The organism is Streptomyces sp. NBC_01808 (genome assembly GCF_035917395.1).
Lineage (GTDB): Bacteria > Actinomycetota > Actinomycetes > Streptomycetales > Streptomycetaceae > Streptomyces.
In genome coordinates this window covers 1,515,001-1,569,786 of the sequence record NZ_CP109072.1, presented here as the reverse complement: position 1 = coordinate 1,569,786, position 54,786 = coordinate 1,515,001, and the positions used below count along the sequence as shown (strand labels likewise).

The following is a 54,786-nucleotide window of genomic DNA, read 5'->3' as shown; positions in this document are numbered from 1 at the left end:
ACGCGACGGGCGGGGCCGCGCCCCGGCCGTCAGGCGGTCTCGCGGACCGCCCGGGCCAGCGTGCGCAGCCCCTCGTCGAGGTCGTCCGGCGTCGTGGTCAGCGCCGGCAGCAGCTTGACGACCTCGCTCTGCGGCCCGGAGGTCTCCAGGATCAGCCCCAGCTCGAAGGCGCGCCCGCAGACACGCGCGGCGCGCGCCGGGTCGGGGAACTCGAGTCCCCACACCATGCCGCGGCCCCGGTACGTGGCGTCCGCGTCGGAGTGCTCCGCGCAGATCGCGACCAGCGCCTGCTCGATCTGCTGGCCGCGGGCGAGGGTCTGCTTCTCCATCTGGCCGTCGGCCCAGTACGTGTCGAGCGCCGCGGTGGCGGTGACGAACGCCGGGTTGTGGCCGCGGAAGGTGCCGTTGTGCTCGCCCGGCTCCCAGATGTCCAGCTCCGGCTTGAAGAGCGTGAGCGACATCGGCAGCCCGTAGCCGCTGATCGACTTGGACAGCGTGACGATGTCCGGGGTGATGCCCGCGTCCTCGAAGGAGAAGAAGCCGCCGGTGCGGCCGCAGCCCATCTGGATGTCGTCGACGATGAGCAGCATGTCGCGGCGTTTGCACAGCTCGGCGAGGCCGCGGAGCCACTCGGCGCGGGCCACGTTGATGCCGCCCTCGCCCTGGATGGTCTCGACGATGACGGCGGCGGGCTTGTTGAGCCCGGAGCCCTGGTCCTCCAGCAGCCGCTCGAACCACAGGAAGTCCGGGACCTGGCCGTCGAGGTAGTTGTCGAACGGCATGGGGGTGCCGTGCACCAGCGGGATGCCGGCGCCGGCGCGCTTGAAGGCGTTGCCGGTGACGGCGAGCGAGCCGAGCGACATGCCGTGGAAGGCGTTGGTGAACGAGACGATGGCCTCGCGGCCCTTGACCTTGCGGGCCAGTTTCAGCGCGGCCTCGACGGCGTTGGTGCCCGTCGGACCCGGGAACATGACCTTGTACGGCAGGTCGCGGGGGCGCAGCACGACGTTCTGGAAGGTCTCCAGGAACGCGCGTTTGGCGGTGGTGGCCATGTCGAGGCCGTGGACGATGCCGTCCCGCTCCAGGTAGTCGAGCAGGGCGCGCTTGAGCACGGCGTTGTTGTGGCCGTAGTTGAGGGATCCGGCGCCGGCGAAGAAGTCGAGGTAGGTGTGGCCGTCCTCGTCGTACAGATAGCTGCCCTGGGCCCGGTCGAAGACCGCGGGCCAGCCACGGCAGTAGCTGCGCACCTCCGACTCCAGGGTCTCGAAGACGCTCAGGGCGGGCGGTGTGATGGTCACAGCGTTCTCCTGGGAGATGATCCGATGTGCGGGGGGTGCGAATGGGTCGGTGTGGCTCAGCCCGCGAGCGGGCCGATGCGGTACAGCAGCTCGGGCTCGTGCCCGTCCGGGAAGTGCTCCTCGTGGAACAGCACGTCGCGGTCGACGCCGGCGCCGTGGCGGCGCGCGTACGAGCGGAAGAGCTGGTCGGAGGCGGAGTTGTCCGGCGTGATGGTCGTTTCGACGCGGCGTATGCCGCGGTCCGCCAGCGCGCGCTCGGTCAGCCCGTCGAGGAGTGCGCCGGCCAGGCCGCGGCCGCGGAACGCGGCGTCCACGGCGATCTGCCACACGACGAGGGTCTCCGGCCGCGCGGGCCGGATATAGCCGGTGACGAAGCCGACCGGGGCGCCGTCCGAGTCCCGTGCCACGACACTGGTGTCGGCGAAGTCGCGACACCAGAGCAGGTAGCTGTACGACGAGTTGAGGTCCAGCGAGCCGGAGTCGCGTGCGATGCGCCAGATTGCGGCGCCGTCCTCGATTCGCGGGGTGTCCAGCCGGACACCCGCCTCGTCTGCAGCCGCGGTGCGGGGTTTATCGGGGGGGCCTGCTAGGTCTGCTTGTGCGGCAGTCATGCAGATTGAATTTACCTAGGGGAAATTGAAATCGCACGGCCGATAGGGGTTACAAAAGGGACGTAAATGTGTTATCCGCGGGCATGCGCGAGCGCGCGAACCGAAGGGGATATGCCCCGATATATCATCGAATTCCCGGGGGGAGTCGGCGCCCAGTCCTGAAATGTAACGTATTGATAACGACTCCGGCCGCTGTCCGGATTGAGAAGGTTGACTGGCCGAAAAATTACCTGGTTTATCCGACCGCGAAGCGGGCAGAAGAAGACGGGAAAATAACTTCGCGGAGGCGACGATAAACTGCCGTTAAACATACGTCAATGCCTCACCCCCCGTGTACGTTCCTTCGCGTGAAGGCGGCTGTGGTACGCCCGGGAGATCGCCGCAACCGGCCGCCCGCTAGGGTGCCCCGCATGAGCGAGAGCCCGGTGCTGCGCGTGAGGGGCCGGGTCTTGACCGGCCGCGAGGAAGTCCGCGACGAGCTGTGGGTGGTGGGCGGGCGCGTCACCTTCACGCCACCCGCCGCCGCGCTCGAGGTCGTCGACATCGAGGGCTGGGCGCTGCCCGGGCTCGTCGACGCCCACTGCCACGTCGGGCTCGACGCGCACGGCGCTGTGGACGACGCCACCAGCGAGAAGCAGGCGCGTACCGAGCGCGAGGCCGGCGCCCTGCTGCTGCGCGACGCGGGCTCCGCCGCCGACACCCGCTGGATCGACGACCGCGACGACCTGCCGCGGCTCGTCCGCGCCGGCCGCCACATCGCCCGTACCCGCCGCTACATCCGCAACTACGCCCACGAGATCGAACCGGACGACCTCGTCGCGTACGTCGCCCGCGAGGCGCGCAGGGGCGACGGCTGGGTCAAGCTCGTCGGCGACTGGATCGACCGCGAGGCCGGCGACCTCACCCCCTGCTGGCCGCGCGAGGCCCTGGCCCCCGCGATCGCCGAGGCGCACCGCCACGGCGCCCGCGTGACCGCCCACTGCTTCGCCGAGGACTCGCTGCGCGACCTGGTCGAGGCGGGCATCGACTGCATCGAGCACGCCACGGGCCTCACCGAGGAGACCGTGCCGCTCTTCGCCGAGCGCGGCGTCGCCATCGTGCCCACGCTCGTCAACATCGCGACGTTCCCGGAGCTGGCGGCAGGCGGCCAGGGCAAGTTCCCGCGCTGGGCGGACCACATGCGCCGGCTGCACGACCGCCGGTACGCCACCGTGCGCGCGGCCTACGACGCCGGCATCCCCGTCTACGCGGGCACCGACGCCGGCGGGTCGCTGGCGCACGGCCTGGTCGGGCAGGAGGTGGGCGAGCTGGTCGCCGCCGGGATCCCGGTGGCGGACGCCGTCTCGGCGGCGGCGTGGGGCGCGCGGGAGTGGCTCGGGCGGCCGGGTCTGGAGGAGGGCGCGCCCGCGGACCTCGTGGTGTACGAGGCCGATCCGCTGGCCGACGTAGGGGTGCTGACGGCGCCCCGGCGGATCGTCCTGCGGGGCCGGGTCGTCGGCTGAGAGCAGAGGAGCGGGGGACGGGGGGCGACTTCCGCGACCTGATTCCCTCGATGGGGTGAAAGAGCACAGAGTGTCCGTCGCATCACCCTGAGTGCGCAAGCATGGCGGGGCAGTTGACGATCCGACGCACGTTCACCCGTGGGGGGTTTGTTCCTTGTCCCGTTTGTCCTGCCTGTTTCGCATGCCCGCGACCGCCGTCACGGCGGCCGCGCTGGCCGCCGGCCCGGCCCTGCTCCTTGCCGCACCCGTGCACGCCGACGACGCCGCCCCGGCCAGTACCGGCTCGGCCGGCGCCTCCGTGCTCCGCGCCGACCTCGATGTCTCCCTGCTCGACAAGACCGTGCAGGTGCCGGTGCTTTCCACGCTCAACGAGGTCCGCGTGCCCGCCGCGGGCCGGGACTCCGGCGCCGCGGACAAGACCGCGCTCGACGTCCGGGTCGACGGCCTCGCGGTCTCCGAGGGCGACGCACACCCGGACGGCCCCCAGGCGGTGAACATCGCGCGCGCCGAAGTCGCCACCGCGGACGCCACCGTGGACGCGGACGGCGCCGAGGCGTCGTCGAACCTCGCCCGCGCCGAGGTGCACGTCCCCGGGCTGCCCGCGCTCTCGCTCATCAAGGTCGAGGAGGTGACGTCGAAGGCCGTCTGCGCGGTGGGGGAGAAGCCGAGGGCGGAGTCCAACACCCTCGGCTCCGTCACGGTCCTGGGCAAGCGCGTCACGGTCACCGTGGGCGGCGAGCCGACGGTGGTCGCGGTGCCGGGCGTGGGGGAGGTGTCGCTCGGCTTCTCGCAGACGGAGACCACGCGCTCGGCGGCGAGCGCCGCGGCGCTGCGGCTGCGGGTGTCGGTGAACCCGCTGAAGCTGAACGTTGCCGAGGTGGAGGGCGAGGTGACGCTGGTCGAGGCGGAGTGCGAGACGCCTGCCGGCGGCGGTACGGGCCCGGCGGAGGAGCCCGGCGACCGCCCCCAGGGCGACGCGGAGCCGGTCCAGGACGAGCGGCCCGCCGACGCCGCCGACCCCGCCCCCGAGCGGCAACTCGCCGAAACGGGCGGCAGCTCGGCGACCCCGTACCTGGTCGGCGGCGCCGCCCTGCTCGTCGGCCTCGGCCTGAGCGGCCTGGTGCTGGCCCGAATCCGGACGCGGGGCTGACACGCGCGAGAGCGGCGCGCGTGCGGCACCGCGTCTGAAGGCCGTACCGGTATCTGCGACGTCCTCCGCGTACCGGTACGGCCGTTACTTCGTCGGCGCCCCGGGCGGCAGGAACGGCAGGTCGCCCGGGGCGCCCGACTCGATCAGGCGCAGCAGGGCCTTGGTGTCCGCGTGCTCCTCGATCAGGTCGCCCAGCTTCTCCAACTGCTCCTCCCGCAGCGCCGCGAAGGACGTGTCCGGCGCCGGCACGAACGCCCGGCCCGCGTCCGCCGCCACCTGCCGCAGGAACGCCCGCCGGAAGCCGTCGTTCTCCAGGGCCCCGTGCCAGTGCGTCCCCCACACCTGGCCCACCCGGCACCCGGCGAGGAACGGCTCCCCGCCCCGTACGTCCGCCACCCCGTGATGGATCTCGTACCCCTCCACCGGCTCGCCCAGCGCCGAGCCCGCCGGCCGGCCCAGCGTCTTGCGCGCCGCGAACTCCACCCGTACCGGCAGCAGTCCCAGCCCGGCTACCGACTGCGCAGGCCGCGCCTCCACGCCTGCCGCGTCGCCGATCCGCTCCGCCAGCATCTGGAACCCGCCGCAGATGCCCAGCACCGGCCGCCCCTGCGCCGCCCGGCGCGCCACCGCCGCGTCCAGACCCCGCTCCCGCAGCCACCCGAGCGCCCGTATCGTGCCCCGCGTCCCCGGCAGCACCACCAGGTCCGCCTCCGCCAGCTCCTCCGGCCGGTCGGTGAACTGCACGGCGACGCCCGGCTCCGCGGCCAGCGCGTCCACGTCGGTGAAGTTCGACATCAGCGGCACCGGCACCACCGCGACCCGCAGCACCTCCCGCCCGTGCGGCGGCTCCGCGGGCAGCTCGCGCATCAGGCCGCGCAGCGACAGCCGCAGCCCGTCCTCCTCGTCTATGCCCAGCCCGTGCCGGTACGGCAGCACCCCCAGGGTCTGCCGCCCGGTCAGCCCGCGCAGCATCGACAACCCCGGCTCCAGCAGGGAGACATCACCGCGGAACTTGTTGACCAGATAGCCCGCGACCAGGCCCTGGTCAGCCGCGCTCAGCAGCGCGGTGGTGCCGAAGAACGACGCGAAGACCCCGCCCCTGTCGATGTCCCCGACGACCACGACGGGCAGCCGCGCCGCCCGCGCCAGGCCCATGTTGACGATGTCGCTGTGCCGCAGGTTGATCTCCGCCGGGCTGCCCGCGCCCTCGCAGATCACCACGTCGTACGCGCGCCGCAGCTCCTCCAGGCAGTCCGTGACCGTGTCGAACAGCGCCCGCTGCCGCTCCCCGTGGTAGCCCGCCGCGCTCAGCTCCGCCACCGGCCGGCCCAGCACCACGACCTGGCTGCTCGCCTCGCCGCCGGGCTTCAGCAGCACCGGGTTCATCAGCGCGCTGGGCTCGGTGCGGGCGGCCGCCGCCTGCATGGCCTGCGCCCGCCCGATCTCGGCGCCCTCGCGGGTCACGTACGAGTTGAGCGACATGTTCTGCGCCTTGAACGGCGCGACGGAGACGCCGCGCCGGGCCAGCCACCGGCAGATGCCGGCGGTGACCACGCTCTTGCCCGCGTCCGACGTCGTGCCGGCGACCAGCAGGCCGCCGGCGCGCGCCGTCACTTGACGATCAGATAGATCCCGTACGCCACGGCTGCTGCACACAGCGTGAAGCATACGTACGCACCCGTCCTGGCCAGGGCGGAGGGTGCCGTCTCGGTCGCCGCGGCGCCCTCGGGGCCGTCCGGCTCCGTCTTCGGCGAGAGGCCGACGATGCCCACCGTGAAGAGGCCCACGAGCGCCACCGTCATGACGAGGCTGACGCCGAAGACCTCGCCGAGTGCTGCCCAGTCGATGTCCATGCTGCTTCCTTGGTCTCAGTGGGGATCGGCCGTCAGACCGTGGCCTGGGAGGCGGGGCCCGACGCGGTCCGCGGCGCGGGTATGCTCACCGGCTCCACGGCACCGTCCGCGCCGTCGCCGGCGGTGGCTGGCTGTCCGGTCACCGGGTCCACGTCGTTGACGTTGGAGTGGTCGACCCGGTCGCGGCGCGAGGCCGCCCAGATCGTCGCGCAGGCGGCGACGCCCAGGATGGCGACCGTCACCACGCCCCAGTCGCCCCGGTCCGCGAGGAACGCCGCGGCCCCCGCGATCAGCCCCGCGGCCGGCAGGGTCAGTCCCCACGCGGCGACCATCCGCCCGGCGGTGCTCCAGCGCACCACGCCGCCCTTCTTGCCCACGCCGGAGCCCATGATCGAGCCGGAGCAGACCTGGGTGGTGGACAGGGCGAAGCCGAGGTGCGAGGAGGCGAGGATCACCGTGGCCGAGCTGGTCTGGGCGGAGAAGCCCTGCGGCGGCTGGATGTCGGTGAGGCCCTTGCCCATGGTGCGGATGATGCGCCAGCCGCCGAGGTACGTGCCGAGCGCGATGGCCAGCGCGGCGGAGACGATGACCCAGGTGGGCGGGTCGGAGTTGGGGGCCAGCGAGCCGCCGGTGATCAGCGCCAGGGTGATGACGCCCATCGTCTTCTGGGCGTCGTTGGTGCCGTGGGCGAGGGAGACCAGCGCGCCGGAGGTGATCTGCCCGGCGCGGTAGCCCTTCGCGGTCTGGTCCGCGGAGCGGCGCCTGGCCAGCCGGTACGTCAGCCGGGTCGCGGCGGCGGCGGCGATGCCCGCGACCAGCGGCGCGGCGATGGCGGGGATGAGGACCTTCATGACGATGGCGTCCATGTGCACGCCGTTCCAGCCGACGGAGACGAGGGTCGCGCCGATCAGGCCGCCGAAGAGGGCGTGCGAGGAGCTGGAGGGCAGCCCGGCGAGCCAGGTCAGCAGGTTCCAGACGATCGCACCCACCAGCCCCGCGAAGATCACTTCGGGCTGGATGCCGGACCCTTCGTCGATGATGCCGCCGGAGATGGTCTTGGCGACTTCCACGGAGAGGAAGGCGCCGACGAGGTTGAGGACTGCGCTCATCGCCACCGCCGTCTTGGGCTTGAGCGCCCCAGTGGAGATGGTGGTGGCCATGGCGTTGGCGGTGTCGTGGAACCCGTTCGTGAAGTCGAACACCAGGGCGGTGACTACGACGACTCCGATGATGAGAGTGAGGTGTTCCATGTACCCAAGCAATCCGCTCGAAGGTCGGGGGCCGTGAGGAACGTAAGTACTCCGAGTGAACACAAGGTGAACTGGGCCGGACGTGACGGTGACGGGGGCGAATGGGTGTCGCAATGTCTCCGGCCAAACGCTTCATGCGCAGGTCATAGGGAGGATACAGATGCGTCACGCGTGGCGTGAGCTGCTGGCGACGGCCCGCCGGATGTACTCCGAAGGGCTGGTCGTCGGGACCTCGGGCAACGTCTCCGCACGGGTGGGCGACCATGTGCTCATCACCCCGACCGGCGTTCCCTACGAGGAGTTGGGCGACGACGACCTCGTCGCCGTCGACCTGCGGGGGCGGCAGACGCACGGCTCGCTCAAGCCGACCAGCGAGCTGCCCATGCACCTCGCCGTCTACGGGAACACCGGCGCGAGCGCAGTCGTGCACACCCACGCCGTGCACGCGACCGCCGTCTCCACGCTCGTGCCGGAACTGCCCACCGTCCACTACGCCACCGCGGCCCTCGGCGGCCCGGTGCGCGTCGCGCCGTACGCGCTCTACGGAACGCCCGAGCTGGCCGCGGGCATGCTGACGGCGCTCGACGGGCGGTCCGCCTGCCTGCTCCAGAACCACGGCACCGTCGCCTACGGCGCCGGCCTTGCGCAGGCGTACGACAGGACCGCGCAGCTCGAATGGATGTGCCGGGTGTGGCTGGCCGCGCGCTCGGTACCGGGGCTGAGCCCGTCGCTGCTGTCGGCGGACCAGCTCGGGGAGGTGGCGGAGAAGCTGAAGGGCTACGGCCAGGGGTGAGCCGGCGCCCGTGACCCGGGCGGGTGCGCGCACTGGCAGGGTCCTGGCCGTACGCGGACAATGGCGGGGATGCGTATCAAACCGGCCGCCGCGGCCCTGACCAGCCTCCTCGCCGCCGGAGTCGGCGCCGGGGCCGCCGCCGTGGCCGCCGGGCGGTACGGCTCCCGCGCCGCCCTGCGGCCCGCCCCCACCGGCCCCGTCGGCTTCGAAGGACCCCGGCTGCGGGTGATCGCCGCGGCCGGCGGGCAGGTCACCCTCGCGCCCGGCTCGCCGCCCGCCCTGCGCCCCGAGACGTACGGGCTGACGGGCCGGGACGTGCACGCCGTCGTCGGCCCGCTGGTGCGCGCCGAGTCGTGGCCGGGCGGCCGGCTCGTGCGCCGACTGGAGCGCGTGACGTACGGCAGCCTGGAGGCGGGCACGCGGGTGCGGCTGACGCCGAAGGTGTACGTGGGCACGCCGCGCTCGGCGCTGGGCCTCGCGTACCAGGAGGTCACCGTCACGGGCCCGCTGGGCCCGCTGCCCGCGTGGTACGTGCCGGGCACCCGCGGCACCTGGGTCATCGCCGCCCACGGCCTCGGCGACACCCGCGAACAGGCCCTGACCGCCCTGCCGTTGCTGCACGAGCTGGGCCTGCCGGTCCTCGCCCCCGCCTTCCGCGGCGACCCCGGCGCCCCGCCCGTCCCCGGCGGCCGCGGCGCGCTCGGCCGCGCCGAGTGGCCCGACCTCGACGCGGCGCTCCACTGGGCGGTGCGCCACGGCGCGCGGCGCGCGGTGCTCTACGGCTGGTCGACCGGCGCCACCATGGCGCTGCGCACGGCCGCGGAGTCCGCGGCGGCCTACGGCATCGCGGGGCTGGTGCTGGACTCGCCGGTGCTCGACTGGCGCCCCGCGGTACGGGCCCTCTCCGGCCGTTCCGGCGCCCCCGGGCGGCTCCCGCTGCCCGGTCGGCTGCGCGGTCTCGCGGTGCTGGCGGCCGGGGAGTACGCGGAGCTGGACACCGCGCTCGCCGTGCCGGAGGCGCCGACGCTGGTGCTCCAGGGCCAGGCCGACGACATCGCGCCGCTCGCCGCGGCGCGGGCGTTCGCGGCCCGCGGCGGCGACAAGATGCTGCTCCGCGAGGTCCCCGACGGCCGGCACGCGGCGCTGTGGAACGCCACCCCGGCCGCGTACGAGGAGACCGTGCGCCGCTTCCTGACCCCCCTGCTCTAGGTCGTCGTTCGGCTCTTCGCCGGGCCCGCGCCGCGCCCTGATCCGACAAGATCCAACGACGGGCCCCAGCCCTCCTGCGAGCCCGCCGCGGCCCGCCCCGACGGCCCCTCGCCAACCCCGGATTGGGCTTTCGCCGCCCCACCCGCGAGACTTGGTGCGTGATGGCGCACAGTTCGCACCACCCGCCGCTCCGCCTCGTCCCCAGGCAGCCCCGTCGCGAGATGGCCGCCGCAGCCCGCCGGGCCGTCGTCGACCGGGCCCTGCGCCCAGCGCCGCGGCCACCGGAGGGCATCGCCGCGCCCCGGGTGCTCGCCGGCCACGCCCGCACCCTGCTCGCCGAGGCGGTGCGGGTCGCCAGGTGGGCGGAGGGGCGGCCACAGCCGTGGACGGAGGCACCGCAGGCCGAGTGGGACCGGGCCAGGCTCGCGGGCCTGGTCGAGGTGCAGGGCGCGTACGCCCGCCCCGCCTGGCGGCTGCGGGCCTGGGACCGCGACGAGCGCGCGGTGCTCCGCGGCTGGGTCGCGCTCTTCGACGCCTGGTCGCTGGCGCACCCCGCGCCCGAGCCGCTGGCCGTCGACTCCGTCGCCCTCGGCGACGCCATCGAGGCCATGCCGCAGATGCTCGCCCTGCTCCACCTCACCGGCGGCCCCGTCCGCGTACCCGCCCTGCTCGACCTCCTCGGTCAGCGCGTCGCCGAACTGCGCACCGAGCGCTGCGAGGTCGCGTACGGCAGCGAGGGCGCCCCCGTACCGGGCCGGGCCGCCGAGCCGGCGGCGGAGGTGCCGGACGCAGAGCTGCCGGCGCTGCTGTCCGGGCTGCTGGACTGGGCGCTGGAGGCGTTCGCCTCCGTGGGGGCGCTGACCCGCGAGGGCCCCGAGGTGTCGCTGACGCCGCTGGGCCATTGGGCCGTGTGGATGAAGATCGAACAGATCTGCATCGCCGCCCAGGGCCCCGAGGGGCACATCGAGAAGCCCGCCGAGGCGATGCTGCGCAGTTGCGCGGGGCTGACGCCGGGCCCGGCCCGCGCCGAGTACCGCGCGTGGCTGGCGGCGCGGCCGTCGGGCAGCGCGGTCGCGGAGCTGCTGGAGGTGGCGCGGGGCGACGACGCGCTGCTGCGCGGGCTGGCGTTCGAGGCGCTGCGCGCGGTCGGCGCGGCGGCGGAGAGCGCGGTGCGCGAGGCGTGCGACGAGCCGATGCTGCGGCCTTACGCGCTGCTGTGGCTGGCCGAGCAGGAGGGCGGCGACGCGGACGAGGCGCTGGGCGCGCTGACCCGCGAGGAGGCGACCTGGCTGTGGGTCGACACCGCCGCCGCGGTCGCCGACCACGGCGAGGGCAGCCTGCTGGTACGGCACCTGGAGTCCGCGGTGCAGGGCAGCGTGCCCGCGCTGCTGGCGGAGGTGGGGGGCGCGGGCCATCCCCGTACGGTCCAGGTGCTGGTGGCGCTGGCCGCCGCGCACCCCGACCCGGCGGTGGCCAAGGCCGTGCGCCGGGCGGCCTTCCGGGTGCACACCGGCGGGGCGTGAGCGGGGCGGGCGCGGGTCAGCGGGGGGTGGGCGCGTACGTGCCGAAGCTCCAGATGTTGCCCTCGTGGTCGCGCGCCATGTAGTCCCGCGCCCCGTAGTCCTGGTCGGTCGGCGGCATCAGGATCTCCACGCCGTGCTCCACGGCCTGCCGGTGGTGCGCGTCGGGGTCGTCCACCACGACGTACACCCCGCTGGGGCCGCCGGCGCCCACCGCCCTGTCGAACTCGCTGCCGGTGCCCTTCGAGCCCAGCATCACCATCCCGTTCCCCTGAGCCAGCTCCGCGTGCACCACCCTGCCGTCCTCGCCCTCGTAGACCGCGACCTCCCGGAAGCCCAGCCCTTCGGTCAGCAGCCGGACGGCGGCCTTGGCGTCGTCGTACAGCAGGGTGGGGTAGACGGTCGGGGCGTCGTCGCTGCCGGGCATGCGGATCACGTCCTCTCGAAGCCTGTACGGGCAGTCTGGCACCGGCCACCGACAGCGGCAGCCGGGCCGCGCTCCCGGGGCCGCCCGCCGGATCCGGCGGGTTAACCGGGTTGCGGGCCCCGATACACTTGCCGCATGGCACCTCTCCACGTGCATTAGGCGGCGTAGCGCGCGTTCCGCCCCGTCCTTGCCGTCTTCCGCCCTGCCCTGGAGAAACTTCCGTGATCACCGCCACCGGCCTGGAGCTGCGCGCCGGCGCCCGCATCCTCATCGAATCCGCCACCTTCCGCATCGCCAAGGGCGACCGCATCGGCCTCGTCGGGCGCAACGGCGCCGGCAAGACCACCCTCACCAAGGTCCTGGCCGGCGAGGGCCAGCCCGCCGCCGGCACCGTCACCCGCGGCAGCACCGTCGGCTACCTGCCGCAGGACCCGCGCACCGGCGACCTCGACGTGCTCGCCCGCGACCGCATCCTGGCGGCCCGCGGGCTGGACACCGTCATCCGCAAGATGCGCGAGGACGAGGAGCGGATGTCCGGCGGCAAGGGCGCCACCCGCGAGAAGGCCATGCGGCGGTACGAGCGCATGGAGACCGAGTTCCTCACCAAGGGCGGGTACGCCGCCGAGGCCGAGGCCGCCACCATCTCCGCCAGCCTCGGGCTGCCCGACCGGGTGCTCGGCCAGCCCCTCCATACGCTCTCCGGCGGCCAGCGCCGCCGCGTGGAGCTGGCCAGGATCCTCTTCTCCGACTCCGAGATCCTGCTGCTCGACGAGCCGACGAACCACCTCGACGCCGACTCGGTCGTCTGGCTGCGGGACTATCTGAAGACGTACCACGGCGGCTTCGTCGTCATCTCCCACGACGAACAGCTCGTCGAGACCGTCGTCAACAAGGTCTTCTACCTCGATGCCAACCGCGCCCGCATCGACGCGTACAACATGGGCTGGAAGCTCTATCTCGCGCAGCGCGAGGCGGACGAGAAGCGCCGCCGCCGCGAGCGCGCCAACGCGGAGAAGAAGGCCGCCGCCCTCAACGCCCAGGCCGACAAGATGCGCGCCAAGGCGACCAAGGCCACCGCCGCGCAGAACATGGCCCGCCGCGCCGAGCGGCTGCTCTCCGGGCTCGACGAGCAGCGGCAGGCCGACAAGGTCGCGCGGCTGCGGTTCCCCGACCCGGCCCCGTGCGGCAAGACGCCGCTGACCGCCGAGGGCCTGTCCAAGTCGTACGGGTCGCTGGAGGTCTTCACCGACGTCGACCTCGCCGTGGACAAGGGCTCCCGCGTCGTCATCCTCGGTCTCAACGGCGCCGGGAAGACCACGCTGCTGCGGCTGCTGGCCGGCGTCGAGAAGCCCGACACCGGCGGGGTCACCCCCGGCCACGGCCTCAAGCTCGGCTACTACGCGCAGGAGCACGAGACCCTCGACCCGGACCGTTCGGTGCTGGAGAACATGGCCTCGGCCGCGCCCGACATGGACGCCGTCGAGATGCGCAAGGTGCTCGGCTCGTTCCTCTTCTCCGGCGACGACGTCGACAAGCCCGCGCGCGTGCTCTCGGGCGGCGAGAAGACGCGGCTCGCGCTGGCGACGCTCGTCGTCTCCTCCGCGAACGTGCTGCTGCTCGACGAGCCGACCAACAACCTCGACCCGGCCAGCCGCGAGGAGATCCTCGGCGCGCTGCGCACCTTCACCGGCGCCGTCGTCCTCGTCACCCACGACGAGGGGGCGGTGGACGCGCTGGAGCCGGAGCGCATCATCCTGCTGCCGGACGGCGTCGAGGACCTGTGGAACGCGGACTACGCAGACCTGGTAGCGCTTGCTTGATCACCCCCGTCTGGATCATTCGGCTCATGGGTGATCCATCATCTGAGTGAGTGGTGCTCGTACCGCGGCGTGGCGCCTGGTCACCGGGCGTGCGGTGCCGGCTACGCGCGCCGTCGCCGCCGCCCCGCCCCGGCACTGCCCCCTGACCTGCCTAATCACTCCGTGCCGCGGTCCCGGCCGGTCCGCGGGCGGGCTCGGAATGGCGGGTTCCGATGCTCCCCGAGAGGAACCGGGGAGAAAACCTCATGTCGCGGACCTTGCCGAACGGGTGGCCAGGAGGCCATAAAGGGGTGATCATGAGAGTCCAGAGCGCACTTCCGTACGAGGAGGCACGGGTGGCCGAGACTCTGAAGAAGGGCAGCCGGGTTACCGGCGCCGCGCGCGAAAAGCTCGCGGCTGACCTGAAGAAGAAGTACGACTCCGGTGCGAGTATCCGGGCGCTGGCCGAAGAAACCGGTCGCTCCTATGGATTCGTGCACCGGATGCTCAGCGAATCCGGCGTGACCCTGCGCGGTCGCGGCGGCGCGACACGAGGCAAGAAAGCGTCGTCCTGACGGGACCGCCGCGGCCGCCCTGAGGGGCGCCCCGGACCCCGCACAGGCACCCGGCCGGTCCGCCGGACCGGCCGGGTGGTTACTGTTCGGTATATGACAGAGCTGCTGCACAGAGACGGCGTACGGCTCGCCCTGGACGGCGAGGACGGCACGCTGGCCACGGTGACCCTCGACCACCCCGCCCGGCGCAACGCGCAGTCGCCCGCCATGTGGCGGGCGCTCGCCGCCGCCGGGCGTGAACTCCCCGGCAGCGTCCGCGTGGTGGTGCTGCGCGCCGAGGGCAAATCCTTCTCCGCCGGACTCGACCGGCAGGCATTCACTCCCGAAGGCTTTGCGGACGAGCCGTCATTCCTTGAGCTCGCCCGCTATTCCGACGGCGACCTCGACGCGGTCATCGCCGAATACCAGGAGGCGTTCACCTGGTGGCGGCGGAATGACATCGTTTCCCTCGCGGCGGTGCAGGGACACGCGATTGGCGCGGGTTTTCAGCTTGCCCTCGCCTGCGACCTCCGGGTGTGCGCGGACGACGCGCAGTTCGCGATGCGGGAGACGTCGCTCGGGTTGGTGCCCGATCTCACCGGAACCGGCCCGCTGGTGCAACTCGTCGGATATGCACGGGCGTTGGAGATGTGCGTCACGGGGCGCTTCGTGCACGCGGAGGAGGCCGAGCGGGTGGGCCTGGCGAACCTCGTGGTCACGGCGGCGGAGTTGGACGCCGCCACCGCGGACCTGGCGGCGGCGCTGCTGGCGGCGCCGCGCGACGCGGTGATCGAGACGAAGGCGCTGCTGCGGGGGGCCGCGGGCCGGACGTACGAGGAGCAGCGCGCGGCGGAACGCGCGGCGCAGGCCCGCAGGCTGCGGGACCTGGCGGGCGTGGGGGAGTAGGGGCCGGCTGCGGGCGGGGCTGTGCGCCGGGTGCCGCACGGCTACGGGGCGCGGGTACGGCCGCCGGGCGGGTTACCGGATCTCGGTGACGAGGACCGTGACGGTCGCGGCGTCGGTCCTGGTGCGTACGGCGCGGGCCACGTCGAGCGCGCGGTGTGCAGAGTCGAGGACGACGCGTACTTCGGCGTGGTCGCCGTCGGGGAGGACGTCGGAGTCGACCACCCCCGGCACGTCCGGTGCGCCGTGGCCGGGCCGGTCGGTCTCCCGGGCGGTGGGCGGGGGAGAGTCCGGCGGGCCTCCCGGGACGGGCTGTGCGGCGGTCTGCGGGGTTTCCAGCAGACCTGCTACGTGGACGTCCACCGCGGCCACGCGCAGCCCCAGGCGCTCCTCCGCGCCCCGCAGCAGGGCCTCCCGCAGGGCCGCCGCGGTGGCGGTCATCGGCCGGTCCACGGTGGCGTCGCACTGCGCCGAGATCCGCAACTCCCCGTACGGCAGCGCACTCACGGGCGCGGGCCCGACGGCCTCGGCTCCGCCGAGGGCCCTGGCGTCAGCCCGCCCGCCGCGCGGCTCCGAGTCCACCTGATCCCCAGGGTCCGCCAGCCCCACCCGCAGCCCCGTCACCCGCGCCTCGCGCACCCCCGCCGCCGCGCGGCGCAGCACGCCGGCCGCCGCGCGCTCGGCGATCCACGTGCCGTCCGCGGCGTCGCCCAGGGGCAGCAGCCTCCCGAGCCCCACCTGCTCGCGCACAGCCCGCTCCCAGTTCCCCGCCGTCATGCACTCCATCCTCCCCGACCCGAACCACCCGCTCGTGGATCCCGCCGCCCCGGCCACCCGTTCGCGGACCTGCGTGGGCCGGGTGTCGCATCCCCCTGGCCCGGCCCGGGCAGGGGACGGATAGTGGGGGGCGAAACGAGCCACGCCACGTTCGTCGGAAAGGGTGGAGACGGTGAGCAGCGAGTCGACGGTCAGCGAGGTTCCGCGGGAGCCGGCGGCGGTCCCGCCGAAGGTGCTGGGCACGCGGCGCGGCACCGGCGATCCGGCGACGCGGGGGCGGACGACGATCGCCGACGGCGTGGTCGAGAAGATCGCGGGCCTCGCCGCGCGCGACGTCGTCGGCGTGCACGCCATGGGCAGCGGCCTCGCCCGTACCACGGGCGCCGTACGGGACCGCGCGCCCGGCTCCACCCGGTCGGTGGCCGGGGTGCGGGCCGAGGTCGGCGAGGTGCAGACGGCCCTCGACCTGGAGATCGTCGTCGACTACGGAGTCTCCATCACCGAACTCGCCCACGCCGTACGCGAGAATGTCATATCGGCCGTCGAGCGGATGACCGGCCTCGAAGTGGTCGAGGTCAACATCGCGGTGACCGACGTGAAGCTGCCCGACGACGAGGAAGAGGCTGCCGAGCAGCCGCGGCTGCAGTGACGGCGGGGCGGGGGACCCGCCTCGGGAAGCTTGGGGAAGGTGCGTGCGATGAGCATGGCAGTGGTCGGCCTGATCGCCGGCATGGCGCTGGGCTTCGCCGGCTACTTCGGCGGCTTCGGTGCCTTCCTGCTGGTGGCGGCGCTCGGCGCGATCGGCTTCGTCGTCGGCCGGGTGCTGGACGGCGATCTGGAGCCGGGCGACTTCTTCCGCAGGCCGGGCGAGCGCGACGACCGGCGGCGGTGACCGGGTGACGTCCGTGACGAGCGAACACGCGGAAGAACACGCCGAAGAGCACGCAGAAGAAGCGGCACCCGCCGAGGACGCCGCCGCCGGCGAGCCCGCCGTGCCGGCGGGGGAGCGGGGCGCGACCCGGATCGAGGACCGCGTCATCGCGAAGATCGCCTCCCAGGCGGCCCGCGAGGCGCTCCTCGGCGCGCCCGGCACCGACGCCGCGCACGCCGCCGTCGTCGTACGGGGCGACACCGCCCGCGTCCGCGTCGGCGTCCACCTGGGGTTCCCGTCCGACCTCGGCGCCCAGTGCTGCGCCGTGAGTCGGGCGGTCACCGAACGGGTAAGGGCTCTGGTCGGGCTGGAGGTCCCGGAAGTGGCCGTGGAGGTCGAGCGGCTGCACGCCACGGAGCGGCCGAATGCGCCGCGGGGGAGGGTGCGATGAGCGGCGACGAGACGAAGTCCTGGCCGGCCGGCGGCTCGGCCGGCACCGCGACGGCCGAGCCGCACGAGTGGCGGCAGAGCACGTCGGCCTCCGGGTACGCCGCCGGGCCGGACGGCGGGAGCGCCGACGCGGCGGCCCGCTTCTGGTCCGTACGCCGCGTGCCCGCCGCGCTCACCGCCGCCGCGGCCACCGTGGGCGTCGGGCTGCTGCTCTATGACGTCGTCGCCGTACGCGCGGAACGCTCCGCGATGCGCTGGCGCCGCCGCGTCGCCGACGAGCTGGCCGCCCGCCCGCTCGACGACGCCTGGGTGCTCACCGCCGCCGCCCTGGCCGTGCTGCTCGGCGGCTGGCTGGTGCTGCTGGCCGTCACGCCGGGGCTGCGCAGTGTGCTGCCGATGCGGCACGCCTCGCCGGACCTGCGGGCCGGGCTGGACCGCCGGGCGGCGTCCGTCGTGCTGCGCGACCGGGCGATGCAGATCTCGGGCGTGCGGTCGGTACGGGTCTCGGTGGGCCGCCGCCGCGTCAGCGCCCGCGCCGAGTCCCACTTCCGGGAGCTGGACGACGTACGCGCCGACCTCGCCGCGGTCCTCGGCGACGGCATCCGCGAACTCGGCCTCGCCCGCAGGCCCGAGCTGTCCGTCCACGTACGCCGGCCGCCGGCGAAGGGGTGAGCGCGATGCTGCGCGTGGTCAACCGGATCCTGCTCGCCGTCACCGGCCTCCTCGTCGCCGGTGCCGGGATCGCCGTGCTCTTCGCCGGGCTCGACCTGCCGCGGCCCGGCTTCGCGCCGTACGCCGGCGGCTCCGACGACGTGCTGCTGAGCCGGGCCACCCGGCTGCGGTGGCGGGACGACGGCTGGTGGTGGCCGACGGTGGTCGGCGGTCTGTCGCTGCTCGTGCTCTGCTGCGGCTGGTGGCTCGTCGCCCAGTTGCGCCGGGCCCGCCTCGGCGAGGTCGTCGTCGACACGGGCGGCGCACTCGCCCCCGGCCCCTCCGGCGCGGACCGCGGCCAGAAGGGCGACTGGGCTTCCGCCACGGACCCGGACCCCGACGGTACGGAGTCCGGGGGCCCCGGCACGCTCACGCTGCCGGCCGCCCCGCAGGCTCTGCTGCGCGGGTCCGCGCTGGAGGAGGTGCTGGCGGAGGAGGCCGGTGCGCTGGAGGGGGTGGAACGGGCCCGGGTGACCCTCACGGGCCGGCGCACGGCGCCGCGCGCCAGCTTCGGTGTGCTGCTGGGCCCCGGCGCGCATCCCGCGGCGGCCGTGGACCACATCGAGGAGCGGGCGCTCGCCCCGGCCCGCGCGTCGGTGGGCCTGGCGCGGCTGCCCGCGGAGATCAGGTTCCGCCCGGCCAAGCACCGCCCGGAGCGCGTCTCGTGACGGCGCGGGCGGGCGCGGGCCCGTAGGCTCCTAGCCGTGCCGGACCGCGGCCGGTGCGCGATGCGCCCGGTCCGTACCGGCGGCACGGCTCGCACGGCGCACGCGCGCCCGGCCCCGGGGCCCCGCGCCCGTCCCGCTCGCGGGTAACCGGCGTAAGCGGCCGAAGCCCGTGCTCGTACGTGCTCTCCGTCCGGCCATCGCGCTCAGATGCTCCGCCGCATGCCGCCGTCGATCGGCAGCATGACCCCGGTCAGGTACGACGCCGCGGGCGACAGCAGGAACGCCGCCGTCCGGCCGAACTCCTTTGGGGTGCCGTAGCGGCCCAGCGGGATCTTCGCCTCCATCCGGGCCCGTGCCGCCGCCGCGTCGCCGGACAGCGCGTCCAGCTCGCGGGCCCGGTCCGTGTCGATCCGGGCCGGCAGCAGCCCCACGACCCGCACCCCCCGCGGCCCGAGGTCGTCGGCGAGCGACTTGGCGTACCCGGCGAGCCCCGGGCGCAGCCCGTTGGAGATGGTGAGCCCGGGAATCGGCTCGTGGACGGAGCCGGAGAGCACGAAGCCGATGACCCCGCCCTCCTCCAGCTCGCCCGCGGCCGTCCTGGCCATCCGCATCGCACCGAGGAAGACGGAGCCGAACGCCGTCTCCCACTCGGCGTCCGTGTTGGCGGTGGCGTTGCCCGCGGGCGGGCCGCCGACGCTGATGAGCACGCCGTCGAAGCGGCCGAAGCGCTCCCGGGCGGCGGCGATGAGCCGGTCCGGGGTGCCGGGGTCTGCGTTGTCGGCGGCGACGCCGACGGCCGACTCGCCGAGCGCGGCGGCGGCGCTCGTCACGCGGTCCTTGTCGCGGCCGCTGAGCACCACCTTCGCGCCCTCGGCGAGCAGTTGCTCGGCGACGGCGAGACCGAGGCCGCGCGAGCCCCCGGTCACGACGTAGACGCGGTCGTTGAGTCCAAGATCCATGGGGGTCAGTCTGCCGCCATCTGCTCGGCGGGCGCCAGGGATGGGGCGGGGTCGTCGTCCGCGGCCCGCCGCGCCGGGGCGTCCGCAAGCTTCCCGGCCCCGTCGGCGGGGGTCCCGCCGGGCGCTTCCCCGCCCTTCGCGGGCTCCGCCGGTGCCGCGGTCTCCTCCTCGGCCGCCTTCGCCGCCGCGGCCTCGCGGTCGCGGCGCTCACGGCGTACGAGAACCCACCAGCCGAACGGCACCGCCGCCGCGAAGATCCACCACTGGATCGCGTACGCGATGTGCACCCCGATGCTGCTGTGGTCCGGCTCGGGGACCGGCTCCGGCTGCTTGCCCGCGGCCTTCGGCGAGGTGCCGACCAGCTCGACGAACCCGCCGAGCACCGGCCCCGGCAGGCCGTCCGCGGCCTCGTCGGTGCTGTTGATCAGCATCACCTGGCGGTCCGGCAGGCCCGCCTTGTCGCGGATGCCGCTGCCCGTCGTCTCGTCGGGGCGCAGCCGGCCGGTGACGGTGACCTCGCCGGCGGGCGGGGGCGGCACCTTGGGGAAGGCGGTGAGATCGGCGCCCGCGGGCACCCAGCCGCGGTTGACGAGGACCGCGGAGCCGTCGGTGAGGCGGAGCGGGGTGACGACGAAGTAGCCCTGCTTGTCGTCGGCGCCGAGCCGCTGCCGTACGACGACCTCGCGCTCCGGCTCGTACGCGCCGGTGGCCGTGACCGTGCGCCAGGTGTCCTCGCGTGGCACCGTGCGGCCCTCGCGCATGAGCCGGTCCGCCGGGACCGGCTCGGCCTTGAGGTTGCGGGCGACGAGGTCGTTGCGCGCGACCCGGTCCTCGTGGCGGTGCAACTGCCAGAAGCCGAGCTGGATCATCACGGGGATGAGCAGGACGGCCACCAGGGTGACGATCACCCACTGCCGGGACAACAGGAAGCGGTACACCCCTTGACCGTACTCCCCGGTCCACCGCCGCCCGACGGGACCCCGCTACCCCGCTCCGCCGTCCCCGCCGGGCAGCGCGTCCGCCGGCTCGACGTCCCGCATGAGGTGGAGGAAGGCGGCCTCGTCGATCACCGGGGTGCCGTGCGCCGCGGCCCGCGTCACCTTGCTCGTCGGCCCGCCCGGGTCGTTGGTGACCAGCAGGCTCGTGTAGCGCGAGACGCTGCCCGCGACGTGCAGCCCGGCCTCGACGGCCCGGTCCTCCAGGAGGCTGCGGTCCACCGAGGTGTCGCCGGAGAAGGCCACGCGCATGCCCTGCTTGAGCCGGCCGCCGCGCACGTACCGCCCCGGGTTGGGGTACGGGGACGCGGGCAGCCGCCGGTTGGGCCGCCAGGTGCGCCACTGGTACGCGCCGTGCCCGCCCGGCGAGCGGGCGCCGCCGGCGCCCCCGGCGGGCGCCTGCTCCGCCCACTCCGTCAGCGGCTGGCAGGCCAGCAGCGGCAGCCGGGCGCCGGCCTCGGCGGCCTGCCGCAGGCTGGGGCGGAAGATCTCGGCGAGGACGCGGGCGTCGTCCTCGGCGTCGTGGGCCCTGCGCTGGGCGACGCCGAAGTGGTCGGCCAGCGACGCCAGCCGGGCGTTGGGCAGCGGCAGCCGCAACTGCCGGGCGAGCGCGATGGTGCACAGCCGCCGGCGCACGGGAGCGGTGAGCCCGGCGCGGGCGTACTCGCGGGCGATCATCATCCAGTCGAAGACCGCGTTGTGCGCGACGAGCACCCGGCCCTCCAGCCGCGCCGTGAACTCCTCGGCGATCTCCGGGAAGAGCGGCGCGTCGGCGAGCACCTCGCGGGTCAGGCCGTGGATCCACACGGGTCCTGGGTCGCGCTGCGGGTTGACCAGCGTGTACCAGCTGTCCTCCACCGCGCCGTGGGCGTCGAGGCGGTAGACGGCGGCGGAGACGATGCGGTCGTCGGAGCGCAGCCCGGTGGTCTCGACGTCGACGACGGCGTACGCCCCGGGGTAGTCGGCGGGCCAGCCGTCGGCGGGGGCGGCGGGCGGGGGGACGCCGTGGCGCTGCCCGGCGTCGGCCTCGGTGTCGGTCTCTCTGCCGGCGGTCCCCGTTTCCGCGGTACGCGCCGGGTCCGCGGACTCCGCGGGACCGGCGGGCGGGGGCAGCGGGAGAGCCGGCTGCAGCGCGACCGGTTCCGCGCCAGGAAGCGGCTGCTGCCGCGCGACTTGACGGGGACTCAGGGGCGTCGCGCGGTCTTCGAGCATGGGTTCAGAGCATAGAGCCTGCCACCGACACGGCGGCGCGCGCGGGTGCCGCCTGAGCACCCGTCAGCGGTCAGTCCGCGGGCTGCCCTGCCACCGGGCCGCGCGGGGTGACCAGGCCCGTCTCGTAGGCGAGCACGACGAGTTGGGCCCGGTCGCGGGCGCCGAGCTTCGTCATCGACCTGCTGACGTGCGTTTTTGCGGTGATCGGGCTGATGTGCAGCCGGGCGGCGATCTCCTCGTTGCTGAGGCCGCCGCCGACGAGGGTGACGACCTCGCGCTCGCGCCGGGTGAGCTCGCGCAGCGCGTCGTCCGCGTCGGGCACGCCGCCGGCCGGGCGGGACACGTACTCCTGGATCAGCTTGCGCGTCAGCGCGGGGGAGAGCAGCGCGTCGCCGCGGGCGGCGACCCGTACGCCGTGCAGCAGGTCCTCCGGCTCCATGTCCTTGACGAGGAACCCGGCCGCCCCGGCGCGCAGCGCGCCCCAGACGTACTCGTCCACGCCGTAGTTGGTGAGGATGACGACGTGCACGTCGGCCAGTTCGGGGTCTGCGGCGATCCTGCGGGTGGCCTCGATGCCGTCGAGCACCGGCATCTGCACGTCGACCAGCGCCACGTCGGGACGGTGCCGGGCGGCGAGCCGGACCCCCTCGGCGCCGTCGGCGGCCTCGCCGACCACCTCGATGTCGTCCTCGGCGTCGAGCAGCGCCCGGAACCCGCCCCGGATGAGGGCCTGGTCGTCGACGAGCAGCACCCGGATCACGTGGCCGCCCCCGCGGGGCCGCCGGCCCGCGGCAGCGGCAGCTCGGCGCGTACCCGGAAGCCGCCCTCCGGCCGCGGCGCGGCGTGCAGCTCGCCGCCGAGCGCGGTGACCCGCTCGCGCATCCCCGTCAGCCCGATGCCCGGCTGCGGCGGTGCCCCGGGGTCGGCGGTGCCGTCGTCGTCGACCTGGACGACGACCTTGTCCGGCGCGTACGAGACGTGCACGCCCACCGCCGCCGCGGGCCCCGCGTGCCGCGCGACGTTCGTCAGCGACTCCTGCACGATCCGGTACGCCGCCCGGTCCACCTCCGCCGGCAGCGCCGGCCGCTCACCCGCGACCGCCACCGTCGCCGGCACCCCCGAGCCCCTGGCCCGTTCCACCAGCTCGGGCAGCCGCTCAAGGCCGACGCCCTCGGCGCCGCCGTCCGCGTTGCGCAGCACGTGCAGCGTGGAGCGCAGCTCGCGCGCGGCGTCGCCGCTGGCCTCCTGGATGGCCAGCAGCGCCGGCGGCGGCTCCTCGCCGCGCTTCTTCGACAGGTGCACGGCCACCCCGGCCTGCACCTTGATCACGGAGATGCTGTGGGTGAGGGTGTCGTGCAGCTCGCGGGCGATGCGCAGCCGCTCCTCGTCGGCGCTGCGCTGCGCGTTCTCCGCGGCCCGCTCCTCGGCCTGCGCGAGCATCGCCTCGTGCTGGATGCGCATGGCCGCGCCCATCGCGCACGCCACGATCCAGCCGAACGTCAGGAACCGCTCCTCCAGCGCCGCGCGCAGCGCCACGTCGCCGAGCGGGAGCAGCGGCAGCGAGCCGAGGCTGACCACGAGGGAGAGGAGGGCGGTGACGGCGAAGAAGCCGCGGTGCCCGCCGCGGATGGACCGGTAGACGGCGACCAGCATCGGCAGCACCGGGCTGCCGTCGGGGTAGCCGCGGAGCTGGTACGCGACCATGGCCGCCGCCGTGATCACCAGCACCGCGCGCGGGAAGCGGTGCCTGGCCACCAGCGCCACGCTGCCGACCAGGCCCAGCACCCAGGCGAGCGCGTCGAAGCCGATGCGCCCGTCCGGCGCCAGCAGCATCGTGCCCACGCAGCCGAGCGCCACGACGGCGGCGAAGCCCGCGTCCTTGGCGTACGCACGGGCATCGCGCGCCGTCTCCCGCCCGTCCTCGATCGCGGTCGCGAGGTAGCGGAACACCGTGTGCTCGCTGTTCGCGTCCGTCTGCGCTGCCGCCGTCATGGTGGCACCGTAGCCAATCGGCGCCGGTCAGGCGTCCTCCGGGAGGCGCAGCGGGCGCTGCTGCACAGGTTGCAGGCGGCGGGTTCCCTGCACCCCTGACCGCAGCGCGGGAGCCACTCGCCGGACGATGACGGGCGGCGGTTACGGGCGGATCGTGGAGCCCGACGGCGGCCGGCCGTCGGACGGCCGGCACGCGCACGGCGGACGGGAGGCCCACCATGCCCCTTCACGGAACTGACGGAGACCACCGCGTACGGATCCCGCAGCCGGCGGCGGCACGGGACGCCGCACGGCCCGCGCCACGCGACCCGGCACGGGACGCGCCGCGCGAGCCGCTACGGGATGCGGCCCGGCCCGCGCTCGGGCACGGCGGCGGGCCGCGGGCCGCGGCGGTCGGGCCCACCCGGCACCTCCTGCTGCGGCTGGCGGAGCCCGCGCGCCGCGCCGAGGCGCGGCGGCTGCTCGCGCTCGTCCTGGACGTGCCCCCGCTGCCGGGCGTGGAGCCCGCGGTGCTGATCGCCGAGGTGCCGGACGGCCGGCGGGCGGTGGACGTGCTCATCGAGCTGGCGTGGGCGGGGATCGAGCTGGACGGGTTCGCCCTCGACTCCGCGGCGTGACGGCCCGCGCCGGGAGCGGTGACGAGGGAGCGCGCCCGGCGCCGGTCGTCCAACTCGCGGGAGCCCATGGTCACTTGGCGAGGTGCGCGGCACGTATCGTGTGGCGCGTCCATGCAAAAAAGTGATGGCGCGGGCGAAGAGGGCGGTGACACGATCCCACGGTGGACTCTCGATATCTGCGCGCCTTCGTGACGGTGGCCGAGACCGGCGGGATATCGGCCGCGGCCGAGCGGCTGGGGTACGCGCAGTCGAGCCTCAGCGCCCAACTGCGCCGCCTGGAACAGGAACTCGGCGTCACGGTCGTGGTCCGCACCTCCACCGGCGCCTCCCTCACCGACGCCGGCGCCCGGCTGCTCCCGTACGCGCGCGAGGCGCTGGAGATCGACGAACGCATGCGCAGCGCGGCCGCCGCCTCCCGGCCCCGGCTGCGGATCGGGGCGCCGGAGACCCTGGCGGGCGAGTGGCTGCCGGACATCGTCACCGCACTGGACTACGGCGCCGGCGGGCCGGACGCGGACGCGGAGATCAGCGTGGTCGTCGGCCCCCGCGAACGGCTGGCGGAGCAACTGGCCGCCGGCGAACTGGACCTCGCCTTCCACTTCGAGGACGGCAGCCGCACGGCGGGCCCCAGCGCGGTCGTCGGCCACGAGGAGGTCGTGCTCGTCACCGGCCCCGCGCACCCGCTGGCGGGCGCGGCGGAGGTGACGGAAGCGGACGTGCTGGCCGCCGAGTTCCTCGTCGCGGAGCCGGGCTGCAGCTCGGCCGTCCTCTACGACCGCCTCAGCCGCGACCTGCCCGCCCGCACCCGCGCGGCCACCGCCGCCGGCTCCCTGCCCGCGCTGCGCCGGCTGGCGGCGCACGGCCGCGGGGTGGCGCTGCTGCCCCGGCTGGCCGTCGTACGGGACCTGGAGGACGGCGGGCTCGTCGACCTCCCGCTGGCCACCCGGCCGGGGCCGGTGGCGATCGAGGCCCGCTGGCGCCGCCACCCCGGCCAGGCGGAACCGACGCTGCGGGCCGTCCTGCGCCTGGCCCGCCGCCACACCACCCAGCTCCCCCCGCCCCCGGCCCTCCGCCGCGCCCCGGCCCGTACGGCCTGACCGGGGCGGCTGGGCAGAGTCCCGTACGCCGGTGGCACGCCCCGCCCCGCTCCGGCAGTCGCCAGGGCGCTCGCCGGGCCCGCGTCTTCCCGGCCCGCCCGTCCGCCCGCCGTGCCGGACCCGCCCGATCCGGTCCCGCGCCTGCGGACGCGGGGCGGTTCTTGCGCCAGACTGAGGCCATGGCCGATGCCGCCCTGCCGATCCCCCGTCCCCGTTCCCGGGCGCTCCGCGGGGCCGTCGTGCGGGGGGCCCGCGGGGTGTTCGCGGCGGCGGCCGCCGCGCATCTGGTGGGGCAGCTCGCCGGGGCCGACTGGCTCGTGCACACCACCAAGCCCCTGCTCATGCCCGCCCTCGCCGCCTACGCCGCCGCCCGCGGCGCCCCGCGGGCGCTGGTCGCCGGGCTGGGCTTCGGGTGGGCCGGGGACGTGCTGCTGCAGGTGGGCGGGGACGGGCCGTTCCTGGCCGGGATGGGGGCGTTCGCCGCCGGGCACGTCTGCTGTCTGGCGCTCTTCCGGCGCGAGCAGCGGCTGCCCCGGGCGGGGGAGCGGCGGCTGGCCGTCGCGTACGGGGCCGCCTGGGCCGTCGGCGTCGGCGCGCTGTGGCCGGGGCTCGACCCCGGGCTGCGCGGGCCCGTGGCCGCGTACAGCCTGCTGCTCGCCGCGATGGCGTTCGGCGCCGCCCGGTTCGGGCCGCGGGCCGGTGCGGGGGGTGCGCTGTTCCTGCTCTCCGACACCCTCATCGCCACCGACCTCGCCGGCCGGCCGCAGCCGCCCGCCGCCGGGTTCTGGGTGATGGCGACCTACCTGGCCGCCCAGTACCTCATCGCGGACGGCGTGCTGCGCCGCCTGCCGCCCGGCCCCGGCCCCGTACGCGGCGTCCGGCCGCCCGGCCCCGGACACGGCGAAGGCCGGGCCGCGGCGCCCTGAGGCGCCGCCACCCGGCCTGGTGGCCGCCGGTGGGTTACGTCACCAGCCGGGCCTCACCGCCGTACGGCGTCGTAGGCGTCCACGATCCCCGCCCCGTAGAAGGCGTTCGTCCGCTTGTCGCCGGTGCACGTGGAGTCCTCGACCCCGTTGCCGTCCGGGTCGTAGAACTCCGGGCAGCCCGGGTTGTCGGCCTGCGACTTCATCATCAGGTGCAGCGCCGTGGGCGACAGCCGCGGGTGCTTGCTCTTGATGAGCGCCGCCACGCCCGCGGCGTGCGGGGTGGCCATCGACGTGCCCTGCAGCCAGCCGTACTTGTTCTCCGGCAGCGTCGACAGGATGCGGCCGTTCTTCGACGGCGTGTCCGGGATCTGGTAGCCGTCACCGCCGGGCGCGGCGACGTCGACGACCTTCTGGCCGTAGCTGCTGTAGTACGACTTGTCGTCGTTCACGCCGGTCGCCGCGACGGTCACGATGCCCGGGAGCTGGGTCGGCACGTCCCAGCACTCGGACGGGTCGATGGTCCGCTCCAGGGGCGTGGTGTCGTTGGGGCTGGAGTCGTCCGCGATCTCGTCGGAGGCGAGGTCGTGGTTGGAGTTGCCGGCCGCGGCGAGGTGCAGAGTGCCCTTGCCCATCGCGTACAGCGAGGCGCGGTTGACCGCGTCGACGATCGCCCGCTGGTCGGGGTCGTCGAGGCAGTTGTAGAGCCACGGGTCGACGTAGTAGCTGTTGTTGGTGATCTCGATGCCGTTGTCGCCGGCGAAGACGAAGGCGCAGACGACGGCCTCGGCGTAGAACAGTGCGGTGTCTGGCTCGCTCACCTTGAGCGAGGCGACCTGCACGCCGGGCGCGACGCCGGCCACGCCGACGCCGTTGCGCGCGGCGGCGATCTCACCGGCGACGTGGGTGCCGTGGTAGTCGCCCGCCGGGTCGTAGGGCCGCCAGGCGCCCTCGGTGGTGTCCGCGACGCCGCCGACGCAGTTGGCGGACTGCTTGGCGGAGAAGTTGGCCTTGAGGTCGGGGTGCGTGTCGTCCACGCCGGTGTCGATGACGCCGACGGTGACGTCACGGCTGCCGGTCGAGACCTTGTGCGCCTTGTCGGCGCCGATCGCCGGCAGGTCCCACTGCTCCTTCTCCAGCGGCTCGACGCCCGGGTCCTGCGAACGGGCCTTCGCGGCGCCCTTGTAGACCTCCGGCGCGCTGGTCTCCAGCGTCCCCCCGGGCGTCAGCGGCGCCGTACGGCTCGCGCCCGCGGACTGCACGCCGCGCACGTCGCGCAGCTCTGCCGCGAAGTCCGGGTTGGTGGAGTGGGCGACGACCACGCCGATCTTCTTGTACGTGACGACCACCGAGCCGTCCGCGTCGGCGATCGCGTCCTTGACCCGGGCGATCGTCTTGTCGTCGGTCTTCGTGTTGACCACGTAAGAAAGCTTCTCGCCGGCCGCGGCCCCGGCGCTGCCGCCGGGCTCCGGGGCCGACGCGGCGGAGGCCGCCCCCGGCAGGAGGCCGAGCGCCGCCGCGAGGGTCAGCCCGAGGGGCACCGCCAGCAGGCGCCGACCGCGGGGTCGGAGATGAGTCATGGGATCTCCAGATCATCAGTCAGGAATCCGCCGCGGACCGTTGCCGCGGTCAGGTACACGGCAAGCGAACGTAGCGCTGATCACCCACGGCCATCAATACATCGCCCTGCAGTGTCTTTTGGCGTGTCGGGCACGCCAGGCGCTCCCGGCCCAGTCGTCACGCGCGTACGACGGAACGTTTCGCCCCCGCGACCTCAACAAACTGTTGATTGTCGGTGGCCTGGCGTAGGCTTCCAGAGGTCAGGTACTGCCGTGGGAGGGCCTTCTCCATGCTGCGTGACACCTATGGGCGGGTCGCCACCGACCTTCGCGTCTCGCTCACCGACCGCTGCAACCTGCGGTGCACGTACTGCATGCCCGAGGAAGGGCTCCAGTGGCTCGGCAAACCCGAGCTGCTCACCGACGACGAGATCGTCCGCCTCGTCCGCCTCGCGGTCACCGAGTTCGGCGTCACCGACGTGCGCTTCACCGGCGGCGAGCCGCTGCTGCGCCCCGGGCTCACCGGCATCGTCGAGCGCTGCGCCGCCCTCGAGCCCCGCCCCAAGCTCTCCCTCACCACCAACGGCATCGGCCTGGAGCGTACGGCCGCGGCCCTCAAGGCCGCGGGTCTCGACCGGGTGAACGTCTCGCTGGACACCCTCAGCGCCGACGTGTTCCAGCGGCTCACCCGCCGCAAGCGCCACGGCGACGTGCTCCGCGGCCTCGCCGCCGCCCGGGCCGCCGGCCTGGACCCGGTGAAGGTCAACAGCGTGCTGATGCCCGGGTTCAACGAGGACGAGGCCCCCGACCTGCTCGCCTGGGCCGTCGCCGAGGGCTATGAGCTGCGGTTCATCGAGCAGATGCCCCTCGACCCGCAGCACGGCTGGCAGCGCGACGGCATGATCACCGCGGGCGACATCCTCGCCTCCCTGCGTACGCGCTTCACGCTGACCCCCGAGGGGGAGACGGCGCGCGGCTCCGCCCCCGCCGAGCGCTGGCTCGTAGACGGCGGCCCGGCGCGCGTCGGCGTCATCGCCTCCGTCACCCGGCCCTTCTGCCGGGCCTGCGACCGCACCCGGCTGACCGCGGACGGGCAGGTGCGCAACTGCCTGTTCGCGCGCGAGGAGACCGACCTGCGGGGCGCGTTGCGCTCCGGCGCGCCGGACGAGGAGATAGCCCGGCTGTGGCGGATCGCGATGTGGGGGAAGAAGGCGGGCGCCGGGCTCGACGACCCGTCGTTCGTCCAGCCGGACCGGCCGATGTCCGCGATCGGCGGCTGACGCGGGGGAGTTGGGGAACCCTTCCGGATGCGGCGGGCGCCGCTCAGGCCCGGCCAGGACCCGGCCGGCTTTCGCCGTCGGCGCCCCTTTCTCCGGGTTCCGCGGCTTCCGCGCTTGCCGCGCTCTTCTCCGCCTTCTCCGCCTCCTGCCAGTCCGCCAGCGTGACGACCTCTTTGAGGAAGTCCCGTACGCCCAGGAACCGGCTCAGGTATTCGCGGTGCTCCTCGCACGCGAGCCAGGTCTTGCGGCGCTCCGGCGTGTGCAGCTTCGGGTTGTTCCAGGCGAGCACCCACACCGCGGGCGCACGGCAGCCCTTGGCGGAGCAGATGAGAGCGGGATCAGCGGTGTTCACGGGGCCCAGCCTACGTACCGGAACATGGGCGACGCCGGGCAGCCACGGGGGGAGCCGCCCGGCGTCGGTCCGTCGCTCCGACGGGGGATGCGGAGCGCGTACGAAGTATGTCACGCGAGAAGGGCCGCCCGGCACCGGATGGGCATATTTGATTTGAGCTTTTTCTGAGCTTGCGCTCTTGGTGATCAAACGGACGGCGGAACGCTGTCGCTGGTCGTCGACTCGTTCCCGGCCGGGGCCCGTTCACCCGGGGCCCCCGGCTCACGCGTGGTCCGCCGCGGCGGGGCTATCACCCTGCGCTCCGGGGCGACGACGAACGTGGAGGGCAGCGAACGAATGCTCTCGCGGCCCGCGTTCGCGATGATCACCGCGAAGTACGGGATGAACATGCCGAGAACGAGCGCGACGACCGCGGTATGCCGCTGGACGTTCCAGAGCAGGGCTGCGGCCACCACCGAGACCGCCCGGATCGTCATGGAGATCACGTACCGCCGCTGCCGGCCGCGTACGTCATCGTCCAGGCTCTGCCGCGCGCCGGTGATCCTGAACACGTCGGCATCGCCGCGGCGCTTCCGCTTCACATTCCACCCCCTGGCACCGGGTACCTCCCCAAGGTACGCCGGGAAAGCGCCTCGCTCGATGCGGGGGCGGGACATACCGCCCCACAACCCGAACAGACCTGGCCGGAATGCGCCCTCCGGGCCACCGCAAGAAACTGGCACGGCAGGCGGGTACCGCCGCACTAGGAGGCGACATGAGCTGGCTGTGGGCCATCATCCTGGGGCTGATCCTGGGCGTCGTCGCCCGGATCATCCTGCCCGGCAGACAGGCCATCCCCATCTGGCTGACCATCGTGTTCGGCATCATCGGGTCCATCATCGGCAACGCCGCGGCCTCGGGGATCGGCGTGGCCGACACCAAGGGAGTCGACTGGATCCGGCACATCCTGCAGCTCGCCGGCGCCGTGGGCGTCGTGGCCCTGGGCGCCCCGATGTACGAGAGGTTCCGCGGCCACAAGAAGCGGAGCCCCCGCTAGCGGGGGCTCCGCGTCCGCCGGCCGGGCCCGGCCCCGCCGGTCAGCCGTCCTGCGGGGCCGCCAGCTCGATCGCCGCCAGGTTGCGCTTGCCCCGGCGCAGCACCAGCCAGCGCCCGTGCAGCAGGTCCTCGGACGCCGGCACGGCGTCCTCGGCGGCGACCTTCACGTTGTTCACGTACGCCCCGCCCTCCTTGACCGTCCTGCGGGCCGCCGACCTGCTCGGCGCCAGGCCCACCTCGGCCAGCAGCTCCACCACCGGACCCAGCTCAGCGACCCGCGCGTGCGGCACCTCGGCCAGCGCCGCCCGCAGCGTCGCCTCGTCCAGCTCGCCCAGCTCGCCCTGCCCGAACAGCGCCCGCGACGCGGCGATCACCGCGGCGCACTGCGCCGCGCCGTGCACCAGCGTCGTCAGCTCCTCCGCCAGCGCCCGCTGCGCGGCCCGCGCCTGCGGCCGCTCCGCCGTCTGCCGCTCCAGCTCGATCAGCTCCTCGCGGCTGCGGAAGCTGAGGATCCGCAGGTAGCGGGAGACATCGCGGTCGTCGACATTCAGCCAGAACTGATAAAAGGCGTACGGAGTCGTCAGCTCCGGGTCGAGCCAGACCGCGCCGCCCTCCGTCTTGCCGAACTTCGTGCCGTCGGCCTTCGTCATCAACGGCGTCGCCAGCGCGTGCACCACGGCCTCCGGCTCGACCCGGTGGATCAGGTCGGTGCCCGCCGTCAGGTTGCCCCACTGGTCGCTGCCGCCCGTCTGCAGCGTGCAGCCGTGCCGCCGGTACAGCTCCAGGAAGTCCAGGCTCTGCAGGATCTGGTAGCTGAACTCCGTGTAGCTGATGCCCTCTTCCGACTCCAGCCGGCGGGCGACGGCCTCCTTGGCGACCATCTTGTTCACCCGGAAGTGCCGCCCGATGTCGCGCAGGAACTCGATCGCCGACAGGCCCGCGGTCCAGTCCAGGTTGTTGACCATCCGGGCGGCGAACGGGCCCTCGAAGTCGAGCAGCGGCTCGATCTGCGCGCGGACCCGCTCCACCCAGCCGGCGACGACCTCCGGGTCGTTCAGCGTGCGCTCCGCGTCCGGCTTGGGGTCGCCGATCTGGCCGGTCGCGCCGCCGACCAGGGCCAGCGGCAGGTGCCCGGCCTCCTGGAGCCGGCGCACGGTCAGCACCTGCACCAGATGTCCCACGTGCAGGCTGGGAGCCGTCGGGTCGAAGCCGCAATAGAACGTGACGGGACCGTCCGCGAGCGCCTTGCGCAGTGCGTCCTCGTCGGTGGACAGGGCCAGCAGCCCGCGCCACCGCAGCTCGTCGACGATGTCCGTCACGTCTCTCGTCTCTCTTCTCGGTCTCGATCCCGGTCCCGTACCCGGCCGCCAGTGCGGCCGCGTACGGGAGTGCTGCGTACGAGGGTAATGGCGGCTAGACGCCCTGGCTGACCGAGCTCATGTTGAAGTCGGGGATCCGCACCGGCGGCATCGCCGCCCGCGTGAACCAGTCGCCCCACTCGCGCGGCAGCGTCCGCTCCGTGGCCCCGGCCTCGGCCGCGCGTCCCAGCAGGTCGACGGGCGACTCGTTGAAGCGGAAGTTGTTCACCGCCCCGGTCACCTCGCCCTTCTCCACCAGATACACGCCGTCCCGGGTCAGCCCGGTCAGCAGCAGCGTCGCCGGGTCGACCTCGCGGATGTACCACAGGCAGGTCAGCAGCAGCCCTGGCCCGTCGTGCCCGAGACCCGCGACCATCTCGTCCAGCGACTTCGTGCCGCCCCCGTCCAGCACCAGGTTGTCCGCCTCGGGCGTGACGGGCAGGCCGGTGAGGTCCCCGGTGAAGCGGTTCGTCAGCAAGTGCTGCAGCGTGCCCTCGCGCACCCAGTCCGTGGGCCCGACCGGCAGCCCGTTGTCGAAGACCGACCAGTCGTCGGTGGAGGCGTGCGCGACGACGAACGGCGCCGACTCCAGGCCCGGCTCCGCCGGGTCGCTGCGCAGCGTCAGCGGCAGCCCGGCCAGCTTCTCGCCGACGCGCGTGCCGCCGCCCGGCTTGCTGAACACCGTGCGGCCCTCCTGGGCGTCCCGCCCGGAGGCCGACCAGAACATGTACACCAGCAGGTCCGCCACCGCGCTCGGCGGCAGCAGGGTCTCGTACCGCCCGGCGGGCAGCTCCACCGTCCGCTCCGCCCACGCCAGCCGCTGCGCCAGCTCCGCGTCCAGCTCGGCGGGGTCCACGTCGGTGAAGTCCCGGGTCGACCGGCCCGCCCAGGCGGACTTCGTCCGGTCCGGGGACTTGGCGTTCAGCTCCAGCGTGCCGGTCGGCTGGTCGTGGCGCAGCCGCAGCCCGGTGGAGGTCCCCAGGTAGGTGGAGGTCAGCGTGTGGTTCGCGAAGCCGTAGAGCTGCCGGCCGCCGGCCCGGGCACGGGCGAAGGACTCGCCGAGCGCCGGCGCGAAGGCGGCGAACACGTCGGAGGAGGTCTCGGCGGGCGGCTCGGCGAAGTCGGCCGAGTGCGGCACGCCCTCGACCAGCGGCCGGGCGTCCTGCGCGGGACCGCTCTCCCGCGCCGCCGCCTCCGCGGCCCGTACCAGCGGCTCCAGGTCGTCCGCGGTGACCGCGGCCCGGGAGACGACGCCGGAGGCCGTGCCCTCCCGGCCGTCGACGGTGGCGATGACCGTCAGCGTACGGCCGCGGGTCTCGCCGTTCGTCGTCAGCACGTTGCCGGCCCAGCGCAGGTTCGCGCTCGACTCCTCGTCGGCGATCACCACGCAGCCGTCGGCGCGCGACAGCTCCAGGGCCCGCTCGACGGTCTCGTGAGGCTCGGTCGTCCGGGTCGTCCGCGTCATCGGCCGGCCTCCTGGGTGGTGTTGAGGATGTTGACGTTCCGGAAGAGCGCGGACGGGCAGCCGTGCGAGACGGACGCCGACTGCCCCGGCTGCGCCTTGCCGCAACTGAAGGTGCCGCCCAGCACATACGTCTCCGGGCCGCCGATCGCCGACATCGAGCCCCAGAAGTCGGTGGTCGTCGCCTGGTACGCCACGTCCTTGAGCTGCCCAGCCAGCCTGCCGTTCTCGATCCGGAAGAACCGCTGCCCGGTGAACTGGAAGTTGTAGCGCTGCATGTCGATCGACCAGGAGCGGTCGCCGACGACGTAGATGCCGCGCTCGACCTCGCCGATCAGCTCCTCGGTCGTCGGGCCCTCGGGCGCGGGCTGGAGGGAGACGTTCGCCATGCGCTGGACGGGTACGTGGGCGGGGGAGTCGGCGTAGGCGCAGCCGTTGGAGCGGTCGAAGCCGGTGAGCTTCGCGATCCGGCGGTCCGTCTGGTAGCCGACGAGCACGCCCTCGCGGACCAGGTCCCAGGACTGCGCCTGCACGCCCTCGTCGTCGTAGCCGATGCTGGCCAGCCCGTGTTCCGCGGTGCGGTCGCCGGTGACGTTCATCAGGCCGGAGCCGTAGCGCAAGGTGCCGAGCTGGTCGAACGTGGCGAACGAGGTGCCCGCGTACGCGGCCTCGTAGCCGAGGGCGCGGTCCAGCTCGGTGGCGTGGCCGACGGACTCGTGGATCGTCAGCCACAGGTTCGACGGGTCGACCACCAGGTCGTACGAGCCGGCCTCGACGCTCGGCGCCGCCATCTTCTCGGCCAGCCAGCCGGGGATCTGCGCCAGCTCCGCGTCCCAGTCCCAGCCGGTGCCGGTCGCGTACTCCCAGCCGCGGCCCGCGGGCGGGGCGAGGGTGCGCATCGAGTCGAAGTCGCCGGAGTCGGTGACCGTCACCGCGGTCAGCTCCGGGTGCATCCGCACCCGCTGCTGGGTGGTCGAGGTGCCGGCGGTGTCGGCGTAGAACTTGTTCTCCTGCACCGCCAGCAGCGAGGCGTCCACGTGCGAGATGCCGGGGGCGGCGAGCAGCCGCTCGCTCCACTCGGTCAGCAGCCCGGTCTTGTCGGCGTCCGGTACGTCGAAGGGGTTCACCTCGTAGGCGGAGATCCACGTCTTCTCCGCGTGCACCGGCTCCGGCGCCAGCGCGACCCGCTCGTCGGAGCCGGCCGCCGCGATGACCCGCGCCGACAGCTTCGCCATCGCCACCGCCCGGGCGGCGACCCGCGCGGCGGCGTCCATCGTCAGATCGACCCCGGCCGCGAAGCCCCACGCCCCGCCGTGCACCACGCGCACCGCGTACCCGAGGTCGGTGGTGTCCGTGGAGCCCGCCAGCTTGGCGTCCTTCAGCCGCCAGGCCGCGCTGCGCACCCGCTCCAGGCGGAAGTCGGCGTGCTCGGCGCCCAGCGCCCGGGCCCGCGCGAGCGCGGCGTCCGCGAGGGCGCCGAGCGGCAGCGCAAGGAACCCGTCGTCGAGGGAATGGACCGACTTGCTCACGTTCTGCCCTCCGGTCGGTGGTGGGTGGTGGTGCCGCGGGCCGCGTCCCGGCCCCGGCCGATCATGCCCGAGCGGCTGCCCGGTGCCCAGCGGGTTTCTGTCAGAACCCCACAAGTGTCCGGCGCGGGCCTGTGTGGGGGGCGGAATGCCCGTGGCGCGTCCCGTACCGATAGCTTCTCGGGTGAGGAGTCCTGGAGAGAGTCCGGGAGCCACCAGGGAGAAGGGATGGGTCCTTGAGCCGCTCGGTTCTGGTCACCGGAGGCAACCGCGGTATCGGCCTCGACATCACCCGCGCGTTCGCCGAGGCGGGCGACAAGGTCGCGTTCACGTACCGCTCCGGCGAGCCGCCCGCGGCGCTGGTGGAGCTGGGCTGTCTGCCGGTGAAGTGCGACATCACCGACACCGAGCAGGTCGACCAGGCGTACAAGGAGGTGGAGGAGGCACACGGCAACGTCGAGGTGCTGGTGGCCAACGCCGGTATCACCAAGGACCAGTTGCTGATGCGGATGTCCGAGGAGGACTTCACCTCCGTCCTGGACACCAACCTCACCGGCACCTTCCGCGTCGTCAAGCGCGCCAACCGCGGCATGCTGCGGGCCCGCAAGGGCCGCGTGGTGCTCATCTCCTCCGTGGTGGGCCTCATGGGCTCCCCCGGCCAGGCCAACTACGCCGCCTCCAAGGCGGCGCTCGTCGGCTTCGCCCGCTCGCTGGCGCGCGAGCTGGGCTCGCGCAACATCACCTTCAACGTCGTCGCGCCCGGCTTCGTCGAGACCGACATGACGCGGGTGCTCTCGGCGGAGCGGCAGGCGGAGATCGCCGCGCAGGTGCCGCTCGGCCGGTACGCGCGGCCGGAGGACGTCGCCGCCGCGGTGCGGTTCCTCGCCTCCGACGACGCCTCGTACATCACCGGAGCCGTCATTCCCGTGGACGGCGGATTGGGCATGGGTCACTGAGCACCATGAGCGGAATCCTCGACGGCAAGCGCGTCCTCATCACCGGCGTGCTGCTGGAGTCGTCCATCGCCTTCCACGCGGCGAAGCTGGCCCAGGAGCAGGGCGCGGAGATCATCCTCACCGCGTTCCCGCGGCCCACGCTGACCGAGCGGATCGCGAAGAAGCTGCCCAAGCCGACGAAGGTCGTCGAACTCGACGTCACCGACGACGAGCACCTGGCGCGGATCGAGGGCATCGTCCGCGAGGAGCTGGGCGGGCTCGACGGCCTCGTGCACTCCGTGGGCTTCGCCCCGCCGGACGCGCTCGGCGGCAACTTCCTGCACACGCCCTTCGAGTCCGTCGCCACCGCCATGCACGTCTCGGCGTTCTCGCTGAAGTCGCTGACGATGGCGTGCCTGCCGCTGATGCAGGGCGGCGGTTCGGTCGTCGGCATGACCTTCGACGCGCAGTTCGCGTGGCCGCAGTACGACTGGATGGGCCCGGCGAAGGCGGCCCTGGAGGCCACCAGCCGCTATCTGGCCCGCGACCTGGGCAAGGAGAACGTCCGCTGCAACCTGGTCTCGGCCGGGCCGATCGGCTCCATGGCGGCGAAGTCCATCCCCGGCTTCTCGGACCTGGCGGACGTGTGGAACACGCGCTCGCCGCTGGAGTGGGACATGGCGGACCCGGAGCCGGCGGGGCGCGGGGTCGTGGCGCTGCTGTCGGACTGGTTCCCGAAGACGACGGGCGAGATCGTGCACGTGGACGGCGGCGTGCACATCATGGGCGCATAGCCGGGAGGACCGGCAGCCGGTACTGGCTCTACGGCGGACGGGCGGCCCCCTGCGGAGGTCGCCCGTTCGGCGTAGGCCGGTGGGCCGCGGGCGGGGCGGCGGCGCACGCTGGAGGGGCAGTTACCGTCCCCTTGTGGTGCAGCGGCGACGCTCGTGCGCAGTGTCGCCGTACGGCCGAGGAGGTTGTGTGGTGCGTGAGGGCCCGCGTCGTTCCGGCCGCCGCACCCGGGTCTCCGCACGGCGCCGTACGCTCCTGGGCGCGGCGGCCGTCGCCGTCGCCGCACCGGTGCTGCTGCTGACCGCCGGCTCCGCGTACGCCGCGGACGGCCCTGTCCCCGGCCCCGTCCCCGGTGCCGACGACCGCGGCGGCCCGACGAAGGCCGAGTGCCGCACCACCGTCGCCGGCTCGACCGTCAAAGCCCGCTGCTACAACCCGGGCCCCTACACGGACGCCGTCCAACTGCACATCGAGTGCGCCCGCTGGTGGGACCCGGACGTGGACGGCACGCGCATGCGCCTCGACCCGGCGGAGAGCGGCGAGCTGACCGACCGCTGCTGGTTCGACGTGGCCCACGCCTGGATCAGCCACGAACCGATACGCGACGTACCGGGCGGCTAGCCGGGGTGCCTCCCCTTCAGCCGCCGAGGGCCGGTTCCGGCATGCAGCCGTAGGCGTGGCTTGCGGCTTCCTCCGCGGCGGTATCCGCGTCGCCCGCGCGGATCGCCGTCACCATCCGGGCGTGGTCCAGGTGCTCCGCCGGCAGCAGTATGTCGCCCACCTTGGAGCGCAGTGTCGTGCGGACGACCTCGCCCAGGTCCGCGTAGACCGCCGTCAGCACCTCGTTGTGCGACGCCGTCGCCACCGCCAGGTGCAGCGTCGCGTCCGCGTCGACGAACGCCGCCGCGTCGCCCGACTCCCACGCCTCCTCGCGGCGCCGCAGCAGCAGCTCCAACTGCGTCATCTCCGCCTCCGTGCGGCGCACCGCCGCCAGCCGGGCCGCCTGCGCCTCCAGCGCGCTGCGCAGCTCCGCGACATGCGCGGGACGGGCGTCGGCGAAGCGGCGCTGCATCACGCCCGCCAGCTCACTCGTCGCGGCGACGTACGTGCCGGAGCCCTGCCGGATGTCGAGCAGGCCGTTGTTCGCGAGCGCCCGCACCGCCTCGCGGACGGTGTTCCGCGCGACGCCCAGTTGCTCGACCAGCTCCGGCTCGGTCGGGATGCGGCTGCCGACCGGCCACTCGCCCGCGGTGATCTGCGTACGCAGCTGCGCGATCACCTGGTCGGTGAGGCTCGATCGGCGCGGCGACGTCAGTGCCATGTCTCTCCCGTGCTCGGACTGCGGAGTGGACAACCATTCATCCAATGATTCTATGATGGTCTGCATGCCACGCCGCAGCATCCTCACGAAAGCCGCCGAGACCCCGGGAGAGCCGACCGGAGAAGTGCGTACCACCGCGCCCCCGGCGGCTTCCGGACCGGCGGCCGCGCCGCGGACGGCGCCGTGGCTGCTGCGGCTCATGATCCCCGCGCTGCTGCTCGCGGCGATCAACCTGCGGCCCGCCATAGCCTCGTTCGGCTCGGTCCTGGAGGACGTGCGTACCGACATCGGGATGAGCGGCACGGTCGCCGGCCTGCTCACCTCCATGCCGGCGCTCTGTTTCGCCGTCTTCGGCAGCCTCGCGCCCCGCTTCGCCCGCCGCTTCGGCCCCGTGGCCGTCGTCGCCGCCGGGCTCGTCGCGATAGCCGGCGGCCTGGCGCTGCGCCCGCTGTTCGGCAACACCCCCGCGTTCCTGGCCGCCAGCGCGCTGGCACTCGGCGGCATCGCGGTGGGCAATGTCCTGATCCCCGTCATCGTCAAACGCTGGTTTCCGGACCGGGTCGGGTCGATGACCGGGCTCTACTCGATGGGCCTGGCCCTCGGTACGGCCTCCGCCGCCGGCCTCACCGTGCCGCTGAGCGAGGCGCTGGGCGGCAGTTGGCGGCTGGGGCTCGGTGTGTGGGCGGCGGTCGCGGCGCTCGCCGTCGTGCCGTGGGTGGTGCTGTCCCGGGGTTCGCGGCGGGCCGCGGCAGCCGAACCGGGGGAAGCCGGCGCTGGGCCCTCCGCCGCGGAGCCGGCCCGCCCGGTCCGTATCACCGCCAGCCCCACCGCGTGGGCGCTCGCCGTCTTCTTCGGCCTCCAGGCCACCGCCGCGTACGTCACCATCGGCTGGCTGCCGCAGATCTACCGCGACGCCGGTGTGTCCGCCTCCACGGCCGGGCTGCTGCTCGCCCTGGCCATGGGCATGGGCGTCCCGCTGGCCTTCGTGCTGCCGCGGATCGCGGCCCGGCTGCACCACCAGGGGCCGCTGGTCGTGGTCCTCGGTGTGTGCGGCCTCGGCGGCTACGCGGGACTGTGGCTGGCGCCCGCGGGCGGCGCCTGGGTGTGGGCGCTGCTGCTCGCCGTGTCCAACTGCGCGTTCCCGCTGGTCCTCACCCTGCTCGGGGCCAGGGCCCGCAGCCACGCCGGTCTCGTCCGGCTCTCCGCATTCGCGCAGAGCACCGGCTACCTGATCTCCATCCCGGGCCCGCTGGCCGTCGGCGCGCTGTACGGGGCCACGGACGGCTGGACCGTACCGCTGGCGGTGCTCGCGGCGTTCATGGTCGCCCAGGTGGCCGTGGGGATCGTCGCCGGACGCGACCGCGTGGTCGAGGACGAGGTCTGAGAACGCCTGGGCCGCGCCCCGGTGCTCCGCGCCTCAGGGCTCAGGGCTCAGGGCTGAGGGTCCAGGGTGTCAGAGGGACCAGGGCTCAGGGTGAGGCGATCGTGGCGATGACGCCGATGACCACCGTGATGGCGAGCATCGCGCCGAGCACGTAGAGCAGCTTGCGCTGCCCGTTCTGGGGATTCGGGTCGAGCACGGGCATACGGCCAGTCTCGCATCCCCGCCCCGCCGCCCCGGACGGGGGCGCCGCCGGGCGCCCGGGGGTGGGGCTAGCCCCACCCTCCCCTAGGGGGCCAGGGTCAGGGGGAACTGGGTGGGTCACCGGATGGGGCGGGCGGCCCCGGGTCCGTAGGTTCGTAGCAGTACGAAGGACCCGGGACGTCAGCAACCCCACGGAGGCGAAGATGTCAGCCGCTGCCCACACCCAGCCCGCACCGCCGGCGGCGCAGCGCTGGCTGCCGTGGTGGTCCGTCGCCCTGCCCGTCATGGCGTTCACCGCGCTCTTCGCCCTGCGGCTGCTCTGAACCCGCGCCCGCGGCCGGGCCGGACCGCCCGTCACTCCTGGCGGGAGACCCTGCGAACTGCCCGGACCCCGCGGCCGGTTTCGTGCGAAGCTGAGCTTATGAGCGCAGGAACGCCCCGCAGCATCGTCCTTCTCCGACACGCCAAGGCCGAATGGGCCCAGGACTCCGACCACGAGCGCCCGCTCGCCGAGCGCGGCCGCGCCGACGCTCCCGCCGCCGGGGACTTCCTCGCGGCCCACGACATCGACCCCGACCTGACCCTCTGCTCCAGCGCCAAACGCACCCGCGAGACCTGGAAGCTCGTCGTGGGCCAGCTTCCCCGCCGCCCCCGGACGGTCTACGAGGAGCGGCTGTACGAGGCATCCCTCGGCGAGCTGATCCAGGTGCTGAACGAGGTCCCCGACGACGTCTCCACGCTGCTGGTCGTCGGCCACAACCCCGGCATGCACGGCCTCGCCGACGCCCTGGCGGGCTCCGCCGAGGGCGACACGCTGACCAGGCTGAGCCGCGGCTTCCCGACCTCGGGCGTGGCCGTGGTGGAGTTCGCCGGCTCGTGGAAGGGCGTGGAGCACGGCGTGGGCCGGCTCACCGAGTTCTGGACGCCGCACCAGCAGTGAGCTGCGCCCGGCCGCCGGGGTGCCCTCGACCAGCACCCGCCCGCCGTCCCGCCCGCCGCGAAGAAGTCCGCGGCCTGCGCCGCCGTCATCTCCAGCACGTCGGCGATGGAGCGGCCACGCACCGTGCGGGCCAGCGCCTCCGCGCCGAACCGCCGCCCGCCGCAGATCTCGCAGCGCCTGCTGACCGGGGTCCATCGCGCCGAGGTACGTCACCGGGGTCGAGCGGGTCGAGCCGTTGATCGCCGACTGGTCGACGACGGCGGGCACGCGGCTGCCCGGCGCCCCGTGGCCGCGGCGCCCGGCGGGGCTCCCGTGGCCGGGTCGCCGCGCCCGTCCTGGCCCGCCCCCTCCTCGTACCGGCGGACGAACTCCGCGACCAGCGTGCTCCTGCCCGACCCCGCGACCCCCGTCACCGCCGTCAGCACCCGGGTTGAACGCCACCGTGCAGGCCCCGGTGATACGAATGACGTGCTGAGCTGCCATGACCTCGACGCTACGGGCGAAGGAGGTCAGTACATGTCCGCCTTCTCGGTCATGATCGGGGGATGAGCGACACCCCCGCACGGCTGCTCACGCTGCTGTCCGTGCTGCAGAGCGGGCGCGAGCACAGCGGCCCCGAGCTGGCCGGGCGCCTCGGCGTCAGCGTGCGCACCGTACGCCGCGACGTCGACCGGCTGCGCGCGCTGGGCTACCCCGTGGCCGCCACCGTCGGCGCCGTCGGCGGCTACCGGCTCGCCGCGGGCACCGCGATGCCGCCGCTGCTCCTCGACGACGACGAGGCCGTCGCCGTCGCCGCCGGGCTGCGCGCCGTGGCCGCCGGGGGCGTCGAGGGGATCGAGGAGACGTCCGTGCGGGCCCTCGCCAAGCTGGAGCAGGTGCTCCCGGCGCGGCTGCGCCGCCGCGTCGCCGCTCTGCAGCGGGCCACGGTGCCGCTGACCGTGAGCCCGGCGGGCGCGGTGGCGGCGGCGGGGGCGCCGGTGCCCGCGGAGGTGCTGGCGGTGCTGGCGGCGGCGAGCAGCAGGGGGGAGGGGCTGCGGTTCGGCTACCGGGGCAAGCGCGGGGGAGACGCGCCGGAGGGCGGTGCGGCGGACCGCGTACGCGAGGGGCATGCCAGGCCGCGCTCCGCCCGGCCGGCCGCCGGGCCCGGCGGCGAGCCGCCCGGAGCGCGCCGTACCGGCCCTGACGTCGGCACGCGGCGGCACGTCGAGCCGTACCGCCTCGTCAGCACGGGTCAGCGGTGGTATCTCGTCGCGTACGACCGCGACCGCGCCGACTGGCGCAGCTTCCGCGTCGACCGGATCGACGACCCGCAACCGACCGGCGTCCGCCACCCTCCGCGCGAGCTGCCCGCGGCCGACGCCGCCGCCTTCGTCGCCGAGTCCATCGCCGGCCACCGGGGCCGCTACCGCGCCGTCGTCACCCTGCACGTATCACTGGACGAGGCCGTACGCCGCCTCCCGTGCGGCGCGGGACTGCTGGAGGCCGCGGGGCCCGACCTCTGCACGCTGGTCACCGGCGGCGACGCACTCGACTGGCTGGCCGTGCGGATCGCGCTGCTCGGCGTGGACTTCGAGGTGCGCGAGCCGCCGGAGCTGGCGGACTTCCTGCGCGACCTCGGCGACCGCATCAGCCGGTCGTGTCCGCCGCCTCCACCTCGTCGCGCGTGATACCCAGCAGGTAGAGGACGGTGTCGAGGAACGGCACGTTCACCGCCGCGTGCGCGGCCTCCCGGACCAGCGGCTTGGCGTTGAACGCCACCCCCAGGCCCGCCGCGTTGAGCATGTCGAGGTCGTTCGCGCCGTCCCCGATCGCCACCGTCTGCGCCAGCGGCACGCCCGCCTCCGCGGCGAAGCCGCTCAGCAGCCGGGCCTTGCCCGCCCGGTCCACGACCGGCCCGGTGATCCGCCCGGTGAGCTTGCCGTCGACGATCTCCAGGGTGTTCGCGGCGGCGAAGTCGAGCGAGAGCCGGTCCTTGAGGTCGTCGGTGATCTGCGTGAAGCCGCCGGAGACGACGCCCACCTGGTAGCCGAGGCGCTTGAGCGTACGGATCAGGGTGCGGGCGCCGGGCGTCAGCCGTACCTCCTCGCGCACCTTGTCCACCACCGAGTCCTCCAGCCCCGCCAGCAGCGCCACCCGGGCGTGCAGGGACTGCTCGAAGTCCAGCTCCCCGCGCATCGCGGCGGCGGTCACCTCGGCGACCTCGGCCTCGCAGCCGGCGTGCGCGGCGAACAGCTCGATGACCTCGTCCTGGATGAGGGTGGAGTCGACGTCCATCACCACCAGCCGCTGCGCCCGGCGCTGCAGTCCTGAGGCCACGACGGCGACGTCCACGCCGAGGCGGGCGGCGGCTATGGCCAGCGCGGTGCGCAGCTCCTCGGTGGCGGCGCCGGAGACCTCGAACTCGACGGCGGTGACGGGGTACTTCGCGAGCCGGAAGATGCGGTCGATGTTGGCGCCGGTGCCGGTGATCGTGGCGGCGATGCCGGCGGTCGACTCGGCGGTCAGCGGGTGCCCGAGCACGGTCACATGGGAGCGGCCGGGGGCGCGCGGCTCGTTGTCGCCGGTGCCGGAGATTATCTCCGCCTCCAGGCGCATCGAGCCGGCCCAGGAGTGGATCGTCGCGCGCAGCTCGCCTTCGGTGGCCCCGACGGGGGGCGTGACCAGGGCGCACAGCGTGATGCGGCCGCGGGTGACGATCTGCTCGATGTCGATGACCTCGACCCGGTAGGCGGCGAGGGTGTCGAAGAGGCCGGCGGTGAGGCCGGCGCGGTCGCGGCCGAAGATCTTGACGAGAAGCGTGCGGGCGGCGGTGGTCATGATGCGACCACGGTATCGCGGTGCGGCCCGCGGACGGCCGGGCGGGTCGGCGTTGCGGCCGGGCGCGGCGGGGCCGCTGGACTGGGAGGTTGCGGTGAGGGGGACGTGCGGTTGCGGGCGGCCGAACGGGCGGGGGAGGGGGTCCCGGGGGCCGTCACGGGCCGGGGGCGCGGGGAGGGCACGCGGAGCCCCGCGGACGGTCCGCGCGGTCGCCGGGTGGCGGCGCGGGGTGCCGGGGGAGGCCGAGGTCCGGAGGTCTTCCGGTGTACGGGTGGGGCGGGTGCGGCCGGCGGTCGCCGGCCCTCCGCCGGGCGGGTACGGCCCGGTCCGTACGCGGCGGCCGGACGAGGCCCGTACGCCGGCGTGCGCCCCGCCCGCGCCGGCAGCGGCGGCACCGCGGGCCGACCGCGCGGCCCGTCCCCGCGCCGCGATTCCCGGGTCCGGCCGAGCGCTTCTCCCGGATCTCCCCGCCCGCGTATACGCGTTACCACCGGCTGTTAGTGATCAAGTGCCGTCAACGTGCGCGAACCGCCCGGTAGCGGGTGGAAGTGGAAGCCGAAACTCCACCTCACTGCTGTGACCCGCGTTTTCGTGAAGCGACTGTTACTGAAATAGTTCCTCAGGATGTTCGCCATCCCTAGACTCCTTACGGGCCTGTTGAAGTCAGGTGCCGTGCATGGGGCACCTCGGGGGACAACTTTGTGGGGCATGGAGTGCCTGAACTCGTACTTGAACTGAACGGACAGACATGGACTCTCGACCCGGCGCGCGCCTATCGCGTCGGGCGGGATCCGCAGGGGGACGTGGTGCTGGAGGACGCCAGGGTCTCCTGGCGGCACGCCAGCCTGCGGTGGGGCGGCCGTAGCTGGCTGCTCGAAGACGTCGGCAGCACCAACGGCTCGTACGTGGAGGGCCAGCGGGTCCACCAGATCGAGGTCGGCCCCGGCTCGGTCGTGTATCTCGGCAACGCCACCGACGGGCCGCAGTTGCGGCTCTCCGCGCCGGCCGGCGCCGCCGCCCCCGACGTGTACAGCGCGCAGACGGCGATGGCCCAGCCGCCGCCCGGCGCCCACCAGGCCGCGCCGCCGCAGCAGGCGCCCGGCGCCTGGGGCGCCCCGCCGCAGGGACCTCCGCCGCAGGGGCCCCCGTTCCAGGGGCCGCCCGCCGGCGTACCGCCCCAGCAGCAGCCGTACGTGCCGCAGCAGCAGTCCGCGCCGCAGCGCCCGCCCGCCGGCGTCGGCGCGGGCCCCGGCGGCGGCCCCGGCGCCCCGTCGGTCTACGGCGACCGCAGCCCCACGACGTTCCACCAGCTCTCGCTGGGCCGCGTCACCCGCATCGGCCGTGCGCTGGAGAACGAGCTGGTCGTCTCCGACCTCCAGGTCTCGCGCCACCACGCGGAGTTCCGGTCCACGCCCGACGGCCGCTCCGAGATCGTCGACCTCGGCAGCCACAACGGCACGTACGTCAACGGTGAGCAACTGCCGCAGCGCGGCCGGCGGCCCATCGGCCCCGACGACATCATCGGCATCGGTCACTCCACCTTCCGGCTGGTCGGGGACCGGCTGGAGGAGTTCGTCGACACCGGTGAGGTCAGCTTCTCGGCCCGCCACCTGACCGTGAAGGTCGACGGCGGCAAGGTCATCCTGGACAACGTCTCCTTCGGCGTGCCCGAGAAGAGCCTGATCGCCGTCATCGGCCCGTCCGGATCCGGCAAGTCCACGCTCCTCAAGGCGCTGACGGGCTACCGCCCCGCGGACGTCGGCGAGGTCCTCTACGACAACCGGAACCTCTACAAGCAGTTCGCCGAGCTGCGCCACCGCATCGGGCTGGTGCCGCAGGACGACATCCTGCACACCCAGCTCACCGTCACCCGCGCCCTGCGGTACGCCGCCAAGCTCCGGTTCCCCGGCGACACCGCCGAGGCCGAGCGCGCGGCCCGCGTCGACGAGGTGCTGCGCGAGCTGAAGCTCGACATCCACAAGGAGAAGCGGATCAGCTCGCTCTCCGGCGGCCAGCGCAAGCGCGTCTCGGTGGCCCTGGAGCTGCTCACCAAGCCGTCGCTGATCTTCCTGGACGAGCCCACCTCGGGCCTCGACCCGGGTATGGACCGCGACGTCATGCAGTTGCTGCGCGGGCTGGCCGACGATGGCCGTACGGTCCTGGTCGTCACCCACTCCGTCGCCGAACTCGCGCTCTGCGACCGGCTGCTGGTCATGGCGCCCGGCGGCGGCGTGGCGTACTTCGGCCCGCCGGAGGAGGCGCTGAACTTCTTCGGCTACGAGACCTGGGCCGACATCTTCTCCGCCTTCGAGAACTACCGCGAGTACGACTGGAAGGGCCGCTGGCAGGGCTCCCAGCACTACCAGATGTACGCCGCGGACATCGACGCCGTGGCCCCGCAGCCCGTCGCGATGCAGCCGCCGCAGATGCTCCGCCCGTCCAAGCCGCAGGCCTGGGGGCCGCAGCTCTGGACACTGGTGAGACGGTACGTGTCCGTCCTCGCCTCCGACCGCTTCTTCATCGCGCTCACCATCATTCTCCCGGTGGTACTCGGCGTCGTGAGCATGGTCATCCCCGCCGAGTTCGGGCTCGGCTACGGGCCGGCGAAGATCCACCTGATCAACAGGGCCGCGGGCACGATCCTGCTCATCCTGGCGGTCGGCGCCTGCTTCTCCGGCGCCGCGAACTCCGTACGTGAGCTGATCAAGGAACGGGTGATCTACGAGAGAGAGCGGGCGGTCGGCCTCTCCCGCTCCGCGTACGTGATGTCCAAGGTGCTCGTCCTCGGCATCATCACGATCTTCCAGGGCGCCGTCATCAGCGCCATCGGCGTCCTCAGCCGCAGCAAGCTGCCCGAGGAGGGCGTGATCCTCTCCGATCTCCCGGCGGTGGAGCTGGCGATCGGCGTCACCACGCTGGGCCTGACCTCGATGATGTTCGGCCTGATCATCTCGGCGCTGGTGAAGACCTCCGAGATGACGATGCCGCTGCTGGTGATGTTCGCGATCGTGCAGGTGGTCTTCACCGGCGTGCTGTTCCAGTTGCACGGCACCCCGGGCGTCGAGCAGCTCGCCTGGCTGATGCCCTCGCGCTGGGCGGTGGCCGCGATGGGATCGACGTCCGACCTGAACGTGCTGCTGCCGTGGGACAGCGGTGAGACGGACACGCTGTGGGAGCACACGGCGGGCACGTACATGCTGAACATCGGCGTGCTGCTCACCATGGGCGTGATCTGCGGCTTCATCGTCGCCCGGCTGCTGCGCAAGCACGAGCCGGAGGTCATGCGCTGAGCGCACCCCCGCATGGCGGACGGGCGGCACCCTTCACGGGGGGCCGCCCGTCCGCCGTCTGTGCCGGGGGGTCGGCACAGCGGCCTAGGACCGGGGGCCGATGGCGGCCCGGTCCGCGGCTGGATCACGGGGACCGGGCCTGCGGGTAGCGTGATCTGCATGTCCACACCCGCCCCAGGACCGGTCGCCGGACTCGAAGCGGTCAGCCGCGCCCTGCTCGCCATGAGCAGGCAGGTGCAGGTCCGCGACGTGCTCCAGACGATCACGGCGTCCGCCCGCGAGCTGCTGCAGGCCGAGTACGCGGCCCTGGGCGTGCCGGACGACCACGGCGGCTTCGCCCAGTTCGTCGTCGACGGCGTCAGCGACGCGCAGTGGAAGGCCATCGGCCCGCTGCCCCGCCAGCACGGCATCCTCGCCGCGCTGCTGGAGGACGCCGAGCCGGTGCGCCTGGGTGACGTACGCAAGGACCCCCGCTTCGGCGGCTGGCCCAGCGCCCACCCCCGGCTGCGGGACTTCGTCGGCGTCCCCATCGCCGACGGCGAGGAAGTCCTCGGCGCGCTCTTCCTCGCCAACAAGCAGTGCGAGCCGGACGATCTGCCAGGCCCCGACGGCTGCCGCTTCGGCGCCGAGGACGAGGCCCTGCTGCGTACCCTCGCCGACCACGCCGCCATCGCGCTGACCAACGCCCGCCTCTACGAGCGCAGTCGCGAGCTGACCATCGCCGGCGAGCGCGCCCGTATCGCGCACGAGCTGCACGACGCCGTCTCCCAGAAGCTCTTCTCGCTGCGCCTGACCGCGCAGGCCGCCGCCGCCCTCGTCGACCGCGACCCCACGCGCGCCAAGGGCGAGCTGCAGCAGGTCGCACGGCTCGCCGCGGACGCCGCGGACGAGCTGCGCGCCGCCGTCGTCGAACTGCGCCCCGCGGCCCTGGACGACGACGGCCTGGTGGCCACCCTGGCGACCCAGGTGCAGGTGCTCGACCGGGCCCACCGCGCCCGCGTCACCTTCACCTCCGCGCAGATGCGCGCCCTGCCCGCGGCGCAGGAGGAGGCGCTGCTACGGGTCGCGCAGGAGGCCCTGCACAACGCGCTCCGGCACGCCGACGCCGGGGAGGTCGACGTCGCCCTCACCCGGTACGGCCGCGGTGCCCGGCTGCGGGTGCGCGACGACGGCCGGGGCTTCGACCCGGACACCGTCCGCTCCGCCGGCCGCCACCTGGGCCTGGTGTCCATGCGCGACCGCGCCGCCGGGGTCGGCGGCGGCCTGACCGTCCAGTCGGCGCCCGGGGAGGGCACCGTGATCGAGATGGAGGTGCCCGGTGGCTGAGACGGGCGAGAAGCAGCGGACCGCGGGCCCGGACGAGACGGACGCCCCCGGCAGGATCCGGGTGCTGCTGGTCGACGACCACCAGGTCGTACGGCGCGGGCTGCGCACCTTCCTGGAGGTGCAGGACGACATCGAGGTCGTCGGCGAGGCCGCCGACGGCGACGAGGGCGTGGCCCGTACCGCCGAGCTGGTGCCTGACGTGGTGCTCATGGACGTGAAGATGCCCGGCACCGACGGCATCGAGGCGCTGCGCCGCATCCGCGAGTCAGGCAGCGCGGCGCGCGTGCTCGTCATCACCAGCTTCACCGAGCAGCGCACCGTCGTCCCCGCGCTGCGCGCCGGCGCCGCGGGCTACGTCTACAAGGACGTCGACCCCGAGGCGCTCGCGAAGGCGATCCGCTCGGTGCACGCCGGTCACGTGCTGCTCCAGCAGGACGTCGCCGGGGCGCTGCTGGCGCCGGAGGCCGGCGGCGGCCCCGCCCAGGGCCGGGGGACGACGCTGACCGAGCGCGAGCGCGAGGTGCTGGCCCTGATCGCGGACGGCCGCTCCAACCGGGAGATCGCCCGCGCGCTCGTGGTCTCGGAGAAGACCGTGAAGACGCACGTGTCGAACATCCTGATGAAGCTCGACCTCGCGGACCGTACGCAGGCCGCCCTCTGGGCCGTACGCCACGGCCTGAGCGGCTGAAACGACTATCGGCAGGCCCCGGTCCGCGCCACCGGAACGACCTCTTCCGATCCGAGATTCATACTGTCGTGTAGATGTCGCCCGACCGGCGCAACCGCGCCGGGCCCCCCGCGTTCTCCATGGCATGCCGCGGCACACGCCGCGGCCGACCCGAGGAGGAACACATGCGGAACCTGACGAGGGCTGCTGCCCTGACCATCGCCGCGAGCGGCCTGGCCATGGCCGGTGCGGGCATGGCCGCCGCGCACGGCGGCGCGGCCGCCGGCGGCCAGGCCGTCGGCTCGCCGGGCATCGGCTCCGGCAACCTGGTCCAGGTGCCGGTCCACGTGCCCGTGAACGCCTGCGGCAACACCGTCACCGTCGTCGGCGCCCTGAACCCGGCGTTCGGCAACCTCTGCCTCAACCGCTGAAGAACCGCGGTCTGCCGGCACCGGAACCGGCCCCCGGGCACCGTCCGGCGGGCCGGTCCGGGCGCTCGCGGCGGTCGTACTATCGCCGTCCCATTGGGCCGAACGGTGGGCGCAGGCCGCCGCGGCGTGTCCCGCTGGACTCCTCAGCCGTTGCGCAGCATGCACCCCCGGGCCCCGGGGTGTGCGCAGCCAACAGGAGGAACGACTTTCCATGCATGCAGTGAAGAAGGCCGCCTTCGTCCTCGCCACCGCGGGTCTCGCAGCCGGTGCCGGGGCGAGCGCGGCGGTCGCCGACGCCGGTGCCGGGGCCTCGGCCCAGGGCTCGCCCGGCGTCGTCTCGGGGAACGTGGCCCAGCTCCCGGTGCACGTGCCGGTGAACCTCGTCGGCAACAACCTCTCCGTCGTCGGCCTCCTGAACGCGCCGTTCGGCAACACCGGCGTCAACGCCTGACCGAGCACACCTCCCGTCGCGTACGCCCCCCACGGCACGACCGCGGGGGGCGTACGCGCGGCCGCACGCTCCCGCGCGCCCTCACGTCGGCCCCGCCGCTCTCCGCCGCCCACCGCGAGGGGGAAGCAGCCCCCGGCACGTCAGCCCCGCTCCAGCTCCTCGACGAACGCGTTGTACGCCGCCACCCGCGCCCGCCGCGCCGTCCGCTCCAGCGGCCGCAGCGCCTCCCCGCGAGCCGCTATCTGCCCCGCGCTGACCGCCGCCCCGTGCCCGTCGCCGGGATCCCGGGCGATCTCCACCAGCGCCCCCACCCGCTGCGCCAGCTCCAGCACCCGCACCGCCCGCGGCGGATACCCCGGCGCCAGCACCTCGCGCCCGCGGTCCGCCCGCGCCCGGTACGCCGCCAGCGCCGCCTCCGCGACCGGCCCGGACCCCGCCACGTCCAGCCGCGACAGGACCTCCGTGGCGTCCCGCATCGCCTCCGCCAGCTCCCGCTCCGCCTCGCCCAGCGACGGCACGTCCGCCGGCGGCGCGTCCCGCACCGGCAGGCAGCGCCAGCGCACCCGGACCACCTCGTCGCCCTCGGGACCCACCGACCAGACCTCCGGCACCAGCCCCAGCGGCGGCCCTCCGGTCGCCAGCACCGCCTCACCGGCGTCCAGCGCCAGCGCGTTGAACTCCGGCGGTCCTGCCAGGCCCAGCGGATGCCCCGGCACCGGCAGCGCCACCCGCAGGCCCTTCGCGCCCAGCGCCCGCAGCCGCCCCAGCGCCATCGTCAGGGCCACGCCCTCGGCGGACTCCTCCTCCGGCAGCCCCGCCACCCGGTGCCCGGCGTCGTCCGCGACGATGCGCTCCGCGGCCTCGTCGGGCGAGATGTGCCCGGAAAGCAGGGCATTTCCCCAGGCCGCCAGCCGGCCTGAACGTGGTTCTTCGAGCATGGCACCAGCCTACGGACCGGGTCCGACATCGCGTGGCGTAGGTTTGCCCTGGGGCGGTGTCGCAGGCGCGCACCGCGTACGAAGGACCGACACTGCAAGGGGAGACGGCACGCTCATGAGCGATGTACTGGAGCTGGTGGACGTATCGGTGGTCCGCGACGGCAGGGCTCTGGTCGAACAGGTCTCCTGGTCGGTCGCGGAGGGCGAGCGGTGGATCATCCTCGGCCCCAACGGCGCGGGCAAGACCACGCTGTTGAACATCGCCTCCAGCTACCTCTTCCCGTCCTCCGGCACCGTCCAGATCCTCGGCGAGAAACTCGGCGGTGTCGACGTCTTCGAGCTCCGCCCCCGCATCGGCATGGCCAGCGCCGCGCTCTCCGAGAAGCTGCCCAAGAGCCAGACCGTCCTGCAGACCGTCCTCACCGCCGCGTACGGCATGACCGCCACCTGGCAGGAGAGCTACGAGGCCGTCGACGAGGACCGCGCCAAGGCGTTCCTCGACCGCCTCGGCATGAGCGAGTACCTGGACCGCAGATTCGGCACCCTCTCCGAGGGCGAGCGCAAGCGCACCCAGATCGCCCGCGCCATGATGACCGACCCCGAGCTGCTCCTCCTCGACGAGCCCGCCGCCGGCCTCGACCTCGGCGGCCGCGAGGACCTCGTACGCCGCCTCGGCCGGCTGGCCCGCGACCCGTACGCGCCCTCGATGATCATGGTGACGCACCACGTCGAGGAGATCCCCCCGGGCTTCACGCACGTGCTGATGATCCGGCAGGGCAAGGTCCTCGCCGCCGGACCCATCGAGGCCGAACTGACCTCGCGCAACCTCTCGCTCTGCTTCGGCCTCCCGCTCGTCCTCGACCGCGCGGGCGACCGCTGGACCGCGCAGGGCCTCCCCATGTCGAAGGCGTAGCCCCGCCCGGCCAACAGGCCCACGACAGACGTAGCTTCCCGGCCACAGCCACCGGGCATCTGTCCCGAATCCCTTGCCCGGCAATAGCATTGGACCCGTGGATGCATGGGTGTGGTGGCTGATCGCCGCCGTGGGCATGGGCATTCCTCTGGTGCTGACCGCCATGCCGGAGTTCGGCATGTTCTCGGTCGGCGCGGTGGCCGCCGCGGTGACGGCCGGCCTCGGGGGCGGCCTGGTCGTGCAAGTGATCGTCTTCGCGGTCGTCTCGACCGCCCTCATCGCCGCGGTACGTCCCGTGGCGCGCCGCCATCGCGGCCAGGGCGGGGCGACGACGGGCACCGACGCCCTCAAGGGCAGACAGGCGGTGGTGCTGGAGCGTGTGGACGGCTCAGGGGGGCGCATCAAGCTCGCCGGCGAGGTGTGGAGCGCCCGGGCGCTCGACTCGGGCCAGGTTTACGAGCCCGGCCAGACGGTCGATGTTGTGGACATCGACGGTGCGACCGCCGTCGTCATGTGACCGGAAGCGCCCTTACGGGCAGGGCCGTTCTGCCACACTCGGCGGCTGGGCCGCACAATTGGATCACTAACCGGGGAGCAGCATGCAGCCGATCATCATCGTCCTGATCATCCTGGTGGTGCTCGTCTTCATCGCACTCATCAAGACGATCCAGGTCATCCCGCAGGCCAGCGCGGCCATCGTGGAGCGCTTCGGCCGCTACACCCGCACCCTCAACGCCGGCCTCAACATCGTGGTGCCGTTCATCGACACCATCCGCAACCGCGTCGACCTGCGCGAACAAGTCGTGCCATTCCCACCGCAACCCGTGATCACCCAGGACAACCTGGTAGTGAACATCGACACGGTCATCTACTACCAGGTCACCGACGCCCGCGCCGCCACCTACGAGGTCGCCAGCTACATCCAGGCCATCGAGCAGCTCACCGTCACCACCCTGCGCAACATCATCGGCGGCATGGACCTGGAGCGCACCCTGACCTCCCGCGAGGAGATCAACGCCGCGCTGCGCGGCGTCCTCGACGAGGCCACCGGCCGCTGGGGCATCCGCGTCAACCGCGTCGAGCTGAAGGCCATCGAGCCGCCCACCTCCATCCAGGACTCGATGGAGAAGCAGATGCGCGCCGACCGCGACAAGCGCGCCGCGATCCTCACCGCGGAGGGCGTCCGGCAGTCCGAGATCCTCACCGCCGAGGGTGAGAAGCAGGCCGCGATCCTACGGGCCGAAGGCGAGGCCCGCTCCGCGGCGCTGCGCGCCGAGGGCGAGGCGCAGGCCATCCGCACGGTCTTCGAGTCCATCCACGCCGGCGACCCGGACCAGAAGCTGCTGTCGTACCAGTACCTGCAGATGCTGCCGAAGATCGCCGAGGGCGACGCGAACAAGCTCTGGATCGTGCCGAGCGAGATCGGCGACGCCCTCAAGGGCCTCGGCGGCGCCCTGGGCAACTTCGGCCCGCCCTCGCCCACCGGTGGCGGCGACGGCGGCGCCCCCAAGACGAGCACCCGCAAGGCCCCCACCTACCGCGAGCAGCCCCCGCTGGAGTAGGCCCGTGCGGCCCGTACGCACGCCGTACGACACGAGCCCGCCCCCGGTCGTCGCAACGACCGGGGGCGGGCTCTTCTCCGTACAGCACGGACGGGGCGCTCACGCGCCGGAACTCACGCGGCGACACCCACCTCGCTGCCCTCCGGCGGCGCCAGCCACTCCGGCAGCTGCTCCTGCTCGCGCACTCCCAGCGCCAGCAGCAGCGCGTCCGCCGGCGTCGGCTCGAAGGGCCGCCGCAGCAGCCGCATCCCCGCCTGCTCCGGCGTCCGGTCCGCCTTGCGGTGGTTGTCCGCGGCGCACGACGCCACCGTGTTCAGCCAGGTGTCGCGGCCGCCCAGCGAGCGCGGCAGGACGTGGTCCACGGTCGTCGCGCGCCGGCCGCAGTACGCGCACCGGTGCCGGTCGCGTACCAGCACACCCCGCCGCGACCACGGCGCGCGTCTTCGGAACGGCACCCGCACGTACCGGCAGAGCCGGATCACCTGGGGCACCGGCAGCTCCACGCTCGCCGCCCGCAGCCGCATACCGGAGTGCGCCTGCTCGACCACGGCCTTGTCCTGCAGCACCAGCACCACCGCACGGCGGAGCGGCACCGTCGACAACGGCTCGAAGCTCGCGTTGAGCACCAGCGTCTCGCGCATCCCGGTCACCTCCCGACTGGCCCCGCCGAGCGGCGAGGTGGCTCCACTCTGCCCGGGGAGATCGGCCGCGACAACGCAATTTCAGCCCGCCGCGGGCTCCTCGTGGGTGCCGATGAGCTGCGCCCTCGCGAGGGTGTGGAAGCGGAGGTTGAAGCCCACGACGGCCGGCGTCGCCGTCGCGTCGGGACCGAGCTTCTCCTGGTCCACCGCGTACACCGTGAACACGTACCGGTGCTCCCCGTCACCGGGCGGCGGGGCCGCCCCCGTGAAGTCGTGGGTCCCCGCGTCGTTCCGCACGGTCACCGCACCCTGCGGCAGCCCGGCCATGTCGCCCGTGCCCGCGCCCGCGGGCAGCTCCGTCACGGACACCGGGATGTCGAACACCGACCAGTGCCAGAACCCGCTGCCGGTCGGCGCGTCCGGGTCGTAGCAGGTGACGGCGAAGCTCTTCGTCCCCTCCGGGAACCCCGACCAGCGCAACTGCGGCGAGGTGTTGCCCTTCGCCCCGATCTGCGCGTCGGGCAGGGGAGCGCCCTCCCGCACGTCGTCGCTGGTGACGGTGAACGACGGCACCGCGGGATGGAAGTCGTGGGGCAGCGGCGGCCGGTTCTGCTCGGGCACGTGAGACACCTCCGGATGGCTGTGGCACAAGGACACGGCGTGGCGGGTACGCGGACACGCGGTACGCCGCCACGGCGGTCAGCCTAACGAGCAGCGGCCGGGGCGCCGCCGCCACACGACGCGCGGCTCAGAACCAGTTGCGCCGCGACCCGACCTCGGAGATCCACTGGTTCAGGTACGCGGTCCAGTCGGTCTGCTGGAAGTCGGTGAGCCCCACCTGGAACATCCGGAAGGAGTCGCCGCCGTCGGTGAAGAGACCCGGCTTCTTGTCCATCTCCAGCACCACGTCCATCTGGTGCCCGTCGGCGAGGAACGTCAGCTCCACGGCCGTCAGCCCGCGGTACTGCTGCGGCGCGTAGAACTCGATCTCCTGGTAGAACGGCAGCCGCTGCCGGGTGCCGCGGATGTGCCCGCGCTCCAGGTCCGCGCTCTTGAAGCGGAAGCCCATCCCGCTGAAGGCGTCGAGGATCGCCTGCTGCGCCGGCAGCGGGTGCACGGAGATCGGGTCGAGGTCCAGCGAGTCCACCGCCCGGGCGATCTCCAGCTCGGTCGTCACGCCCACGTTCATCCCCGGCAGCCGCTGCCCCATGACGGACGTCACCGGCGTCTCCCAGGGGACGTCCAGGCTGAACGACACGTTGTGCACGGCGTTCGGCTGGATCTCGAAGGCGCCGCCGAGCCGCTGCCGGTGGAACTCGATGTCCTGCTTGTACTCGTTGTCGCCGCTCTCCACCTCGACGCGCGCCTGCAGCCCGACGGACAGCCCCTCGACCTCCTGGGCCACGGACCCGCCCTCGATGCGGACCTCGCCCTGCACCACACCGCCGGGCACGACGTTCGCGT

At 73.9% G+C, this 54,786-nt stretch carries 56 protein-coding genes and 1 pseudogene (1 of these 57 only partly in view); 32 read left to right on the top strand and 25 right to left on the bottom strand.

Features of this window, described 5'->3' with window-relative positions:
• Positions 1-29 precede the first annotated feature (29 nt).
• Together ectB and ectA are read right to left on the bottom strand one after the other, a co-directional pair.
• Positions 30-1,298 carry a diaminobutyrate--2-oxoglutarate transaminase gene (ectB, locus tag OG946_RS06560; RefSeq protein WP_326795198.1) on the bottom strand — a complete coding sequence of 423 codons (1,269 nt, stop codon included), beginning with the start codon at positions 1,296-1,298 and terminating at the stop codon, positions 30-32.
• Between the two features lie 56 nt (positions 1,299-1,354).
• The gene (gene ectA, locus OG946_RS06555) at positions 1,355-1,909 is read right to left on the bottom strand and encodes a diaminobutyrate acetyltransferase (RefSeq protein ID WP_326795197.1); all 555 of its coding nucleotides are present in this window, start codon (positions 1,907-1,909) and stop codon (positions 1,355-1,357) included.
• 410 nt (positions 1,910-2,319) lie between these two features.
• On the opposite strand from ectA, the gene OG946_RS06550 reads away from it, so the two are divergent.
• Entirely contained in the window at positions 2,320-3,411 is a 1,092-nt protein-coding gene (locus OG946_RS06550; RefSeq protein ID WP_326795196.1) for an amidohydrolase family protein, read from the top strand.
• A gap of 181 nt (positions 3,412-3,592) precedes the next feature.
• Entirely contained in the window at positions 3,593-4,561 is a 969-nt protein-coding gene (locus OG946_RS06545) for an SCO1860 family LAETG-anchored protein (protein ID WP_326795195.1), read from the top strand.
• A gap of 84 nt (positions 4,562-4,645) precedes the next feature.
• On the opposite strand, the gene OG946_RS06540 is transcribed toward OG946_RS06545, so the two are convergent.
• The 3 genes from OG946_RS06540 to OG946_RS06530 are packed head-to-tail and all read right to left on the bottom strand — an operon-like array spanning position 4,646 to position 7,664.
• Entirely contained in the window at positions 4,646-6,175 is a 1,530-nt protein-coding gene (locus OG946_RS06540) for a cobyric acid synthase (RefSeq protein ID WP_326795194.1), read from the bottom strand.
• Positions 6,172-6,414, bottom strand: a complete 243-nt coding sequence (locus tag OG946_RS06535; protein ID WP_326795193.1) for a hypothetical protein — start codon at positions 6,412-6,414, stop codon at positions 6,172-6,174. Before OG946_RS06535 ends, OG946_RS06540 begins: the two co-directional genes overlap by 4 nt.
• Before the next feature lie 32 nt (positions 6,415-6,446).
• A complete protein-coding gene (locus OG946_RS06530; protein WP_326795192.1) occupies positions 6,447-7,664 on the bottom strand; it encodes an inorganic phosphate transporter in 1,218 nt (405 codons plus the stop codon).
• Between the two features lie 160 nt (positions 7,665-7,824).
• Here OG946_RS06530 and OG946_RS06525 point away from each other — a divergent pair, with 160 nt between their 5' ends.
• The 3 genes from OG946_RS06525 (at position 7,825) to OG946_RS06515 (ending at position 11,189) form a co-directional block, all read left to right on the top strand.
• Positions 7,825-8,457 (top strand): class II aldolase/adducin family protein, encoded by a 633-nt coding sequence (locus tag OG946_RS06525; RefSeq protein ID WP_326795191.1) that lies wholly within the window; start codon positions 7,825-7,827, stop codon positions 8,455-8,457.
• A 69-nt stretch (positions 8,458-8,526) separates the two neighbouring features.
• The gene (locus OG946_RS06520) at positions 8,527-9,666 is read left to right on the top strand and encodes an alpha/beta hydrolase family protein (protein ID WP_326795190.1); all 1,140 of its coding nucleotides are present in this window, start codon (positions 8,527-8,529) and stop codon (positions 9,664-9,666) included.
• Between the two features lie 221 nt (positions 9,667-9,887).
• A complete protein-coding gene (locus tag OG946_RS06515) occupies positions 9,888-11,189 on the top strand; it encodes a hypothetical protein (RefSeq protein ID WP_326795189.1) in 1,302 nt (433 codons plus the stop codon).
• Between the two features lie 16 nt (positions 11,190-11,205).
• Here OG946_RS06515 and OG946_RS06510 read toward each other — a convergent pair whose 3' ends face one another.
• The gene (locus OG946_RS06510) at positions 11,206-11,613 is read right to left on the bottom strand and encodes a VOC family protein (protein WP_326795188.1); all 408 of its coding nucleotides are present in this window, start codon (positions 11,611-11,613) and stop codon (positions 11,206-11,208) included.
• Between the two features lie 221 nt (positions 11,614-11,834).
• On the opposite strand from OG946_RS06510, the gene OG946_RS06505 reads away from it, so the two are divergent.
• The 3 genes from OG946_RS06505 to OG946_RS06495 all read left to right on the top strand — a co-directional run bounded on the left by OG946_RS06505 (position 11,835) and on the right by OG946_RS06495 (position 14,872).
• Positions 11,835-13,433 (top strand): ABC-F family ATP-binding cassette domain-containing protein, encoded by a 1,599-nt coding sequence (locus tag OG946_RS06505; RefSeq protein WP_326795187.1) that lies wholly within the window; start codon positions 11,835-11,837, stop codon positions 13,431-13,433.
• A gap of 335 nt (positions 13,434-13,768) precedes the next feature.
• Complete coding sequence (locus OG946_RS06500) at positions 13,769-13,987, top strand: helix-turn-helix domain-containing protein (RefSeq protein WP_026276177.1); 219 nt, start codon at positions 13,769-13,771, stop codon at positions 13,985-13,987.
• A gap of 93 nt (positions 13,988-14,080) precedes the next feature.
• The gene (locus OG946_RS06495; RefSeq protein WP_326795186.1) at positions 14,081-14,872 is read left to right on the top strand and encodes an enoyl-CoA hydratase/isomerase family protein; all 792 of its coding nucleotides are present in this window, start codon (positions 14,081-14,083) and stop codon (positions 14,870-14,872) included.
• A gap of 72 nt (positions 14,873-14,944) precedes the next feature.
• On the opposite strand, the gene OG946_RS06490 is transcribed toward OG946_RS06495, so the two are convergent.
• The gene (locus OG946_RS06490) at positions 14,945-15,646 is read right to left on the bottom strand and encodes a hypothetical protein (protein WP_326795185.1); all 702 of its coding nucleotides are present in this window, start codon (positions 15,644-15,646) and stop codon (positions 14,945-14,947) included.
• A gap of 163 nt (positions 15,647-15,809) precedes the next feature.
• On the opposite strand from OG946_RS06490, the gene OG946_RS06485 reads away from it, so the two are divergent.
• The 5 genes from OG946_RS06485 to OG946_RS06465 are packed head-to-tail and all read left to right on the top strand — an operon-like array spanning position 15,810 to position 18,346.
• Positions 15,810-16,295, top strand: a complete 486-nt coding sequence (locus tag OG946_RS06485) for an Asp23/Gls24 family envelope stress response protein (protein WP_442814276.1) — start codon at positions 15,810-15,812, stop codon at positions 16,293-16,295.
• Positions 16,296-16,343: 48 nt separating this feature from the next.
• Entirely contained in the window at positions 16,344-16,538 is a 195-nt protein-coding gene (locus OG946_RS06480) for a hypothetical protein (protein ID WP_018835772.1), read from the top strand.
• A 4-nt stretch (positions 16,539-16,542) separates the two neighbouring features.
• Positions 16,543-16,968, top strand: coding sequence for a hypothetical protein (locus OG946_RS06475; protein WP_326795184.1), 426 nt, complete (start codon positions 16,543-16,545; stop codon positions 16,966-16,968).
• Positions 16,965-17,639, top strand: coding sequence for a DUF6286 domain-containing protein (locus OG946_RS06470; protein ID WP_326795183.1), 675 nt, complete (start codon positions 16,965-16,967; stop codon positions 17,637-17,639). The genes OG946_RS06475 and OG946_RS06470 overlap by 4 nt, the downstream gene beginning before the upstream one ends.
• Positions 17,640-17,644: 5 nt before the next feature.
• Entirely contained in the window at positions 17,645-18,346 is a 702-nt protein-coding gene (locus OG946_RS06465) for a hypothetical protein (RefSeq protein WP_326795182.1), read from the top strand.
• A gap of 203 nt (positions 18,347-18,549) precedes the next feature.
• Here OG946_RS06465 and OG946_RS06460 read toward each other — a convergent pair whose 3' ends face one another.
• The 5 genes from OG946_RS06460 to OG946_RS06440 form a co-directional block, all read right to left on the bottom strand.
• Positions 18,550-19,305, bottom strand: coding sequence for an SDR family oxidoreductase (locus OG946_RS06460; RefSeq protein ID WP_326795181.1), 756 nt, complete (start codon positions 19,303-19,305; stop codon positions 18,550-18,552).
• Between the two features lie 5 nt (positions 19,306-19,310).
• Positions 19,311-20,243, bottom strand: coding sequence for an SURF1 family cytochrome oxidase biogenesis protein (locus OG946_RS06455; protein ID WP_326795180.1), 933 nt, complete (start codon positions 20,241-20,243; stop codon positions 19,311-19,313).
• Between the two features lie 45 nt (positions 20,244-20,288).
• Positions 20,289-21,512, bottom strand: a complete 1,224-nt coding sequence (locus OG946_RS06450) for a DEDDh family exonuclease (RefSeq protein ID WP_326795179.1) — start codon at positions 21,510-21,512, stop codon at positions 20,289-20,291.
• Between the two features lie 70 nt (positions 21,513-21,582).
• Complete coding sequence (locus OG946_RS06445; RefSeq protein ID WP_326795178.1) at positions 21,583-22,272, bottom strand: response regulator transcription factor; 690 nt, start codon at positions 22,270-22,272, stop codon at positions 21,583-21,585.
• On the bottom strand, positions 22,269-23,504 hold the full coding sequence (locus OG946_RS06440; protein ID WP_326795177.1) for a sensor histidine kinase: 1,236 nt from the start codon (positions 23,502-23,504) through the stop codon (positions 22,269-22,271). The genes OG946_RS06445 and OG946_RS06440 overlap by 4 nt, the downstream gene beginning before the upstream one ends.
• A gap of 218 nt (positions 23,505-23,722) precedes the next feature.
• Between OG946_RS06440 and OG946_RS06435 the strand changes: the two genes are divergently transcribed.
• The 3 genes from OG946_RS06435 to OG946_RS06425 all read left to right on the top strand — a co-directional run bounded on the left by OG946_RS06435 (position 23,723) and on the right by OG946_RS06425 (position 26,144).
• On the top strand, positions 23,723-24,121 hold the full coding sequence (locus OG946_RS06435) for a hypothetical protein (RefSeq protein WP_326795176.1): 399 nt from the start codon (positions 23,723-23,725) through the stop codon (positions 24,119-24,121).
• A 161-nt stretch (positions 24,122-24,282) separates the two neighbouring features.
• Positions 24,283-25,218: a LysR family transcriptional regulator gene (locus OG946_RS06430; RefSeq protein WP_326795175.1), complete on the top strand. Its 936-nt coding sequence runs from the start codon at positions 24,283-24,285 to the stop codon at positions 25,216-25,218.
• Positions 25,219-25,397: 179 nt separating this feature from the next.
• Positions 25,398-26,144 (top strand): lysoplasmalogenase, encoded by a 747-nt coding sequence (locus OG946_RS06425; RefSeq protein ID WP_326795174.1) that lies wholly within the window; start codon positions 25,398-25,400, stop codon positions 26,142-26,144.
• A gap of 53 nt (positions 26,145-26,197) precedes the next feature.
• Here the strand turns inward: OG946_RS06425 and OG946_RS06420 are convergent, their stop codons facing one another.
• On the bottom strand, positions 26,198-27,721 hold the full coding sequence (locus tag OG946_RS06420; protein WP_326795173.1) for a S8 family serine peptidase: 1,524 nt from the start codon (positions 27,719-27,721) through the stop codon (positions 26,198-26,200).
• A 269-nt stretch (positions 27,722-27,990) separates the two neighbouring features.
• On the opposite strand from OG946_RS06420, the gene moaA reads away from it, so the two are divergent.
• Positions 27,991-28,980: a GTP 3',8-cyclase MoaA gene (gene moaA / locus OG946_RS06415; protein WP_326795172.1), complete on the top strand. Its 990-nt coding sequence runs from the start codon at positions 27,991-27,993 to the stop codon at positions 28,978-28,980.
• A gap of 133 nt (positions 28,981-29,113) precedes the next feature.
• Here the strand turns inward: moaA and OG946_RS06410 are convergent.
• Together OG946_RS06410 and OG946_RS06405 are read right to left on the bottom strand one after the other, a co-directional pair.
• Positions 29,114-29,341 (bottom strand): annotated as a pseudogene (locus OG946_RS06410) (hypothetical protein); the annotation flags it as partial.
• A 176-nt stretch (positions 29,342-29,517) separates the two neighbouring features.
• The gene (locus OG946_RS06405; RefSeq protein ID WP_326795171.1) at positions 29,518-29,913 is read right to left on the bottom strand and encodes a DUF3099 domain-containing protein; all 396 of its coding nucleotides are present in this window, start codon (positions 29,911-29,913) and stop codon (positions 29,518-29,520) included.
• Positions 29,914-30,086: 173 nt separating this feature from the next.
• Between OG946_RS06405 and OG946_RS06400 the strand changes: the two genes are divergently transcribed.
• Positions 30,087-30,368 (top strand): GlsB/YeaQ/YmgE family stress response membrane protein, encoded by a 282-nt coding sequence (locus OG946_RS06400; protein ID WP_326795170.1) that lies wholly within the window; start codon positions 30,087-30,089, stop codon positions 30,366-30,368.
• Positions 30,369-30,408: 40 nt separating this feature from the next.
• Here the strand turns inward: OG946_RS06400 and tyrS are convergent, their stop codons facing one another.
• The 3 genes from tyrS to OG946_RS06385 all read right to left on the bottom strand — a co-directional run bounded on the left by tyrS (position 30,409) and on the right by OG946_RS06385 (position 34,716).
• Positions 30,409-31,686 (bottom strand): tyrosine--tRNA ligase, encoded by a 1,278-nt coding sequence (gene tyrS / locus OG946_RS06395; RefSeq protein ID WP_326795169.1) that lies wholly within the window; start codon positions 31,684-31,686, stop codon positions 30,409-30,411.
• Positions 31,687-31,780: 94 nt separating this feature from the next.
• Positions 31,781-33,190 carry a metallopeptidase TldD-related protein gene (locus tag OG946_RS06390; protein WP_326795168.1) on the bottom strand — a complete coding sequence of 470 codons (1,410 nt, stop codon included), beginning with the start codon at positions 33,188-33,190 and terminating at the stop codon, positions 31,781-31,783.
• Positions 33,187-34,716 (bottom strand): TldD/PmbA family protein, encoded by a 1,530-nt coding sequence (locus OG946_RS06385; RefSeq protein WP_326795167.1) that lies wholly within the window; start codon positions 34,714-34,716, stop codon positions 33,187-33,189. Before OG946_RS06385 ends, OG946_RS06390 begins: the two co-directional genes overlap by 4 nt.
• Before the next feature lie 233 nt (positions 34,717-34,949).
• Here OG946_RS06385 and fabG point away from each other — a divergent pair, with 233 nt between their 5' ends.
• From fabG to OG946_RS06370, 3 genes are all read left to right on the top strand, one after another.
• Positions 34,950-35,669, top strand: a complete 720-nt coding sequence (gene fabG, locus OG946_RS06380; RefSeq protein ID WP_101425244.1) for a 3-oxoacyl-[acyl-carrier-protein] reductase — start codon at positions 34,950-34,952, stop codon at positions 35,667-35,669.
• A 5-nt stretch (positions 35,670-35,674) separates the two neighbouring features.
• Positions 35,675-36,442 carry an enoyl-ACP reductase FabI gene (gene fabI / locus OG946_RS06375; RefSeq protein WP_326795166.1) on the top strand — a complete coding sequence of 256 codons (768 nt, stop codon included), beginning with the start codon at positions 35,675-35,677 and terminating at the stop codon, positions 36,440-36,442.
• A gap of 187 nt (positions 36,443-36,629) precedes the next feature.
• Positions 36,630-37,061: a hypothetical protein gene (locus OG946_RS06370; RefSeq protein ID WP_326795165.1), complete on the top strand. Its 432-nt coding sequence runs from the start codon at positions 36,630-36,632 to the stop codon at positions 37,059-37,061.
• Positions 37,062-37,077: 16 nt separating this feature from the next.
• Here the strand turns inward: OG946_RS06370 and OG946_RS06365 are convergent, their stop codons facing one another.
• A complete protein-coding gene (locus OG946_RS06365; RefSeq protein WP_326795164.1) occupies positions 37,078-37,761 on the bottom strand; it encodes a FadR/GntR family transcriptional regulator in 684 nt (227 codons plus the stop codon).
• Positions 37,762-37,813: 52 nt separating this feature from the next.
• Here OG946_RS06365 and OG946_RS06360 point away from each other — a divergent pair, with 52 nt between their 5' ends.
• Complete coding sequence (locus OG946_RS06360) at positions 37,814-39,145, top strand: CynX/NimT family MFS transporter (protein WP_326795163.1); 1,332 nt, start codon at positions 37,814-37,816, stop codon at positions 39,143-39,145.
• Positions 39,146-39,230: 85 nt separating this feature from the next.
• On the opposite strand, the gene OG946_RS06355 is transcribed toward OG946_RS06360, so the two are convergent.
• Entirely contained in the window at positions 39,231-39,347 is a 117-nt protein-coding gene (locus OG946_RS06355; protein WP_018835810.1) for an SGM_5486 family transporter-associated protein, read from the bottom strand.
• 420 nt (positions 39,348-39,767) lie between these two features.
• Between OG946_RS06355 and OG946_RS06350 the strand changes: the two genes are divergently transcribed.
• Positions 39,768-40,286, top strand: coding sequence for a SixA phosphatase family protein (locus tag OG946_RS06350; RefSeq protein WP_047015029.1), 519 nt, complete (start codon positions 39,768-39,770; stop codon positions 40,284-40,286).
• Between the two features lie 545 nt (positions 40,287-40,831).
• Positions 40,832-41,953: a helix-turn-helix transcriptional regulator gene (locus tag OG946_RS06345; protein WP_326795162.1), complete on the top strand. Its 1,122-nt coding sequence runs from the start codon at positions 40,832-40,834 to the stop codon at positions 41,951-41,953.
• Here OG946_RS06345 and serB read toward each other — a convergent pair.
• Entirely contained in the window at positions 41,913-43,103 is a 1,191-nt protein-coding gene (serB, locus tag OG946_RS06340) for a phosphoserine phosphatase SerB (RefSeq protein ID WP_326795161.1), read from the bottom strand. The two genes, OG946_RS06345 and serB, sit on opposite strands and share 41 nt — an antisense overlap.
• A gap of 713 nt (positions 43,104-43,816) precedes the next feature.
• On the opposite strand from serB, the gene OG946_RS06335 reads away from it, so the two are divergent.
• The 5 genes from OG946_RS06335 to OG946_RS06315 all read left to right on the top strand — a co-directional run bounded on the left by OG946_RS06335 (position 43,817) and on the right by OG946_RS06315 (position 49,268).
• On the top strand, positions 43,817-46,393 hold the full coding sequence (locus tag OG946_RS06335) for an ABC transporter ATP-binding protein/permease (protein ID WP_326795160.1): 2,577 nt from the start codon (positions 43,817-43,819) through the stop codon (positions 46,391-46,393).
• Positions 46,394-46,552: 159 nt separating this feature from the next.
• Positions 46,553-47,719, top strand: coding sequence for a GAF domain-containing sensor histidine kinase (locus OG946_RS06330; RefSeq protein WP_326795159.1), 1,167 nt, complete (start codon positions 46,553-46,555; stop codon positions 47,717-47,719).
• A complete protein-coding gene (locus OG946_RS06325) occupies positions 47,712-48,407 on the top strand; it encodes a response regulator transcription factor (protein WP_326795158.1) in 696 nt (231 codons plus the stop codon). Before OG946_RS06330 ends, OG946_RS06325 begins: the two co-directional genes overlap by 8 nt.
• A gap of 164 nt (positions 48,408-48,571) precedes the next feature.
• Positions 48,572-48,817 carry a chaplin gene (locus OG946_RS06320; RefSeq protein ID WP_326795157.1) on the top strand — a complete coding sequence of 82 codons (246 nt, stop codon included), beginning with the start codon at positions 48,572-48,574 and terminating at the stop codon, positions 48,815-48,817.
• Between the two features lie 211 nt (positions 48,818-49,028).
• Complete coding sequence (locus OG946_RS06315) at positions 49,029-49,268, top strand: chaplin (RefSeq protein WP_326795156.1); 240 nt, start codon at positions 49,029-49,031, stop codon at positions 49,266-49,268.
• A 140-nt stretch (positions 49,269-49,408) separates the two neighbouring features.
• On the opposite strand, the gene OG946_RS06310 is transcribed toward OG946_RS06315, so the two are convergent.
• Entirely contained in the window at positions 49,409-50,206 is a 798-nt protein-coding gene (locus OG946_RS06310) for a hypothetical protein (RefSeq protein ID WP_326795155.1), read from the bottom strand.
• Positions 50,207-50,321: 115 nt separating this feature from the next.
• On the opposite strand from OG946_RS06310, the gene OG946_RS06305 reads away from it, so the two are divergent.
• From OG946_RS06305 to OG946_RS06295, 3 genes are all read left to right on the top strand, one after another.
• Positions 50,322-51,119: an ABC transporter ATP-binding protein gene (locus OG946_RS06305; RefSeq protein ID WP_326795154.1), complete on the top strand. Its 798-nt coding sequence runs from the start codon at positions 50,322-50,324 to the stop codon at positions 51,117-51,119.
• A 136-nt stretch (positions 51,120-51,255) separates the two neighbouring features.
• A complete protein-coding gene (locus OG946_RS06300) occupies positions 51,256-51,636 on the top strand; it encodes an NfeD family protein (RefSeq protein WP_326800160.1) in 381 nt (126 codons plus the stop codon).
• An 82-nt stretch (positions 51,637-51,718) separates the two neighbouring features.
• Entirely contained in the window at positions 51,719-52,681 is a 963-nt protein-coding gene (locus OG946_RS06295; RefSeq protein WP_326795153.1) for an SPFH domain-containing protein, read from the top strand.
• A 113-nt stretch (positions 52,682-52,794) separates the two neighbouring features.
• On the opposite strand, the gene OG946_RS06290 is transcribed toward OG946_RS06295, so the two are convergent.
• The 3 genes from OG946_RS06290 to OG946_RS06280 all read right to left on the bottom strand — a co-directional run.
• The gene (locus tag OG946_RS06290; protein ID WP_326795152.1) at positions 52,795-53,322 is read right to left on the bottom strand and encodes an HNH endonuclease; all 528 of its coding nucleotides are present in this window, start codon (positions 53,320-53,322) and stop codon (positions 52,795-52,797) included.
• Positions 53,323-53,403: 81 nt separating this feature from the next.
• Entirely contained in the window at positions 53,404-53,943 is a 540-nt protein-coding gene (locus OG946_RS06285) for a YbhB/YbcL family Raf kinase inhibitor-like protein (protein ID WP_326795151.1), read from the bottom strand.
• Between the two features lie 127 nt (positions 53,944-54,070).
• On the bottom strand, positions 54,071-54,786 hold the 3' portion of the coding sequence (locus OG946_RS06280) for a sporulation protein (RefSeq protein WP_326795150.1). Its footprint extends 67 nt past the window's final position; 716 of the gene's 783 nt are visible here — the last part of the coding sequence; its start codon lies off the right edge, out of view; its stop codon occupies positions 54,071-54,073.

Excerpts from the sequence above, each read along its gene's own strand:
- ectA (WP_326795197.1), bottom strand. The coding sequence starts at position 1,909 with ATGACTGCCGCACAAGCAGACCTAGCAGGCCCCCCCGATAAACCCCGC.
- OG946_RS06550 (WP_326795196.1), top strand. The coding sequence starts at position 2,320 with ATGAGCGAGAGCCCGGTGCTGCGCGTGAGGGGCCGGGTCTTGACCGGC.
- OG946_RS06545 (WP_326795195.1), top strand. The coding sequence starts at position 3,593 with ATGCCCGCGACCGCCGTCACGGCGGCCGCGCTGGCCGCCGGCCCGGCC.
- OG946_RS06535 (WP_326795193.1), bottom strand. The coding sequence starts at position 6,414 with ATGGACATCGACTGGGCAGCACTCGGCGAGGTCTTCGGCGTCAGCCTC.
- OG946_RS06530 (WP_326795192.1), bottom strand. The coding sequence starts at position 7,664 with ATGGAACACCTCACTCTCATCATCGGAGTCGTCGTAGTCACCGCCCTG.
- OG946_RS06525 (WP_326795191.1), top strand. The coding sequence starts at position 7,825 with ATGCGTCACGCGTGGCGTGAGCTGCTGGCGACGGCCCGCCGGATGTAC.
- OG946_RS06520 (WP_326795190.1), top strand. The coding sequence starts at position 8,527 with ATGCGTATCAAACCGGCCGCCGCGGCCCTGACCAGCCTCCTCGCCGCC.
- OG946_RS06515 (WP_326795189.1), top strand. The coding sequence starts at position 9,888 with ATGGCCGCCGCAGCCCGCCGGGCCGTCGTCGACCGGGCCCTGCGCCCA.
- OG946_RS06510 (WP_326795188.1), bottom strand. The coding sequence starts at position 11,613 with ATGCCCGGCAGCGACGACGCCCCGACCGTCTACCCCACCCTGCTGTAC.
- OG946_RS06495 (WP_326795186.1), top strand. The coding sequence starts at position 14,081 with ATGACAGAGCTGCTGCACAGAGACGGCGTACGGCTCGCCCTGGACGGC.
- OG946_RS06490 (WP_326795185.1), bottom strand. The coding sequence starts at position 15,646 with ATGACGGCGGGGAACTGGGAGCGGGCTGTGCGCGAGCAGGTGGGGCTC.
- OG946_RS06480 (WP_018835772.1), top strand. The coding sequence starts at position 16,344 with ATGAGCATGGCAGTGGTCGGCCTGATCGCCGGCATGGCGCTGGGCTTC.
- OG946_RS06470 (WP_326795183.1), top strand. The coding sequence starts at position 16,965 with ATGAGCGGCGACGAGACGAAGTCCTGGCCGGCCGGCGGCTCGGCCGGC.
- OG946_RS06465 (WP_326795182.1), top strand. The coding sequence starts at position 17,645 with ATGCTGCGCGTGGTCAACCGGATCCTGCTCGCCGTCACCGGCCTCCTC.
- OG946_RS06460 (WP_326795181.1), bottom strand. The coding sequence starts at position 19,305 with ATGGATCTTGGACTCAACGACCGCGTCTACGTCGTGACCGGGGGCTCG.
- OG946_RS06450 (WP_326795179.1), bottom strand. The coding sequence starts at position 21,512 with ATGCTCGAAGACCGCGCGACGCCCCTGAGTCCCCGTCAAGTCGCGCGG.
- OG946_RS06440 (WP_326795177.1), bottom strand. The coding sequence starts at position 23,504 with ATGACGGCGGCAGCGCAGACGGACGCGAACAGCGAGCACACGGTGTTC.
- OG946_RS06435 (WP_326795176.1), top strand. The coding sequence starts at position 23,723 with ATGCCCCTTCACGGAACTGACGGAGACCACCGCGTACGGATCCCGCAG.
- OG946_RS06425 (WP_326795174.1), top strand. The coding sequence starts at position 25,398 with ATGGCCGATGCCGCCCTGCCGATCCCCCGTCCCCGTTCCCGGGCGCTC.
- OG946_RS06420 (WP_326795173.1), bottom strand. The coding sequence starts at position 27,721 with ATGACTCATCTCCGACCCCGCGGTCGGCGCCTGCTGGCGGTGCCCCTC.
- moaA (WP_326795172.1), top strand. The coding sequence starts at position 27,991 with ATGCTGCGTGACACCTATGGGCGGGTCGCCACCGACCTTCGCGTCTCG.
- OG946_RS06400 (WP_326795170.1), top strand. The coding sequence starts at position 30,087 with ATGAGCTGGCTGTGGGCCATCATCCTGGGGCTGATCCTGGGCGTCGTC.
- OG946_RS06390 (WP_326795168.1), bottom strand. The coding sequence starts at position 33,190 with ATGACGCGGACGACCCGGACGACCGAGCCTCACGAGACCGTCGAGCGG.
- fabI (WP_326795166.1), top strand. The coding sequence starts at position 35,675 with ATGAGCGGAATCCTCGACGGCAAGCGCGTCCTCATCACCGGCGTGCTG.
- OG946_RS06365 (WP_326795164.1), bottom strand. The coding sequence starts at position 37,761 with ATGGCACTGACGTCGCCGCGCCGATCGAGCCTCACCGACCAGGTGATC.
- OG946_RS06360 (WP_326795163.1), top strand. The coding sequence starts at position 37,814 with ATGATGGTCTGCATGCCACGCCGCAGCATCCTCACGAAAGCCGCCGAG.
- OG946_RS06355 (WP_018835810.1), bottom strand. The coding sequence starts at position 39,347 with ATGCCCGTGCTCGACCCGAATCCCCAGAACGGGCAGCGCAAGCTGCTC.
- OG946_RS06350 (WP_047015029.1), top strand. The coding sequence starts at position 39,768 with ATGAGCGCAGGAACGCCCCGCAGCATCGTCCTTCTCCGACACGCCAAG.
- OG946_RS06345 (WP_326795162.1), top strand. The coding sequence starts at position 40,832 with ATGAGCGACACCCCCGCACGGCTGCTCACGCTGCTGTCCGTGCTGCAG.
- serB (WP_326795161.1), bottom strand. The coding sequence starts at position 43,103 with ATGACCACCGCCGCCCGCACGCTTCTCGTCAAGATCTTCGGCCGCGAC.
- OG946_RS06330 (WP_326795159.1), top strand. The coding sequence starts at position 46,553 with ATGTCCACACCCGCCCCAGGACCGGTCGCCGGACTCGAAGCGGTCAGC.
- OG946_RS06320 (WP_326795157.1), top strand. The coding sequence starts at position 48,572 with ATGCGGAACCTGACGAGGGCTGCTGCCCTGACCATCGCCGCGAGCGGC.
- OG946_RS06315 (WP_326795156.1), top strand. The coding sequence starts at position 49,029 with ATGCATGCAGTGAAGAAGGCCGCCTTCGTCCTCGCCACCGCGGGTCTC.
- OG946_RS06310 (WP_326795155.1), bottom strand. The coding sequence starts at position 50,206 with ATGCTCGAAGAACCACGTTCAGGCCGGCTGGCGGCCTGGGGAAATGCC.
- OG946_RS06305 (WP_326795154.1), top strand. The coding sequence starts at position 50,322 with ATGAGCGATGTACTGGAGCTGGTGGACGTATCGGTGGTCCGCGACGGC.
- OG946_RS06300 (WP_326800160.1), top strand. The coding sequence starts at position 51,256 with ATGGGCATTCCTCTGGTGCTGACCGCCATGCCGGAGTTCGGCATGTTC.
- OG946_RS06295 (WP_326795153.1), top strand. The coding sequence starts at position 51,719 with ATGCAGCCGATCATCATCGTCCTGATCATCCTGGTGGTGCTCGTCTTC.
- OG946_RS06290 (WP_326795152.1), bottom strand. The coding sequence starts at position 53,322 with ATGCGCGAGACGCTGGTGCTCAACGCGAGCTTCGAGCCGTTGTCGACG.